This is a genomic window from Veillonella sp. CHU732 (genome assembly GCF_003992085.1).
Taxonomy (GTDB): domain Bacteria; phylum Bacillota; class Negativicutes; order Veillonellales; family Veillonellaceae; genus F0422.
On the sequence record NZ_RQVC01000004.1, the window covers coordinates 1 to 57671 of the forward strand.

Here is a 57671-nt window from a genome sequence, read left to right on the forward strand (position 1 = left end):
AAAGAATAGCGCTAGCTATTTCCATAGCTAGCGCTAAAAGCTTTTACATGAGTAGCCCCCACATTTGACAAAGAGCCATAAATAAGGACTGACTCGGAATCTTGTTTGTAAGATTTTGTAGTCAGTCCTTTTTATGAAAGGTATTAAAAGAAATATTCTAAAAGGATTGCATATACTTTTATAGCATGGTACATTAGTAATGCAAATAATCATTTAGAATAGTTAGGAGCTATTATAATAGTTTAATAAATAGTAGTTAATACTAGGTTTTATATACTAATAATAAGAAGGTGAATGTGTGAGACCTACATATGTAGAAATTGATACAGCACAAATACGAAGTAATTTACGAAAAATTAAAGATTGTTTACCAGAGTGGTGCACGAGTACTGCGGTGGTGAAAGCAAATGCTTATGGACATGGTAGTGTTATGGTAGGACGTATTGCCGTAGAGGAAGGGTATGAGTCGCTAGCCGTAGCTTTTCCAGAAGAGGCGATTCCTTTACGTGAGGCGGGTATAACGGTACCTATTTATCTATTAGGTCTGACGTTGCCCCAATCCTTTGATTTAGTGATAGAAGGGCATTCTAGACCTGCTATTTGTGAATCTACAGATTTAGAAGCGTTGAATGAATGTGCTCGTCGACATGAAACTATTGTAGAGTGCGCCATTGCTGTAGATACAGGTATGCATCGTATCGGTAGTAAGCCGGAGGATGTATTAGCATTTTTAGAAACAGTAGAATCTTATGAATATTTACGAGTAGATGGATTTTTTACACACCTAGCTAATGGTGATGCTGCGGATCAAACCCATGCCAATCAACAAGTACAACAATTTCGAGATGTGGTGGAGTTAATTCGTACCAATCGTGCTGAGGACTATCGCTTTTCTTTAGCCAATAGTGCAGGTTTATTGGCGGTGAAAGATAGTCTATTTAACGATGCTCGACCAGGTATTATTCAATACGGCATTATGCCTTCCATGGATGTGCCTAATCGATTGGGATTGAAACCAGCTTTGAGTTTATATAGTAAGGTAGTACATGTACAACATTTACCGAAAGGGTCATCTATCGGTTATGGAAGTACCTATACAACGATGGCTGAGGAAACAATCGCTACTATACCTGTGGGTTATGCTGATGGATATCCTAGGGCGTTGTCTAATAAAGGCTCTGTACTGATCCATGGTACACGCTGTCCTATTGTAGGGCGCATCTGCATGGACCAATTTATGGTGAAAGTGCCAAGTCATATTACCGTAGCTCCAGGAGATGCTGTTGTACTATTGGGACAACAAGGACAAGAGAGTATTACAGCACTTGAGTTGGCTTATTTGGTGGGGACCATTCCCTATGAAATATTCTGTAATTTTTCAGAGCGGGTACCACGACATTATATTTAGAGGATATGGATAAAGCATAAGTATGACTAGTCAATTCTTATCTGTCGAGATTTAAAATGCAAGGAAACTGAATGGAATGACTATTTTTATATAAAAATAAGCATATCATTTAATTTTCTTTACAAAATGAATAATGAGACGAATAGAAAAGGTTTGAGAAGGATGGCTTTTGCTATTCCCCAAAAAAAATATATATATTATAGAACCAATAAAGGAAAGTTGATGTATTTCAATCAACTTTCCTCTTTTATTTTGTAGGTTTGTTCGGGCAACACATTTATACTAGTAGGGCTAAAATGTATAAAAAATACCCTACTTAGGTTCTCTTTGAGAGAGACACTGTGTAGAGCATTTTTATTATAATTTGTCTGTATGCTATAAGTGTTGAAGGCTATACGGTTAATCTTATTTATATACTTTCATAAATAGGTGAACTAAATAAAGAACGTGCTGCATTTTCGATATACAAAGCTGTATTAGATTGGTTCATTGTGTATAAATGAATACCAGATACGCCTTCTGTTACAAGGTCTACGATTTGATTTAAGGCGTAAGCAAGGCCAGCATCACGAAGGGCGATTGGATCATGCTCATATTTGTCTAAAATAGCCTTAAATTTGCGTGGAATAGCAGTAGCATTGCTTGTTAATAGACGTAAGGCTTGGTTGCGGTTGATGATAGGCATTACCCCTGCTAAGATTGGCACATCAATGCCTGCTAAGGCGCATTTTTCTTGGAAGTCATAGAATACATTGTTATCTAAGAAAAATTGTGTGACTAATAGTTCACAGCCAGCATCCACTTTTTCTTTTAAGAATTTAATGTCCTGTAATTGGTTAGGTGAATCTGGATGTACTTCTGGATAGCAAGCGCCAGAAACTTGGAAATGCGGAGCATACTCTTTTACAAAATGTACGAGTTCTGAAGCATATTTAAAGTCTCCTACTGGTGGTAGATCTTCTAAAATATCACCACGAAGTGCTAGTAGCTTATGGATGCCTAGTTGATCTAATTGATCAATGACGGAGCGCACTTGCTCTTTAGATAAATAAATAGCTGGTAAATGGGCTTTTGTAGGGATATGCAATGTATTTTGTACATAGTTGGATAACTTTATGGTTGTTTCTTCAATATTGCGTTGTTTATTGCTGCAGGTAACAGAGATGAACTCTGGTTTTAAGCTTTTTAACTCGTCTAAGACGGTAATGATTTTTTCGTCGCCTACTTGTGTGTTAGGAGGGAATATTTCGTAAGATAATGTTGGTCGTTTTTGTTGTATAGTTGCGCTCATGGCTGGTTCCTTTCATATCTATAAAACATGTTCTTATGATACCAATTTTTTTCTATATAGACCAATTCTTAATATGTATAGTATGTTATAGTCAGAAACTATAAAAATATAATGAAAGTTAGAGTCTAGAGATATGCATATGAAATTAGCATAGAGAAAATAGGAGAATCGTATGCCATATGTATTGGAACTTTCAGTAGAAATCTATATAATAGAAGTATTCGGAATACTGCTATTGCTAGTTAGTTATAGTAGGACTTTCAGAAAAAGAGAAAAATGAGGGAATGTAATTCCTGTAGTCATAGAGTTGTGCATGCCTATTGTGCAAGAAAGGAGAAAGTGATGAGTCAATTACTAGAAGAAATTGAATCCTTGCGAGGATCCATGAAAACATTAAATGATTTTTTCTTCGACCATCCAGAACTAGGGAATGAAGAGTTTTTAGCCCATGGTAAATTAACAGATTTACTGGAAAGTGAAGGGTTTACTGTAGACCGTGAAGTGAGTGGTTTACAAACCGCATTTCGTGCTGTGTACCATGTGCAAGGAGGAGGACAGAAAATTGGGCTTCTCTGTGAATATGATGCCTTAGAAGGTTTGGGGCATGCTTGTGGACATAATCTGCAAGGTCCTTCCATCTGTGCAGCAGCTATTGCTTTACGTCGTACCTTGCAAGTACCAGCTACATTGGTGGTGTATGGGACGCCAGCAGAGGAAACGGCATCGGGTAAGCTGGTAATGGCAAAAGAAGGCGTTTTTGACGATTTAGACGTGGCTTTCATGATGCACGGTAGTGACTCTACAACGGTAGATGGCAAGTCCTTGGCCCTTAATTTAGTGAATATTAAGTTCCATGGCAAATCGGCTCATGCAGCGATTGCTCCAGAAAAAGGCATCAGTGCTTTAGATGCGGTATTGTTGTTCTTTAATGGTATGGAATATCTTCGAGAGCATGTGCCTACAGAAGTACGCATGCATGGGATTATCACGGATGGTGGTAAGGCGGCCAATATCGTGCCAGATTATGCGTGTACACAGTGGTATATTCGTTCCTCTAGTCGCATTCGCTTAGATGAAGTGGTGGAGCGCGTGAAACAAGTGGCGCAAGGGGCAGCCTTGCAAGTGGGAGCTACTATGGAATGGGACGAAGTAAAAGCCTATGATAATAAGGTTAATGTGCAAAGCTTAAATGATTTACTCTTAAAGAATGCGGAAATCGTAGGCGCGCCAGATATTTCAGAACCGAGAAAGGTAACTGGTTCTACTGACTTTTCCAGTGTTACGTTCCGCGTACCAGGAGCTTGTTTACGTGTTAAATTTGTAGGTAGAGGTGTGACTAGTCATTCTCAAGAATGGCTAAATAATGGAAAAACTCAATTAGCAGAGGATGCTATTATGTACGGAGCTAAAGGGATTGCTCTTACAGTAGAGGAAATTCTCACCACACCGGGCTTATTGGCTCAGATTCAAGAAGACTTTCAACAGTCGAAAGCAAATTATTAATTAGCCTATCTTCATAGGTAAAGGAGAAGTAGTTATGAATTTATTGTTGTGCGCTATTGTAATTTTAGGCGCAGGTACATTGGTGATTAAAAAGTTTAAAGCACAAACAGTATTGCTCTTAGGTGGTTTAATTATGATGCTAGGGGCGTACTTCCTTGGCTATACAACGGAGTTCGTAGATGCGAAAAAAGGAACAGGTATGATGTTCTTCGATGCCTTTGAGTGGATTAATAACACCACTGCAAAGGATGCAGCAGGGTTGGGTCTTATGATTATGACATGTACTGGCTTTGCTAAATACATGGATCATATCGGTGCTAGCTCTCGATTGGTTACAACTGCAATAAAACCCTTGCAAGCGATGAAAGCTCCTTATTTAGTATTATCTTTAACATTCTTATTAAATATGTTTATGTCCTTGGTAATCCCAAGTGCATCTGGTCTAGCGATGTTGATGATGGTGACCATCTTCCCTATCTTGGTGCGTTTAGGCGTAAGCCCGGTAGGGGCAGCGGCAGCGGTAGCCACTGGCCATTTGTTGGACATTGGACCAGCTTCTGCTACAAGCTTATTAGTGTCTAAAACGGTGGGCTTAGGAGTAGAAGAATACTTCGTAGGCTATCAATTGAAGGTATACATTATCAGTGGTATTGTGACAGCTATTGCACATTACATATGGCAACAATACATGGATAAAAAATCCGGTCATGTTCCTTCCGAAGTTGTACATACAGAACCACAAGAAGAAGTAGCAGTAGGACCTCTTGCGTATTTAATATTGCCATTTTTACCGCTTGTATTTATGCTAGGATTTAGTAAATATGGTATTGCAGGCATTAAGATGAATGTTAACTTGGCTATGTTCCTAAGCTTATTCATCGCCATGATATTTGAATTGATTCGCTTACGTGATTTCCGAAAGGTAGCTGCATCTATTCAAACTTTCTTTAAAGGTATGGGGGACCAATTTACCAATACGGTAACCTTGATTGTAGCAGGGGAAACCTTTGCATTCGGTTTGACATCCTTAGGAATTGTGAATGAGTTTGTAGCATTCATTAAAACCTTCTCTATTCAAGCAGATATGGTGGGTGTTATCGTATCTGTGATTATCTTAGTATTGAGCATTGTTATGGGCTCTGGTGTAGCCTCTATGTTTGCATTCTCGCCATTAGTGCCGAATTTTGCTAAAGAATTAGGTGGTAATGCGATTACCATGCTACTAGGCATGCAAAATGCGGCTTCTGTAGGACGTTTGTTGAGCCCAATTAGTGCGGTAATGATTGCAGTAGCTGGTGTGGCAAATATATCTAGTTTTGATTTAGTAAAACGAACTGCAGTGCCAGTATTAATTACATTCATTACCTCCACGATTTGTATTTTAATTTTCCATTAATGAGTGAAAGAGGCATAAGATAGGGATTGATTATAATTCCTAAGGATTTGATAGAAATTAAATGTTGACGATGAGTGGTCTTTTATGTATTATAGTTGTACAAGACTATTACCCCCTGAGGGTGAATAATGGAATCGTTAACAACATGAAGTACCTAACGTGTAAGTATTCGTACCTTACTCGTTAGGTTTTTCATTCCTATGAAAGTAATGAAAAAGGATGTACTTCATGATAGATATAGAAAAGGCCAAAACAGATGAGAATACAACAATTACAATATTTAGAAAAAATTGCAGAAAAAGGATCTATTAATGAAGCGGCTAAGGAATTATATTTATCCCAACCTAGCTTATCCAATGCGGTAAAAGAACTAGAACACGAAATGGGTGTTCAATTATTGTTGCGTACTAAGTCAGGGGTAACCTTAACCCATGATGGACGTGAATTTATGATTTATGCTCGACAAGTACTAGATCAAATTCAATTATTAGAAGAGCGATATAAATCGAATACCAAACGAAAAGAACACTTCTTTATTTCTGCTCAGCATTATGCCTTTGTGGTACATGCTTTCGTAGAGCTTATTAAAAGTGTAGATACTGATGAATATCAATTTGGTTTGCGGGAAACAGAAACGCAAAATATATTTGAGGATTTAGCTACTTTCAAAAGCGAATTGGGTATTTTGTATTTGAATAATTTTAATCGTCAAGTGATGGAAAAGTTATTTAAAGAGTATAAATTGACGTTCTACCCATTATTTGAAGCGGAACCACATGTATTTTTGTGCCGCGAACATCCCTTGGCAAACCAAGATAAAATTACCTTGGAAGAACTAGAGGATTTCCCTTACTTGTGCTATGATCAGGGAGAAGATAATTCCTTCTATTTTTCAGAGGAAATTTTAAGTACTTTGGACAGAAAAATGACCATAAAAGTATCGGATCGTGCCACTATTTTCAATCTAATGGTTGGTTTGAATGGATATACTATTAGTTCTGGTATTTTAAGCCGTGAATTAAATGACGATAAGATCATCGCCATTCCTCTAGATGTAGAAGATACGATGACTATGGGGTACTTAATGCCACATATGCTAGAGCCAAGTCCCATTGCGAAAAAATATTTAAAACTATTGAAAGAACATATTCGTAACTATGGTTTTGAAGTCATGGAATGGAAAAAGAAATAAGCTATTGTAATAGAATATGAGCGATAGAACAGAGGTATGCTACTGTAGGCGTACCTCTGTTTTATATTGAGAATAAATGTTGATTATGCATTAAATAACTGTTAGTAATGAATAGACGGTCTATTATGAGATAGATGCTAACCATTGCGTTAGTAAGACTGTAAAATGCATTATAGGTATCTTATGATAACTGAAAATTATATCGATGTGAAATGTTGTTATAGCCTGTAAATGCCGTTCTATTCTTTCATAAAACAGTTTATAATCAAGGTATAACTTTATATTCGCCTTACTGGTGCCGCGAGGCTTAATAGGGAAGCTTGGTGAAAAGCCAACACGGTCCCGCCGCTGTAAAGGGGAGCGAAACTTCATGTAGCGTCACTGGGAAACTGGGAAGGCGAAGCGTAGCGAAGATCCTGAGTCAGAAGAACTGCCGTAAGAAGCATGTCGTTAGATCCGCGAGAGACGGGTAGAGATGGTTTTGCGCTAAGTGCATACGCTAAATCATAACCTACCGTTTTCAATCGAAAACGGTTTTTCTTTTATGAATGATAGTTATATCTTTCAGTAAGAGACTAGGTAGGGTGATGAGTTATAGGTGTGGGTAGGGTATACCCAGTTTCTAATTGTTTATTTTATTTTTATGAGAGCTGCAACGATTACATAAGCTATTAGAATCTCTATGATGAGGCAAATCTCACTAGAAAAGTGGTTTGAGTAAGGGAACGTATGCCTATGTGGTCAGAGAAAGGAAGCTAGACTATGGGACAAGACAAGCATCATGAACCACAAGTTCACGAAGAACAGTTTGAGCTACCAGATGTATCGTTTGATGAGTTTTCTATCCCTACCTACGAGGAGTGGAAAACGACGGTAGAAGGTATCTTGAAAGGGAAAGATTTCCAAAAAAGTATGTATACAAAAACATACGAAGGAATTACTTTACAACCAATGTATTGGTTGAGCGACCAAGAGGGATTGACTCAAAACTTGACATATCCTGGTCGTGATAGCAATTTACGGGGTGCGAAAGCTAGTGGATATATCCATACACCTTGGACAATTGCACAACGTTGTGACGGAAAAACAATTGCTGACATGCATGACATGTTACAATTTGAATTAGATAAAGGTAGCACAGCTATCAGTTTCACACTGGACAGTGCTACACGGAAAGGACAAGATGCTACGAAAGCCGAAGCTAAAGATGTAGCTGATGTAGGGGTATCTTTGTCTACTGTAGAAGAAGTGGAAGCTTTATTAAAAGGCATGGACTTAACTACAAAAGAATTAGATATTCGTACAGGTGCTAGTAGCGTATGCTGGGCGGCTGCATTACATGCGCTTTGCGAATCGCAAGGGGTGGATGTAAAATCCTTGTCCGGTATGATTGGGGCGGACCCAATTGGTACTTTGGCACAAGATGGTCATTTACCACGCCCTATGGACGAATATTTTGATGATATGGCACATACCATTGCTTGGGCATCTGCACATGCACCACAATTGCGCACAGTTTTGGTAGATACAGATGTATACCATAATGGCGGTGGCAATGACGTACAAGAATTAGGCTTTGCTATGTCTACAGCTGTCACATACTTGCGTGAAATGGAACGCCGTGGTATCGATGTGAATACATTTGCAAAACAAATTCGTTTCCATGTCAGTGTAGGAGCTAATTTCTTCATGGAAATAGCTAAACTACGTGCTATAAAAATGGTATGGGCTCAAATTATTGAACATTGTGGCGGTGATGAAGAAGCGAAGAAAATTAACTTGTTCGTAAGTACATCTCACTTTACACAAACTGTATTTGATCCATATGTAAACTTATTACGTGCTGGTTCTCAATCCTTCTCCGCAGTAGTAGGTGGTATGGATGGTATGTTTGTACGACCTCTTGATGGCTGCATTCGTCCAAGTGATGAATTCTCTCGCCGTATTGCCCGTAATATTCAAATCATGGAGCAACAAGAGTTCAACTTCATTCAACCAGTTGACCCTGCCGGTGGTAGCTGGTACTTAGAACCATTGACAGAAGAATTGACTGAAAAATCTTGGGCATTGTTCCAAGAATTAGAAGGTAAAGGTGGCATCTTAGAAACATTAGTATCTGGTGAAACGCAAGAAGCTGTGGATGCTATTTTACAAAGCCGCTTTAAAAACTTGGCAACTCGTAAAGATCGTGCCGTTGGTAGTAACATGTATCCAAATATGACGGAAGAATTACTAGAAGTACCAGTGGTAGATTTTGAGGGCTTACGCCAAGCTCGTGTAGCAGCATTAGCTAATGTGGGTACAACTGATGCAGCTGAATTAGCTCTAAAAAAACTACAAGAATCCGACTTCAGTGAAATTGGTTCTTTGGTAAGTGCTGCGTATACTGCATTAGTAGCGGGCGCTAGCTTTGGACAAGTTTTTGAAGCCTTAGCAGATGGCAGTGAAGGTATCACTGTGAAAGCAATTCTATCTCATCGTTGGACAGAACAATACGAAGAATTGCGTATGCGCACTGAAAACTTCAAAGAAACACATAATGGGGACAATGTTAAAATCTTCTTGGCTAACATGGGTCCAATTCCTCAACATAAAGCGAGAGCCGATTTTGTTACTTCTTTCATGCAAGTAGCTGAATTTGATGTGCTTACAAATGATGGATTCCCAACTGTAGACGAAGCAGTTGAAGCTGCCTTAGAATCGAATGCAGATGTGACAATCGTATGTTCCACTGACGATACATACCCAGAATTGGCACCAGCAGTGACAAAAGCAATCAAAGCCGATCGCCCAGCTATGAAAGTATTCTTGGCAGGGGCTCCATCTCCAGAGTTGAAAGAACTTTGCGATGCAGCAGGCATGGATGATTATATTAGTGTACGCTCCAATTGCTATCAAACATTATTAGCAATGCAACGCGAGAAAGGAATGATGTAGATGATTCCGGATTTTAGAAATATTCCTTTTACAGCTGCTAGCCCAAAAGCATCCGATTTCGATGCATGGAAAGAGCAATTACAAGCTGAAACTGGCAAGTCCTATGATGACAACTTCATTCGTACTATGGAACAAATCGATGTGGGTCCTGTGTATGATGCCTCCATTTATGATCAATGTAACCATTTACAATATGTAGCGGGTATTCCTCCGTATCTTCGTGGACCATATGGCACAATGTATGTACAACGTCCTTGGACAGTACGTCAGTATGCAGGTTTCTCCACAGCGGAAGAATCCAATGCCTTTTACCGTCGTAACTTAGCGGCAGGTCAAAAAGGTTTGTCTATCGCCTTCGACTTGGCCACACACCGTGGTTATGACTCCGACCACCCTCGTGTAGTCGGTGACGTTGGTAAAGCCGGCGTTGCGGTAGACTCCATTCTAGATATGGAAATCTTGTTCTCTGGTATTCCATTGGATCAAATGTCTGTATCTATGACAATGAATGGTGCTGTATTACCAGTTATGGCCTTCTATATCTTAGCCGGTGAAGAACAAGGCGTAGATAAATCCGTTATGGCAGGTACGATCCAAAATGATATCTTGAAAGAGTTCATGGTGCGTAATACTTACATTTATCCACCAGCAGCATCTATGCGTATTATTGGTGATATCTTTGCCTATACATCTAAATACATGCCTAAATTCAACAGTATTTCCATTTCCGGTTACCATATGCAAGAAGCAGGTGCTACAGCGGATATCGAATTAGGTTACACATTGGCCGATGGTTTGGAATACTTGCGTACTGGTGTGGCAGCAGGTCTTACAGTTGACCAATTCGCACCGCGCTTATCCTTCTTCTGGGCGATGGGTAAAAATTACTTCATGGAAATCGCTAAAATGCGTGCAGGCCGTATGTTATGGGCTAAAATTGTTAAATCCTTTGGTCCAAAAAATGTTAAATCTATGGCATTGCGTACTCACTCCCAAACATCTGGTTGGTCTTTAACAGAACAAGATCCATTCAATAACATCACTCGTACTTGTATCGAAGCGATGGCAGCAGCCTTGGGTCATACCCAATCCTTGCATACAAACGCTCTTGACGAAGCGATTGCGTTGCCTACAGACTTCTCGGCGCGTATCGCTCGTAATACGCAATTGTATATCCAAGATGAAACTAATGTATGTAAAGTTATCGACCCATGGGGCGGTTCTTACTACGTAGAATTCTTGACAAACCAATTAATCCGTAAAGCTTGGGCTCATATCCAAGAAGTTGAAGCCTTGGGTGGTATGTCTAAAGCGATTGATACAGGTCTTCCAAAAATGCGTATCGAAGAAGCGGCAGCTCGTCGCCAAGCACACATTGACTCCGGCAGTGAAAAAATCGTTGGTGTTAACTACTTACGCCTTGATAAAGAAGATCCATTAGATATCTTGGAAGTAGACAATACAGCTGTACGTTTGGCACAGATCGAACGCTTGAAAACATTGCGTGCTAATCGTGACAATGACAAAGTACGTAGCTGTTTGGATGCGATTACAAAAGCGATGGAAACAGGAGAAGGAAACTTGCTTGAATTAGCCGTAGAAGCAGCTCGTGCTCGTGCCTCTAAAGGTGAAATCTCTGATGCAGTTGAAAAAGTATGTGGCCGACATAAAGCGATTATTCGCTCTATTTCTGGCGTATACAGCAGCGAATTCAGCGATGATGATGTCATCACAGAAGTACGCAGCATGACTGAAAAATTTGAAGAGAAACATGGTCGCCGTCCACGTATTTTCGTAGCGAAAATGGGTCAAGATGGTCACGACCGCGGAGCTAAGGTAATTTCTACAGCCTTCGCAGATATGGGCTATGACGTAGATATCGGACCTTTATTCCAAACTCCAGAAGAAGCAGCAAAAGATGCAGTAGATAATGACGTACATATCGTAGGTATGAGTTCCTTAGCAGCTGGTCACAAAACATTGATGCCTCAATTATGTGAAGAGCTTAAAAAGCTAGGCCGTGAAGATATTATGGTTGTTATCGGTGGCGTTATCCCAGCTCAAGATTATGATTATCTCTATGAGCATGGTGCAGCAGCAATCTTTGGACCTGGTACAATCATTCCAGTATGTGCTAAAAAAGTTCTCGAATTATTAGAAGAACGCTTAGAAGAGGAAGAATAATCTAATTAGATGATTCTATACTCGCATATAAGTAAGACATGACACGTAGTCAGTGCCTCGTGCTACTTTGTAGCTGGCTACTGATTGCGTGTTTGTCATATTCGAATCGGTGAAAGGAGGGTGTCTTATGAGTGATGATACCTATAAGCCTTCTTGGGTTCCTGAGGAGAAAGATGATAAATTTGCATGCCGTGTCATGCGTGGCGTAGATGGTGGTCATGATGGTATGGATGAACATACGAATGCACCGCAAAAACCGGTAGCCCCTAAGGTGGTCAAACGGAAAAAATTGACCGTCGATGACTATGTGGAAGGCGTACTGGCAGGTAATCGTATGATTTTATCCCGTGCCATCACATTAATTGAAAGTAACGCAGCAGCTCATTTTGAAATGGCACAACAAGTTATCCAACGCTTGTTACCATACACAGGCAAATCCACCCGTGTAGGAATTACAGGGGTGCCTGGGGCTGGTAAATCGACCTTAATTGAAGCGCTAGGCACAAAACTATGCCAAAACGGTCATAAAGTAGCGGTTCTTGCTGTGGATCCATCGAGTACAGTGACCGGAGGTTCTATCCTAGGGGATAAAACGCGGATGGAACAACTTTCACGAGAGCCGAATGCATTCATTCGTCCATCCCCATCAGGAGGGACACTGGGCGGTTTAACCCGTAAAAGTAGAGAAACCTTGCTATTATGTGAGGCCGCTGGGTATGATACGATTTTAGTAGAAACCGTAGGGGTTGGTCAAAGTGAAACCACAGTACGCTCCATGGTCGACTTCTTCTTACTCGTTGTATTGACTGGTGCTGGAGATGAATTGCAAGGCATGAAAAAAGGTGTTATGGAATTAGCAGATGCCATAGTAGTCAATAAGGCTGATGGCGATAATTTACAACGGGCCAAAGTGACACGCCAAGAATACGAACGTATTTTATGGTTTATTCGTGATGCCACGGAACAGTGGACAACTCATGCCTACACATGCTCTGCCTACACTGGTGATGGCATCATGGAATTGTGGCAAGGTGTTATTGAAAAATTCATGGAACAATGTAAAGGTAATGGAGTGCTACAAGCACGTCGTCGTGACCAAACTTTATCGTGGGTATATTCCATGGTGGAAGAACATTTACAAAACTTGTTCTATCGTGCACCAGAAATTGTATCTTGTCGTGGAGGCATTGAAGATGCAGTTATTGAGGGACGTTTAACTCCTACATTGGCAGTACAACAATTCATTAATACATTTACACAAACAGCCTTGGGGGATCAAGCGAAGAATACTCCATTATTTGAGCTGAAATAAAATAGAAACAGGAGGGGGAACTCTCCTGTTTTGTGCTCCTGAGGGCTAAATCCTAGTACATTTAGGGGTATATGGATTTTGAAATATAAAGCATATAAATTGTGTTGCAAAATATGATGGAATGTTAATATATATTAAAAAAATAATATAAAAATATATTTCAGGTGGAAAACGTGATTTTTATCATAACAAAAATGAATACCTTATAATTTGTACAATAGATTTTTTACACATTATATGCTTATTTTTGTTATAATATGACGGAAAGTTAATGAATACATAACTAGTATTGTTTACACTATGTGAGGTGCATAATAATGAGTTTCGAAAGTCGATTCCAACATCTTGATCGCCGTGCCCCTATTGCTGAGGATAATGTGGCGATTATTCACGATTTAGAAAAATGTAAGAACTGTACTCTTTGTCGTAAAGCATGTGCTGACACTATGAGCGTACTTGATTACTACGATTTGGAAGCAACAGGAGATAATCCTATTTGTATCCAATGTGGTCAATGTGCGGTAATTTGCCCATTTGGTGCAATGTACGAACGTACAGAATTAGATAAAGTAAAAGAAGCCATTGCCGATCCAGAGAAAATCGTGGTTATCCAAACAGCACCAGCTGTTCGTGTATCCATCGGTGAAGAATTTGGATTTGAGCCTGGTACATACCAAGAAGGTAAAATGGTAGGTGCGCTTCGCGCGTTAGGTGCTGACTATGTAGTTGATACTAACTTCGGTGCTGACTTAACTATCATGGAAGAAGCGAACGAATTATTAGAACGTAAATTACATGGCACAGGTCCATTGCCACAATTTACTAGCTGTTGTCCAGCATGGGTAAAATTCTGTGAAACATTCTTCCCAGAATACGTATCTCATATTTCTTCAGCTCGTAGTTGTATCGCTATGGAATCTGCTATGGTAAAAACATATTTTGCAAAAAATATGAATATTGATCCTAAGAAAATTGTATCCGTGTCTGTCGCTCCTTGTACTGCTAAAAAAGCGGAAATTCGTCGTCCTGAGCAAAATAATGCAGCTCGTTTCACTGGCGAAGACTTGGGTCCAGATACAGATATCTGTATCACTACACGTGAATTTGCACAATGGATTCGTGAAGCAGAATTAGATTTTGCCGCAGTAGAAGACTCTGCATACGATAAATTCATCGGTGCTGCTACTGGTGGCGGTGTTATCTTCGGTAATACTGGCGGTGTTATGGAAGCAGCGATGCGTGCATCCTACAAATTCATCACTGGTGATGAACCATCTCCTGCTCCACTTCTTAACTTAACAGATGTGCGTGGTATGGACGGTGTGAAAGAAGCAACCGTAGAAATCGGTGGACACACCATCAATGTGGCTGTTTGCCATGGTGGTAAAAATATCCGTGAATTCTTGAATGAACTAAAAGAATCTGGTAAAACATATGATTTCATCGAAATGATGGCATGCCCAGGTGGCTGTATCGGCGGTGGTGGACAACCACGTGCAAAATTACCAGTAGCTAATAAAGTAAAAGGTGAGCGTATCGATGGTCTTTATAATTGGGATTCCAACATGAAGCTTCGTTCTTCCTATGAAAACCCTGAAATTAAAGATGCATACGCTAATTTCTTGGAAAAACCATTAGGACATATTGCGCATGAATTGTTGCATACTACGTATGTAGATCGCAGCGGTGACTTAGGGGCTCGTAAAGACGTGACTCCTGAAACATGTCCAACATCTCCAAAATTTAAAAAGCCGGAATAATTTAGTTAGTAACTTCAACTCCGGTGAGTCAGCGAATGTGTAAGTTGGTTTGCTGCTGAACGAAGTTATTATATAGTCATCTAAGCATGACAACATACTGCAAGACGAAAAGACTCTTATGGGGATTATCCTATAGGAGTCTTTTCTATTCTATTCCATCTTGGGGCTGTTCTACTCTGATGTTGAGCAAGGGAAGATTGGAACATATACCTTCACAAACGGTATTTCATAATGTTTGTTCAGGCACATGTTCCAATCTTCTAAACATGTAAGCTCAAGAGAATAGGAACACCCTGAGATGATCTGCGAATGAGGGCAATTCTAGGAGATGGATATTTGTTGTGATAAAATATAATTAGATATAAATTGAGAAGTATATTGTTTGTTAGATGTTCTATAGAGAGAATTGGTGGATATAAATGAGGATAAAAGATACTTTCAATGCATATAAACCTATGACTGCAAAAGATTTTTGGAAAAGTCTATGGTGGATTTTTTTATGGGGCTGGGGAGTAGGTATACCTGGAGCTATTTTAGAAAAAATGGAGTAAGTCTTGAGGTTTTAATTGTAATAGCATTATTGTTTGTAGGTGGTATACAGTATTTGTTGTTTCTTTTTATTATTAAACGATTTAGATCTATGCAGATACCACCAATTTGGGCGATTTTAATATTCATTCCTCCTTTTAATGGATTATGTTTTATACTAGCTGGATTTAGTAGTAATAGTGGTCTTTTTAGATTTCTAAAAAGGTTAGTATTTTCACTAAAAGAGGTGGATCATGCTTGAACTAGTTAAACTTGTACTTAATACATTGCATGATTATGGTGCTGAAACAGAAGATACTTTGTTTTTCTTTTATCATTGCATAGGGTTGATTCCTTTATGTGTGTATTGTTGGAAATATAAACACGAAGGATATACTGTTTTTACAAATGTAGTGATTCATCTGATACGTACCTTGTTGTTCATCGTGGCTTTTTTTATATATGTTCGTTATGGCTTTACAAATTATTTGATAAAGTGGAACTCTTTAGTGCTGATTCTATATACGATTGTAGGATATTATTATTGGACACATAAAGAGTTATTGTATTGGTTTAATTTGACAGCGCGCAATATTTTAAAATATATTTTTTATAGTGCTGTTTGTATCGAGGGTATATATATACTTACTAAATGGTGGAATGTATAAATTTTCTGCTAGAATATAAAAAGAGAAAGGGGGAAATCCATTGGCAGGTATAGTTTCTATGGAAGCGATTTCGGAAAAGCAGTATAGGTCTTTGCATATGGAGAATAGTACGGACCATAGAATGATCATAGAGTTTGATGGAAATCATATTGATACTTGGGATGATATATACAAGGTTGTTAAGGAAAAGTTTCTCATTGATGAAAGAATTATAAATTTATATCATTTGGAAGATATCCTATTGTATGGTAATGCTAAAGGAGTGGAACCAGTTCGAGAACTCTATATCATTTTTAGAAATCTGGATATAGCGATGAAAAGAAAAAGTGGAGTTCTAGGTTATTTGAGGGACATATTTTCTTTTAATGTGCATAGAGATTTAGATGCTCTATTGGTGTGGACGTTTTTTGCTGGTAATGTTATGCCTAGATGGGCTGTTGAAACAGAAGCTATGGAATCTTGGTCATCCATACCATTAGAGCTGTGCAAGTTATACTATGTGCAAGAGACTTCTTGGACAGAAACGATAGATCCGCCTCATAATGAAATTATTTATTTGGAAGAATCAGAGTATGATTTGTTGCGAGACAAGATAGTAACTGATGAAGATACATTTGTAGTGGACTTAACAGACGCACAGGATACTGAGGTGTTTATTCATGCCATGTCTAAGTATGTGAATGGAAAGATTAACTCTATGGATGAACTAGAACAATATATGCTTAGAGGATTGCGAGATACGACAAAACCGAAGCAAATTGTGTTTTTCTTAAAAGATTTTCTCTCTTATTGTAGAAATGAAGATAAGTATTATGATGATGTACCACTTAGAGTGGGCTTGAGTTTTATAAAATATTGTATATGTTATTGGTTTTATGAAAGTACGCCTATACCAGAATCATGGAAAAAGGAGTTTACCTTGTATGTGACTGAAGAGTGGTAGAAGGAGTAGTATACATAGGGGTGAAAGCGATTTGATAGACCAAAAGTATATAGAACATAGGAAATATCTTAGATTGGCGATGATACGAGTTGAGGGATACATAGATTCCTATTATGAACGGATAGAGGGGATTAAGCTAATAGGGGAATCTTTTGTAGTGTTGGATAATTTACTTATTAAGATTGTGGAAGATAGGCCTAATCAGAAAAAATGTGTGTATAGTTTTTATGCTAATCATATGGACATAGCAAAAGCTGATGTGATGATTCTTCATGAAATGTGTTGGGATAAAGCAATCGATATATGTACCTTGAAGAATGATAGTGCATTGAGAAATCATGTACGAAAGGTAGGTCATGGAGAAGGTGTACCTACTGTGACTGACTCTTTTTATAAAGTGGATGCGGAGAACATACAAAAAGTTCATGATATTGCTACTAGGTTGCTTCGTCAAATATCAGCAGATGAAGAGAACGAGAAGACCGAAGGAAAGTGGTTTTATGTAGAAGTATATCTATCTACTAGTAGTGGATATCTATCAGGTGGAGCTTGGATTGCACACAGTATTTTAGAAAAGATATATAAGAATACAGGTTGGGAAGAAGTAAAAGGCAAGGAGTTAACACTTGATGAGCTTGTATGTATTCAATCAATGTAAGTTTTCATAAATCATGACTTAGAAACTTACTTGAAAAGAACTGCCTGGCAAGGTGATTTGCGAATTAATCCTAGGATTGTTTGCTATAGTGAAACTAATGTGATAAATAATTGGGGAACTTTTTTAGAAAAATAGAATAAAAAAGTTCCCCAATGTTAAAGTAAAACAAACAATTAGAATCTACTTTACCTTTTAAGTCCGTACTCTTGTACATTTTCCGCGTTGGGTGTATAATAGTTTTTATCTAAAATACAAATCAGTAAATATTCATATGATGTGAAGGGGCTAGAAGGATAGATATACGTATACTTTCACGGCTTTCACAGGTATGGAATAGTAGGAGGACAGTATGGCAAAGATTGATATGAACAATTTAGATTTTAGTTATAAAGAAACGCCATTCCGTTATGTGTCTAATTTCAAGGATGGTCAATGGGATGAAGGCGGTTTAACGGGTGAGGCGAATATTGTCCTTAATGAATGTGCTGGTGTATTCCAATATGCGCAAACAATTTTTGAAGGTTTGAAAGCATATTACACAAAAGATGGTCATATTGTGTGTTTCCGTCCAGATTTGAATGCACAGCGTTTGCATGATTCTGCGAAATATCTTGTGATGCAACCATTTCCAACGGATCGTTTTATCGAGGCTGTGAAAGAAGTGGTAAAAGCGAACCAAGAGTTTGTGCCTCCATATAGCACGGGTGGTAGTTTGTATCTTCGTCCATTCTTGATGGGTACGAACAGTGTTATCGGTGTTAAACCAGCAGATGAGTTCCAATTCCGTATTTTTGGTACTCCTGTAGGGGATTATTTCAAAGGCGGTGTGAAACCGCTGAAAATCCAAATCTCCGATTTTGACCGGGCAGCACCACATGGTACAGGCCATATTAAAGCGGGATTGAACTATGCTATGAGCTTGCATGCTCTAGAAGCAGCCCATGAAGCAGGGTATGCAGAGAATCTATACTTGGATCCCCGAACTCGTACAAAAGTAGAAGAAACTGGTGGAGCTAACTTTATTTTCATCACGAAAGATGGCAAATTAGTAACGCCTAAATCCGATAGTATTCTTCCATCCATCACACGTCGTTCCTTGATGTATGTAGCTGAACATTATTTGGGCATGACGGTAGAACATCGTGAAGTGTACAAAGAAGAGTTGAAAGACTTCGCTGAATGTGGTCTTTGCGGTACAGCAGCTGTTATTTCTCCTGTTGGCATGGTGCATACAAAAGAAGAAGATATCTTCTTCCCAAGCGGCATGGATGAAATGGGCCCAACATTAACAAAATTGCGCGAAACATTGCTTGGCATTCAACATGGTGAAATCGAAGCACCAGAAGGCTGGATTGTTCGCATCGTATAATAGAATACTTTTACAATGACGTAAACGCATGGTTACCTTAGGGTAGCTATGCGTTTTCTTACATAGTGGGCATATATAAGGATGTGGATGAAAGTAATGTTGAAAGAGCTCATGATAGTAAATGTATAGATTTTGAAGAGTTAATAGATGATACACAATAATATATGAGTTTGAAGTCATGGGATAAGAAGTAAAAAGAGATGGATTATTTAAGAATACATGTATACATAAGTAATATGTATTGAAAAATAATATAATTTTTGCTAGTATAGTATACAGTTCTATATTCTATAGAATTAGAACTATATTTTATGAGTATTATGAAATGTAGTTACTGATTATCATAAGAGGTTAATTCTTTACAGAGTGAGCATATAGTAGATGAATGCTGGTATAACATTTAGCTAGACTATAGCGAGGTACAGTTAATTGATAGATAGAATTAGAACTTTCAGTATATGTATGCCTAGTGTTAAGTACGCTAGCGTAGTAATAGAGAGCCTACAGGAGGAGAGGGTTATGATGGAAATGAGTACCATTGCAAAACAACATGAGGAGCAGCGACATTTGGAAGCGAATGGTTTGTATAGTTCCCAATTTGAAAAAGATGCGTGCGGCATGGGATTTGTAGTCAATATTAAAGGTAAAAAGTCCCACGATATTATCGACGATGGCTTGCGTATTCTTGAGCGATTGGAGCACCGTGGTGGTGCTGGCGCCGATAAGGATACTGGCGATGGAGCGGGCATCTTAGTGCAAATTCCACATGACTTTTTCCGCCGTGAGTGCGAAGTGTTAGGCATCCATTTACCACCAGCTGGCGATTACGGGGTGGGTATGGTCTTTGCTCATAAGTACGAAACATTACGGAATGAGCAAAAACGAATCTTAGAAGAAGTTGTTCGTGAAGAAGGTCAAATTGTATTGGGCTGGCGGGAAGTGCCGGTAGATTCTACAGCAGTTGGCCATGAGGCGGCATTAATTCGTCCTTGGATGATTCAAATTCTTATCGGTAAAGGTCCAGAGGTGACAAATCAAGCGGAGTTTGAACGCAAATTATATATGATTCGTAAAGTTGCAGAAAAACGCATCGTCCCATTGAGCAAAGAAATGAGTAGTGATTTCTACATTGCCTCCTTGTCTTCTAAAACGATCGTTTACAAAGGTATGTTGACACCAGTGCAATTACGTAACTTTTACCTAGATTTGAACGATTTAGATTTCACCTCTGCCTTGGCGATGGTTCATTCTCGTTTTAGTACGAATACATTCCCAAGCTGGGCACGGGCTCATCCTAACCGCTATTTAGTACATAATGGGGAAATCAACACCATTCGTGGTAATGTAAACTGGATCAATGCTCGTGAAGGAAAAGCGGAATCTCCTTTATTCCCAGATATTAAAAAAGTGTTCCCTGTTGTTGATGATACAGGCTCTGACTCTGCCATGTTCGACAATACTCTTGAGTTCTTGCATATGACAGGCCGTAGCTTGCCACATGCGATCATGATGATGATTCCAGAACCTTGGGAACGTAATACTTTGATGAGCCAAGAAAAGCATGACTTCTACGAGTTCAATAGTTTCATGATGGAACCATGGGATGGTCCAGCGGCGATGGGCTTTACTGATGGGACTGTAATCGGTGGTGTGCTAGACAGAAATGGCTTGCGCCCAGCTCGTTACTATGTGACAGCTGATGACCGTGTAATCATGGCATCTGAAGTAGGTGTAGTAAACGAAGCAGACGATATGATTCGTGCTAAAGGCCGATTAGAACCAGGTAAAATGCTCTTAATCGACACAGAAGAAGGTCGCATCATTTCTGATGAAGAAATTAAACAACGAGTAGCCACAGAATTGCCGTACCATGAGTGGGTGAAAGAACATGTAATCCACTTGTCGGAGATTCAACAAGCTACGGAAGATAGCATCCCAGAGGTAGGGGACTTGTTCATGCAACAACAAGTATTCGGCTATACACAAGAAGATTTGGTGCGTATGATTATCCCTATGGCGAAAGATGGAAAAGATCCTGTAGGCTCCATGGGTGCCGATGCACCGTTGGCGATTCTATCCGACAAACCGCAAATGTTGTATTCCTATTTCAAACAGTTATTTGCACAGGTGACAAATCCGCCAATCGATGCCATCCGCGAAGAAATGGTCACATCCACACGAGTGATGCTCGGGAATAGCGGTAACTTGACGGACCCTAATAAAGTGGGCACCTACGCCGTATCTATGCGAACTCCAATTATGACGAACCAAGAATTGGCAAGTATTAAACAATTGGACTGCCGTCGCATGAAATCCGTGACCTTGTCCATCTTGTTTGATCCTGCCAAAGGTGCGGAAGGCATGAAAGAAGCCTTAGACCGTTTGTGCAAAGATGCAGAGGAAGCAGCTCGTACTGACCAAAATGTGTTGATTTTATCTGACCGTGGTGTGGACGAACACCATGTGCCAATCCCTGCTTTATTGGCAGTGGCAGCGGTGCACAATCACTTGATTAACACTGTGTTGCGCACAGAAATGGGGCTAATCTTGGAATCTGGGGAACCTCGTGAAGTGCATCATTTCTGTACACTCTTAGGCTATGGTGTAACAGCGATTAACCCGTATGTGGCATTAGCAACAGTACGTGAGTTACAAGCAACGAATCGCTTGGGCGACCTTACACCAGAGGAAGCAGAAGCGAATTACATCAAGGCCTCTGTGTCGGGCATTATGAAAGTCATGTCTAAAATGGGTATTTCCACTGTACGCAGTTACCATGGGGCACAAATCTTTGAGGCATTGGGCTTGAATACAAATTTTATTAGTACCTACTTCCCAAATACACCGACCCGCATTGGAGGTATCGGCTTAGGTGGTGTAGCTCATGAAACATTAGAACGATTCCAACGGGCTTTCAAAGAAGATGTGAAAGTCCTTGAACCAGGCGGTTGGTACGGTCCTATGAAAGATGGGGAAGAGCATTTATTCAATCCTGATACGATTAAGTTATTGCAAACATCCTTAATTGAAGGGGATTACAATACATACAAAGAATACTCCAAAATGATTCGCAATGACTATCATGTGACCTTGCGTAGCTTGATGGAATTGAACTTCCCAGTGGGCGGCGGTATTCCTGTGGAAGAAGTGGAACCAGTGGAAGATATTGTGAAACGCTTCAAAGCTGGCGCTATGAGTTACGGTGCTATCAGTAAAGAGGCCCACGAAACTATTGCCATCGCTATGAACCGTTTAGGATCTACATCGAACTCTGGGGAAGGCGGCGAAGATACAAGTCGCTTTGTTCTCGATGCCAATGGAGATAATCGCAATAGTGAAGTAAAACAAATTGCATCAGGTCGCTTTGGGGTAACAACGAATTACTTGGTACATGCGAAAGAATTACAAATCAAATGTGCCCAAGGAGCGAAACCAGGTGAGGGCGGTCAATTACCGGGTAAAAAGGTATATCCAGAGATTGCCAAAGCTCGTCACTCCACACCAGGTGTAGAACTGGTATCTCCGCCACCACATCACGATATTTACTCCATCGAAGACTTGGCAGAGTTGATTTACGACTTGAAATGCGTCAATCCAAGTGCAGCGATTTCCGTAAAATTGACCTCAGAAGCTGGGGTAGGTACCATTGCCGCAGGGGTAGCCAAAGCGAAAGCAGACAGCATCCTCATCTCCGGCTACGATGGTGGTACTGGCGCGGCAGGTCGTACATCTGTAAAACATGCAGGTGTGCCATGGGAATTGGGCCTTTCAGAAACGCATCAAACCTTGATGTTAAATCGTTTGCGTGACCGTGTGCAGCTGGAAGTGGACAGTAAACTGATGACTGGTTATGATGTGGCGATCGCAGCCTTGTTGGGAGCAGAATTATTCGGATTTGGTACCTTGCCATTAGTGGCAGTGGGCTGTCGTATGGCACGGGTTTGCCATATGAATACATGTCCGTACGGTGTGGCCACACAAGACGAAAAATTGCGTGCTAAGTTTACAGGTAAACCAGAATATGTGGAAAACTTGATGAAGTTCATCGCTCAAGAGTTGCGTGAAATCATGGCTCGTTTAGGTATCCGTAGCGTGCGTGAGTTGGTAGGTCGTATTGATTTGGTACGCCAACGCTCACAGGACGATAATTTCAAATTGTCTCGTGTGGACTTGAAACGAATCTTGTTCAAACCGTATACAGATGCGTCTGTGGGACATTTACACAGCATCGACCAAGACCATGAATTGGAACGCACCTTGGATATGAAAAAATTACTTCGCATGTGTCGTCCTGCTTTGGATGATCAAAAACCAATTCGTGCTAAATTGGCAATCAGTAATGTGAATCGTGTGGTAGGTACCTTAGTCGGTGGCGAAGTAGTTCGTCGTTATGGCGAAGCGGGCTTGCCAGAGAATACCATCAAATTGAATTTCGTTGGTTCTGCTGGTCAAAGTTTTGGTGCTTTCATCCCGAACGGTATGACATTAGAACTCGAAGGGGATGCCAACGATTACCTTGGTAAAGGCTTGTCCGGTGGTACTATCATTGCGTACCCACCAAAAGCTGCTACCTACGAGGCGCATGAAAACATCTTAATCGGTAACGTGGCATTCTATGGGGCTACTTCTGGTGCTGCCTATATCAACGGCGTGGCTGGGGAACGATTCTGCGTTCGTAATAGCGGTATCACAGCCGTTGTAGAAGGTGTAGGTGACCACGGTTGCGAATACATGACTGGTGGTGAGGTCCTTGTCCTTGGCCGTGTGGGTCGTAACTTTGGGGCTGGCATGTCCGGTGGTTATGCGTACGTACTTGATTTAGATGGACGTTATTGCAACACAGGACTTGTGGAGCTTCGTAAAACTAGTGAAAGTGATCTAGCACGGATCCATGAGTTAGTACAACAACATGTATTGCACACGAACTCCAAACAAGGTCGGCATATGTTAGAAAACTGGGTATTGTACAAAGATCGCTTTACAAAAATCGTGCCAACTGCTTACGAAGAAATGCAGCAAAGTATCGCTCACTTCCAAGAGGAAGGCATGGTATTAGAAGAAGCGCAATTGGCGGCATTTAAAGCGAAATATATGAGTGGCAAATAGAGGTTGGACCATAAGCAGATTGAATGATCTGCCTATGGGATGTCTATGGTATGCATAAAAATATATCTTGGAGGATGGCTTTTGCTGTCCCTACAAAATATATGATAGAGCCAAAACATATGATAGAACCAAAATGGTATAGAACTTAAAAACGAGGAATGGAACTGAGAATACAGGGCCATTCCTCTTTTGTTGTAGATGCTATACTAATATGATTTTATGTATATATAGATAACTAGAAAAGGGTCCTATAAGGACCCTTTCTATTTCAATTATGATATGTGAAAGATACATTAGCCTTCATGGCTTTTTAATTGCATACCTTCTAACAATGTTTTTTCAGATTCTTCCATATGGATACGAGCAATCTGGCGAGCTCGTTCCACATCGCGATCGGAGATTGCCTCTACAAGTTGACGATGTTCATCCCAAGTTTTGGCGAGACGACCTGTTTGACTCATAGACAATGTACGGAAGCGCAACGTTTGCTCTCGTAGATTGTTTATCATTTCCACAAGACGATCATTACGAGACGCTTTATAAAGAATTTCGTGGAATAGAATATCGGCTTGTACGACTTTATCTAAGTTATTTTCGTTCATGTAGTTGCCGATTTCTACCAGATGCTGCTCCAAGGCCTCGATTTCTTCATTCGTAATACGCTCTGCAGCTAGTTCTGCGGCGAGCTCTTCCAAGATAGAGCGAAGTTCAAATACTTCTGTTACATCTTTCAAACTCATATCCGCCACATAGGTGCCACGGCGTGGAATCATCACCACAAGGCCTTCTTGCTCTAAAATGCGGATTGCCTCACGAATAGGAGTACGGCTCACACCGAGCTCTTCCGCCAAAGGAATCTCCATGAGGCGTTCGCCTGGTGGTAATAGACCGTCACGAATAGCTTGGCGTAAAGCATCGCTAACAATTTCACGAAGCGGTTTGTACGCGTCTAAACGGATGGGTTGTAAACGTGGTGTATTCATCGTAGGGCCTCCTCATCATGTGTTTTCGTAATTAGTGAAAGCCAGTTATGACCAGCTTGTTTGATATCTTCTTGTAATCGAATGGCATCCAGTGCTTTTTCCAATAACACCACCATAGTAGGACCGCTACCAGTCATGATGGTAGGGAATCCACGGTCTAAGAAAAATTGCTTACATGATGCAAGTTCTGGATGGACAGGGAATATTAATTCTTCAAAGGTGTTGTCACTACTAATAAAAGCTTGACGAAAGTCTTTGGCGTTTATATGTGTGGTAACGGTATCCATCGTGTCTGAAGTGACACGAGAAGTCTCCGCAAATCTTCCGTAGGCTTCTGCTGTGGAAATGCTCACTTCTGGTTTTACGATTAGTAGCCATTGAGCGCTACTAGTTGGCAAGACTTCTAATTGCTCTCCTCGACCAGTGCCACGGGCAGTACCGCCTTTCAGTAAGAAAGGTACATCAGAACCAAGTTTAGTTGCCATGGTCAATAGTTCCTCATCGGTTAAGCGAAGATCCCAAAACTTGTTAAGGCCTAGTAACATAGCGGCACCGTCACCACTGCCACCGCCCATACCAGCACAAGGGGGAACTCGTTTTAACAAATGAATGGCAGCCCCTTGGGTACAGCCCGTATAGTCTTGGACCATACGAAGGGCTTTCATAGCAATATTGCTTTCTGTATAGGGAATTAATTGTGCCATATAATATGGTAGTTCAGGTGCATCGCCAGAGAACACCACAGAATGGTGGCGTGCGAAATAGAGGGAATCCCCTAAGAAAATAGATTGAAAAATGGTATCTATATCGTGGTACCCATCATCACGTTTGCCCGTGATAGCAAGACCTACATTGATTTTACTAAAAGCTCGTTGTTCCATAAGATTGTCACCTCAGTGAAGTCATCGAAAATGTTTACATGTACTCTTTATTATATCATAATTAGCTTAAGAAGTGACGATTCTCTGAAAGTATGGTATTCTATTGTCTAGCGGCAATTGGAAAGGAAGTGACTGTATGACTGATGAAGAGTATATGCGTGAAGCCTTGGTAGAGGCACGTAAGGCCTATGATATGGGTGAAATTCCTATTGGTGCAGTATTAGTGCATGAAGGCAAGATTATCAGTCGTCATCACAACAGACGCGAGATTGACCATGATGCGACGGCTCATGCAGAGGTCCTTGTCATCCGTGAGGCGAATGCTATGCTTGAAAGGTGGCGGTTGACCGGTTGTACGCTTTATGTTACCATAGAGCCGTGCCCTATGTGTGCTGGTGCTATTATTAATAGTCGTATAGAACGTGTTGTCTATGGCAGTAGTGATTATAAGGGCGGTGCGGTAGAATCTTTGTTTAATGTACTTTCACATCCGAATTTAAACCATGAACCACAGGTGTTGGCGGGTGTATTGCAAGAAGAATGCAGTCAAATTATGAAAGATTTTTTCAAAGAACGCCGTCGTATACGGAGAGGTACTCAAGTGGCTGAAGAGTCCGCACTCGAAATGCGGTAGGTCAGGAAACTGGCGCGGGGGTTCAAATCCCCCTCTCTCCGCCAAAGTAAGGGCTGTGTCAGTAGATGCAGCCCTTTTTTACAAAATGACGTAGTTATAGGAGGTATGATATGGAAGTATATTACTCCCCTTTACAAGAGGTTAATCAAGCATTAATCCATAAACGATTAGATTTTTTGTTGCGTAAAATCGGTTTTGATGAAATTGGTTGCGCTGGCAAAAAAGTGGCTCTACTTCGCAATGATCTACATAGTGAGTATGTAGCTTATGAAACAGTAGTGGCATATATGAAAGAACGTATTGAATCTGAAGGCGGTACTGTGGTCTATGTAGATGAGCCTAGTAATAATTCTCGTGAGGTCATCATTCCTGATGGTGAATCAGTGAAAGTAGCTTATATTGATGAACGCATTGCTACCAGTGATGTGGTGATTTCCGTAAATCATATTAAAGCGAATGAGTACAGTGGATTCTCTGGAGCGGTGAACAATACTGGTTGGTATTCTGCGAGCCTAGAAGGTCGTCGTGAATTGGTAGCCTTAACAGGTACAGAGCATCATAAAGCGGTGGCAGAATATGCAGCAGCTGCCACTAGAAATCGTCAACGATTCCATGTAGGGGTAGCGATGGACGTTGTGGCGGATTATGTGAACCAAGATAAGCTGAAAGAGGCTGGTGCTACTAACGAAATCGTAGGTAACTTAGGTATTGTTGTATCTTATGACATGGTGGCTATGGATGAAGCGTTGGGAGATATTATTACCCAAGCTACACCAGTGGATCATGGCGTATTAAGCACAGTAGAAAAACGCACGTGGGATTATTTCAAAGACATTTCCCCTAATAGCGAATGGCAAGCCATCTTACTACGTGCGGACCGCATGGGACTTGGTACACGTTCCTACGCCCTTGTGAAAGACGAAGAGTTAATCTTCTATGGCGAAAAAATTTAATAGATAATAAAAATCTCTAGTGTAAGCGAGTGCGTAAGGCATCGCTTTGACTAGAGATTTTTGCATATTTGTATATATGATATAATGGATGTATCCTAAAAAAGCATATGTAAGGGGATACATTGTGTCGTAACAATTCTAATGCATTAGGAGTGACGGTATAGATAGAGAAGTAATAGTTGCCTCGTTATATACAGTTTCGCATTCATTAGGTGTATTACCGAGGATAATACATAATAATGAGTACCCCGATGATGGAGACGATACCACCGATGATATCGTACCGATCAGGAGTGATGCCGTCTACATAATAGCCCCATAAAATAGAGAGGGCGATGAAGATGCCACCATAGGCAGCATAGACTTTTCCGAAGGGAGCCTCCTGAAGGGTAGGAATGATACCATAAATGATGAGGGTAATAGCACCAGCGAGCATATACCATGGGCTTTTATCATCTTTCAGATACAGCCATACTAAATAGCCACCACCGATTTCAGCAATACCGGCTAGAATAAAATAAAATATTGATAAGAGAATTTGCGACATAGTAAATACCTTTGTGTTAACTGCCTTTCATAGGATAAAATACATGCGGTACGTTGTGTAAGAATACTATAATTTCGATATACCGTGCACCAAGACCGTATGTAATATATAGTAAATGATATGTACTTTCATTATATAAACTACCCACAATAATTTCAACTAGTAAGGCATAAAAAAAGCAACCAATCCGAAAACTGGTTGCTGTAGTATCCTATTATTTGGAGTACAATTTTAACACTATCATAAAACTGCTTATTTACTACATTTATAGCACTTTTAATTTTAATAAGTTGAGCAACAGTTGAGTAACAATTGAAATTTTAGAGAAATTTTAAGCGTTTATATAATATATACTATTATATAATTTTACTTACTATCTTCTACAATTTCATAAGAAAGTAATAAATCATCAATTAAATTTCTTTTTCTTTACCATATAGCCTTTCCATTCCTTGACGAGTTACAAGCCACATTTTCCCCGACTTTCTAGCCTCATCATCGGTAAATTGTTTATTGGTATATCTCTTTAGAATCAGCTGGTACATGCCATCTTTCCCCAGCCTCTTGTGTAGTCATTACGGCATCTAGTTTCATTACAGTACTCCTAATATTACTAATAGATTATAAACAGATAATACAAAGGCAATAATGCTAATTATTAAAGTTAATCTTGAAATCATATGCTCGCCATAGTTATAATAGTTAGGAAGATTGGTCTTATAGGCTAGATAGTTTTTTACAGTTTAATGAATATGATATCTTATCTAATGTAGGGAAAATATCAAAGAAAGTGGCTGATAACTTAGCTAAAGAAGAATTTAAAAAATATCGAGTTATTCAGGACCGAGAGTTTAAATCTGATTTTGACAAACTTGCTGATTTTACAATAAAAAAGAAATAATACACAAGGGAGAGTGTTATATTGGTTGTAAATTTGATTTACTGCGACTTGCCAAATGCTAAAGCAATTTCCGAAGAATCAGAGGATGTAGATACTCATAATATTTACATAAATAAAAATCTCCCTCATGACCGCATGAGGGAGGAAATAAAGCACGAGCTAATTCATATCATTCGTGATGACTTTTATATTGATCATCACGTTGATTTAGTCGAGCGTATGGTTAGGATGTCTAAAATTGAATATAGTGACCTTAACGGAATCGACTTTTATCATCATATTATTTAACACAGGGAGATTTTAAAATGAAAAAGGGATTAGTATTGGCAACAATATTTGCATTATGTTCAACAATGATGGTCAGTGCTTAGGAATTTAATGACGCCCGTTGGCAATGGTTCTATTCAAATTCTGACTACACAGGGAAAGTGGATTTAAACACACTCTCCTATGACCCAGATACTGATACTGCGACGGCATGGGCTGTATGGATACGAACCACAGGAATTCAAGAATTAATTTCGTATAAGATTCATTTTTCAAATAATTCATTAGATTTATTCGATATGAATACATATATAAATGGATCCGATGAAATAAAGAGAAGTCAAAATTTCAATGGTTAAAATCATGTTGCTGCACCAGGCATGGGTGATGAAGCACTTATTGCTTCTGTAAAAGGATTAGTTGGTCGTGATGCTAAATTAGCAGACTACAAGAAACAAAAAGCCGATGAAGCACAGGTTCAGGAACAAAAACGCATTGAAGAGCAAAAAGCAGCTGAAAAGAAAGCTAAGCATGAACGTAATCGAGATATTTTAAGAGGGATATTTGGGATATAAAAGGTTTTAATACGGGGAGGTTAGTATTATGGGATTTTTCAGCAGTGAACCAAAAGTTATCGAAAGCCCTACAAAGGACTTTATGGGGCAACATTTATACCACTTAGATGGTATTGGTGCTAATTTATTTGTGTATGATACATGTGTTGTTATCGATCGCACTCAAGGCGGTCTATTCAACTTGGGGAATCGTACCTATAAGATTATTCCAATAAAGAACATTTTGGCCATTCAAGTAAAATCAACTGGTGTTACTTCCGGATTTTTAGAACTTGCCACATATGGCCACGAAAACACATCGATGAAAGGTTTTGACAGAACCAACGATGAAAACAATATCAACTTTAACAGTGAAAACTCAGTTAATACTGCTAGGGAAATTGTTAAATACCTGGTTTCCAAGATTTGTTAGTAACTAAATAAGCCTCCTACCCTACTGCTGAGTAAGAGGCTTGTAATATATGTTGTGATAAAAAAAGGAGAGGATGTTATGTTTGATACCTATAAAATTATTGCTATTGAAAACGAAAGCACAGTATTGATTAATTATGGTCTAAACGACGGTGCCAAGGAGGGTGACGTTTTACGTATAATTGAGCCAGGTGAAGACTTAATTATAGATGGTGTAAACTACGGTGCTTACGACGGCATAAAGGCGGTTATTGAAGTTACAGCCCCTTATGCTAGATTCGCTGTATGCCAACGTATTGTTAGACGTACTAGCACTCTATTTAGTCCAGTATCTGTACTTCAAAAAACTATTGCTCGGACTGTGCCATTAAATGTTAGTAAAGATGATATTTCTACAAATCTTTCCGCGCCAGTAATAACGCCTATAAAAATAGGTGATACTGTTTTACTCACAAGAGAATAAGTGTTGAAAACTTATTTTATATGATGTATACTGATGATAGTGAACTGTCCCTTTCCACATTGCGTGACTGTTGGACACTGGAGCCCTTGCTATCATTGGTAGCGAGGGCTCCTTTTATTATATAGGAGGCTAAATTTTGACAATTTATGACAAGCCTTTTAAAACTTACGAGGAACAGATTGAATTATTACGTACTAGGAATCTAAATATAAGTGATTCAGAGTTTGCAATGCATGCTTTAGATACAATATCTTATTACGATCTAATCAATCGTTACCAAAGATATTTTATGCCAGACGGAGAATATTTTATTGAAGGTACTACTATAGAACAGTTATATAGTCTTTCTATGTTTGACAGATCTATACAAGCATTCATACTAAAATATAGTATGTTTACTGAAAATATATTTAAAACAAAACTAGCTTACACTTTATCTAAAGATTTTGGTGTAGATATGTCAGTATATTTAGCAAAGTCAAAATATAAAGAGTCTTATCAAAGTCCTAATAATGTATTGACGTTTGATGCTGTTCAACTCGAATGTTTAAAAACAAGGAATGATAATAAAATCGCAAGCAACCCTACTTTATATTATCGTGAACACCATAACCACATCCCGCCTTGGATACTATTAAAGAACCTATCATTTAGTAACTCCATTAATCTTTTTAAACTGTTAAAGAACACCCAACGTGACGACGTTGTAAACGCATTATTGCCTGACGAAACCGGCAAGACAATTCCACTTAACGATAAAACTAATTTTATTATTTGCGCATTAGAAGCAATTAGAGTATTTCGAAATGCAGCAGCACATAATCTTGATTTTACTGCTCTTAGAACTAATGAGACACGAAAAATTCCTTCTAGCACATTGTCAAAATGTTTACCTGGAAATCTTTTAATAAAGAAACAAAATAAAAAGATTGGAAAAAACGAAAAAGTATATCTTAAAGGTATATATGGTGTAATGTTATCGATGATGGTTTTACTAAAAACTGATTATCTAAAAAAACAATTTATTGTCGACTTCTTATCTGTATTTAACGGTATTGATGACGATGATCGAGTAATAAAGCCCTTCTTGTTTCAGTGTTATGCAAACATTGCGGACATGCCAATGGATACGCAGGATAGATTTTTAATCTATCTAGATCAAACATAAGATTAGGCGCAAAAAAATAAGCCCTCACCGCAGTGAGGGCCATTAAAAACTTCATACCTAAGAGGTACTTTATTTTTACTCCACAATTATTATAGCATACCTCTAAGGCTAATCACTATACCAAGGAGGTTATAATGTTATGGCCATGAAATGAGCCAACGGAACAGGTTCCGTATACAAGATGAAGCATAAGCCATTACGCAAGCCATACCGTGCAATCGTAACTACTGGCTACGACGAGAACGGCAAGTATAAACGTAAGACGATTGGGTATTATGCAAAATCAAAAGATGCCTGGGATGTCTTATCAGAATATGACATTTATCCGGAGAAATTTGAAACCAAGAAAGTATTATTTAGTGAATGCTGGAGTTGGATGATTGCCGATAAGGAACGTAAAGGAATCGATACGAAAAAAGGCGGATATTCGACCGCACAAGCGAAGATAAAGAAACCTATACAAGAGATTAAACTCGTCCATCTGCAAGCGATAATCGACGAAATAGCCATCTAAGTCGTTCATCTATTGGATTAATTGTCAAAGGCCTGGACGGAGCCTTTGAAGCAGCTATCAAGAATGATGTGATTATCAAGAACTATGCTGTGCTCCTTGAATTGAAACCGGCGGAAAAATCAAACATCCATAAGCCTTTCGCAGAAGATGAGATTCAAACAATATGGAATCACACCGATGAGAGTATTGCGAAACTCTTATTGATGTACATATATTCTGGTATGCGCCCTATTGAACTACTATCGATTAAGATGGAGAACGTCCACCTGGATGAGCGATATATCATCGGTGGGGTTAAAACGAAAGCCGGTAAGAACAGAATCATACCTATCGCAGATTGTGTTATGCCTTTTTACCGCGAAATTTACGCCCTAGCAGCCGCTTCTAAATCGGATACAATCCCTCTTGGGTATACCTCAAAGCTTCTCATAAAGCCGATAAAATGATTTTGTTAGGAAGTCGGAATATCTGACCACCTACCGCATGACACACGCCATACGTTCATCACCTTGGCCAGTAACTACGGAATAGATCGTTATATTTTAAAATCAATCGTTGGCCACACGCAAAGTAAAGACATAACGGCGGATGTGTACACGCATAAGACGATTGAACAATATATCGAAGAGGTAAATAAGATCCCTGCATCATTTCGTTAAAAGGTTATGCAACGGTTGAGCAACGCACACGAATTTTAGCAATTTTTAAAAGAAAAAGCACAGTACCTATGCGCATAAGTACTGTGCTTCTGGTATTCGTAGAATCGAAACTATTATTTGGAGTACAATTCGACGATTAGTGTCTCGTTTACTTCGATAGGAAGTTCTTCACGTTCAGGAAGGCGAGTTAATGTGCCTTGGAAAGCGTCAAGATTTTTTTCGATGTAAGGAAGTTCGAAAGAACGAAGTTCTTGGAAGTTCACTTTGAACATTTCGTTGTCACGGCTAGCTTCACGAAGTTCAATTACATCACCTGGTTTACATTGGTAAGAAGGGATGTCAACGCGTTTGCCGTTAACAAGGATGTGGCCATGGTTTACCATTTGACGTGCTTGACGGATGGAGTTACCGAAGCCAATGCGATATACAAGGTTGTCCAAACGGCATTCCAACAATTTCAACATGTTTTGGCCTGTAACACCGTGCATTTTTTTCGCTTTATCGTAATAGCGTACGAACTGGCGTTCTAGCAAGTTATAGTATGCTTTGACTTTTTGTTTTTCTAATAATTGAAGACCATATTCAGACATTTTCTTTTGACGTTGGTCTTTTTTTACACGTTTTAAAGCCTTCGCGTGACCGAAAACGTTCACACCGAAGCGACGGCATAACTTAAATCGTGCTTCTCTTCTCGTTGCCATGTGATTATCACCTCATAGATTAATAAAACTTTGCACAAATTGTGCTTAATTATTATACCCTATGAAAATGAAAAAGTCAAAGGTCGATGACCATTGTCAATAGTGGGGTTTGTGCTATAATAAAAGGTACAGTATTAGTGTTTCCAGTGGAAACTGATGTAAGAGGAGATTCACCATGAATGTGTCCTATAATGTAAAAGAAGAATTATGTATTGAACATACACCAGGGGCAGGTGCTATTGTTATCTTTGGGGCCTCCGGAGACCTGACGAAACGTAAATTGTTGCCAGCTATTTATTCCTTGTTTCAACGTGGTTTACTTTCACCGAAGGTAGCTGTAGTGGGCGTAGCACGGACAGCGATGAGCCACGATGAATTTCGTGAACAAGTGAAAGCATCCATCTTAGGTGACCGTGAACCAAATGCAGAAGAACAAGCATTTATTGAGCGCTTTTCCTATGTAGCGGGTCAATATACAGAGCCGTCTACGTATGTAGCGTTGCGCGAAGAATTAGAACGTGTGGCAGATGCTCATTGTACTGGCGGGAATGCACTATTTTATCTAGCCATGCCACCAGAGTTATTTGAACCTATTGTACGTGAATTACATGGGGCAAAACTGTTAGAAGAAGTAGGTTCTTGGTCCCGTGTCATCATTGAAAAACCATTTGGACATGATTTAGAAAGTGCTATCGCATTAGATGAATCCTTGAAACAATATATTACGGAAGAGCAAACCTATCGTATCGATCATTATTTAGGGAAAGAAACGGTACAGAATATTTTAATGCTTCGTTTCGCCAATGCTATATTTGAACCCCTTTGGAATCGCAAATATATTGAGCGTGTAGAAATTACCGTAGCCGAAGAGTTAGGTGTAGAAAAACGTGCAGGCTATTATGATGGGGCAGGTGCCTTGCGTGATATGGTGCAAAACCATATGATTCAAGTATTATCTTTGATTGCCATGGAACCACCTGCTAGTTTTAATGCCGATGATTACCGTGATGAAATTGGTAAGTTAATTTCATCTATCCGCAGTTTACATCGCCAAAAATTAGGCGATATTGCAGTGCGTGGTCAATATGCAGATTCTGGTAATACAGAACGTCCAGCTCCAGAGTATCGGAAGGAAGAAAATGTGCCACCTACATCAACGACAGAAACCTATGTGGCATTAAAATTATTCATCGATAACTGGAGATGGCGTGATGTGCCGTTCTATCTTCGCACAGGAAAACGATTGCCGAAGAAATCTAGCGAAATTGCCATAACTTTCAAACCAATTCCACACTCCATCTTTAAACCGTTCCATGCGAAAGACTTTAACCAAAACGTATTGGTTCTTCGCATGCAACCAAATGAAGGAATGGGATTGTCCTTAGAGGTGAAATCTCCAGGGTCTAAGTTGAGTGTTAACACCCTAGAAATGGATTTTTCCTATAGCAATTCTAAGGAATTAGCAGACATTCCAGATGCTTATGAAAGATTGATTTTAGATGGTTTATTAGGAGACCAAACATTATTCGTTCGCAACGATGCGGTAGAAAAATCATGGCGTTTATTTAAGCCATTGATTGAAGCATGGGAACGAAATGATGAAGAAACACCGTTATGCTTCTACCCAGCTTTCAGTGCGGGACCAAAAGAAGCGGAAGAGTTATTAGAAGGAGGATCTTGGTCGTGGCGAGAGATATAATTCATGCATTTCCTACAGGAGATGACGTGGCGAAAGCAGTGGCCGATCGATTTTTAACCTATACAAATGAATGCATTGCAGAAACAGGCGCTTGTGTGGTGGCTGTATCTGGAGGTACCACTCCGAATGCATTATTTTCTTTGCTCGATTCTGATGAGTATACAAATCGTATCGATTGGGAGCATATTTTCTTCCTTTGGGTAGATGAACGATTTGTACCACAGTCGAATCCAGATAATAATTTTGGCCGTGCAAAAGATCGCTTATTTGGAAATATTATGGGAGCTGCTCACTATTATCCAGTACCAACAAATAATGGTACTGTGGAGGAAGCAGCAGATAAATATGAACAAGAAGTAAAAATGGTCTTGAAGCGTACAGAAAAGGAATCCATAGATTTAGTCTTACTAGGCTTAGGTGATGATGGACATACAGCGTCCCTATTCCCTAAATCTGAAGCTTTGTATGAACGTGATCGTATGGTAGTGGCCGTAAAAGATGGCAAAGTATGGGAACGTGTGACATTAACATTCCCAATGCTGGTGAATGCGAAATCTGTGTGGTTCACGGTGGTAGGTGCTTCTAAAGAGGCGGCCTTAGCACGCGTGCTTCGCCAACGTAAGGAATATGAAGAATATTCTTGGGAGGATCGAGTAGACCATTGTTTACCAGGTGCGGTATTAACTCATGAACCAGTAGAATGGTATGTAGATGATTCTGCCCATAAAAATTAATTGATTTGAAATAGGAGGTATTAGGCATGTTTAATTTTGGCACACAAGAATTATTTCTTATTTTAATTATTGCTCTTGTTATCTTTGGTCCTAAAAAATTACCTGAAATTGGTAAGGCCATCGGTAAAGGTATTAATGAATTTAAAGATGCTGTTAGTGGCGATAAAAAAGTAGCTAAAGAAGAGCCTGCAAAAGCGGAAACTATTGATGTAGAAGCTGGTGCTACTAATAGTCATAAACAAAATAATTAGGAGGAACTATGTGTAAAGATTGCGGTTGTGGTAGCACAGGTAATGTGACTACAAAATTATTTCACGTGCCAGGTATGATGTGCGTGAACTGTGAAAATACTGTGAATGGTGCTGTTCGTGGGTTACCAGGCGTACTAGAATCCACTGTAGATTTAAAAACAAAAGAAGTGCGTATTCGCTTTGACCATACTAAAACGGATGAAGCAACCATTCGTGCAGCTATCGACGAAACAGGTTTTGAAGTGGAATCTGTGAAAGACTATGTTCATGAACATGGCGGCATTTTGGGCGCTATTAAGAAAATATTCAAATAAGGCGTACTATCTGGTGATATGCCAGGTATATATTAGAATACAAGGAGGGGCTATCTGGATTGATTCCAAGATGGCCCTTTTATAGGAGTTAGTATGATACGCAAGTTTAATCAAAAAGAATACACCTGGGATGGAGTCGACACGTTGGTGTACAAGCAAGATAATAGCCCTTTTAAAGATGTGACCCGTCAAGTTTTGTTTGATGGAGCTTGGGATATTCCATGCCAATTCCGTTATTTTGAGGTACAACCAGGTGGGTATAGCACTATGGAGCGCCATGAACATACGCATATGGTCATGATCTTCCGTGGGAAAGGCCAATGTTTACTAGGCGACACCGTGGAAAACGTACAAGAAGGGGATATGATTGAAATTCCTAAATTGATGGCACACCAATTCCGTGCGAACCAAGACGATCATTTAGGATTCCTCTGCTTGGTTAATGTGGACCGAGATAAAGTACAAGTTATTACAGAGGCAGAGCAAGCTGAGATGATGAAAAATCCTGTAATCGAGGAGTTTTTAAATAGCTAGTTAATCAGTTTACATACAACTGTCTCACAAGGAAGAAATATAAGTGATGAGGAATCTAGGCATCTAATGTTGATGTTAGGAGTTATCGTTACTTATGTTTCTTTTTTATTTTAAAGTGAAATTGCATTATACAATTAAGTAGATAACATTTTCTGATATAAAATAACGGATCCTAGTTATGATCAGGGGAGTAGGACGAAAACTATACGATGGACATCACAGCTAATAGTTGTAACACATAAATGGACAAATATATTATAAATTTAAGATAAATCCCTTTTATTAGAGAGAAATATTTGTTATAATTGAAAAGTTCTCATTTTTTATAGAAAGTAGGTTACATATGAATTTTATTCGTAGTATTAATCGCTTGTTCAATGATTACCTAGCATGGATTGTGTTAGCTATGGCAGTTATCGCATTTTTAGTGCCAGAACTATTCATGGGCGCAGCGAAACAAACAGTTCCTTTGTTACAATTAGTTATGTTCAGCATGGGCTTAACATTAACAGGAAAAGTATTTTTAGACGTATTTAAACAACCGTGGCAAGTGATCTTGGTATCCTTGATTCAATTCTTGTGGATGCCACTAGCAGGTTGGTTAGTAGGTACCTTGTTTGGATTCCCACCAGAAATCGCCTTAGGATTTATCTTGTTAGGGGCAGCACCAGGCGGTACCGCATCTAATGTAATGACATTCTTGGCAAATGGTAATGTGCCATTGTCCGTATCTGCAACGACAGTATCCACTTTGTTGGCACCAGTGTTAACACCAATCTTCATCGTCTTATACGCAGGACAAACCGTCGATATTGCATTCTGGCCTATGTTCATGTCCATCGTGAAAATCATTGCCGTGCCAATTGCATTGGGCATTATTGTAAACTATTTCATCGGTTCTCGCATTGAACCTGTGAAAGAAGTATTACCAACAGTAGGTGCCGTAGCTGTATTAATTATCCTAGCTGGCGTCACTGCCGTTAGCCGTGATAATATCTTAGCGCATGGTGTGATGATTTTCTTGGCTTGCTTGGTGCAAAACGTGAGCGGTTATGTGGTGACATATTTCATTTGCCGTTTGTTCGGTTCTAACGTACCAGATCGTCGTGCTATGCAAATCGAAGTGGCGATGCAAAACTCTGCCTTGGCAGCTAGCTTGGCATTGAAACACTTTACACCACAAGCAGCCGTAGCAGGCGCCGTGTTCTCTATTATCCACAACTTTACAGGATCTATCTTTGCGGGCATTTGCCGTCGCAATGATTCTAAAAGTACACACTAATCTGAAAGTTAGGGTACTTTGGGTACTAGTGCATTAGACAATTACATATCTATTAGAAACGTCATGTACTTTCATAGCCTGTTATAGGGTGAAAGTATGTGGCGTTTTTTGCTTTATTTTACAATGATTTAATTAAAAGTAGTAAATACGCATTTATTTTAAAAGTGCTAATTGGAGTTGTGGGTTAAGAATGCTATAATATAGTAAATAGATTTAATAAAAATGCGTATTTACAATATATTATTAAATGGGGTGTGAGAGTGGAAGTACAAAGACCAAGATATTTAAATCAACTTATAGACAAAAAAGATAATGGAAGAGTAAAGATTATTACAGGTATTAGAAGATGTGGAAAATCTTATCTTTTATTTGAACTGTATAGAAAGTATTTACTTTCTAATGAAGTGTGTGAAGATCAAATTATAATGATTGCACTTGATAGTCTGAAGAATATCAAATATAGAAATCCAATTGAGCTAGATGATTATTTAAGAGATAAAATACAAGATAATGGACGTAAATATTATATTTTTATCGATGAAATTCAATTTGTAGAAGAAATTTCCAATCCATATCTGGAAGGCACTGACTCAAAGGTAAACTTTGTTGATTTGGTGCTTGGGCTTATGAAAATTCCGAATGTAGATGTATATATTACTGGCAGTAATTCAAAGATGCTTTCATCAGATGTGCTAACGCAGTTTAGAGATCGTGGTGATGAAATAAGAGTATATCCATTTTCATTTGCAGAATTTTATTCATGTTATGAAGGAGACAAGGGTAAGGCTTTTGATGAATATTGTTTGTACGGTGGCATGCCAATGTCTGTACAGCTAAGTAATCATGAAAAAAAGAGCGAGTATTTGAAGAATGTGTTTACAAGCACCTATATTAAAGATGTCATGGAGCGCAATAAAATTCTTAAAGATGCATCTATCATGGATGATTTGTTGGATATTATATCTTCATCTATTGGTTCTTTATCTAATCCAACTAAGCTGGCGAATACTTTTATGTCAGAAAAAAACATAAAGATATCTCAGCTTACAGTAAGTAATTACTTGGATTATTTTATTGATGCTTTTTTAATTGAAAAGGCTAGAAGATATGATGTGAAAGGAAGGAAATATATATCATCTCCGTATAAATACTATTTTTCAGATATTGGGCTTAGAAATGCAAGGCTAAATTTCAGACAGAATGAGCAGTCACATATTATGGAGAATGTAATATATAATGAACTTCGTATGAGGGGGTTAAATGTAGACGTTGGTGTTGTGGAATATAACTATAAAGATGAGAATAAAAAAACGGTTAGAAAAAATTTAGAAGTAGACTTTATTATCAATAGAGGAAGTAATAGATATTACATTCAATCGGCACTTAATGTTGATACAAAAGAAAAGCAAGTACAAGAAACGGAATCCTTGAGAAGAACGGGAGATTCATTTAAGAAAATTGTTATAGTTAGAAACAACATAGTGCCTAGATTTGATGATGATGGAATTTTATATATTGGAGTAGAGGACTTTCTCTTGGATGAAACAGCACTGGATTTATAGAAGATTATAAAGAGTATACACATGATGAAAACTATAATGACTAAACATATTAAGATGAAATTATGAGGAACAGTATGAAGTTTATACACGATAGAAATAGCAACATCATGTTCAGCCTTCATGATAGTAGGGTTAAAGAAATCACATATCACAACGAAACTTTGACGTTACAAGTTAATAAAATATATGAATTTGTGGAAGGTGAAGAAAGATCGTATCCAGGTGAAATATGTTTTGAAAAATGTGATATCGACCTATGCGATGTATTGATATTTAACAAAACCTTAGGTGAAGGACGGTTTAATGGAAAGTCTATTGGGTTACAACAATTTATAGATGAATATACAGACTCAGAATTTGAAATCATTATTGAAGGCTATTATGGCAACACAACCACATATACAGGATGGCTTCGGGAAGACGGAAAAAGACCAGTGTCGGCCATTATGTATGTTTGGAATAGCGGAGATATGGTGTATAACGTAAAAAATAAATGATTTAAAACAATAATTTTATAAAGGAGAAAAGCTCATGAACAAATTTGAGAAGAGGAAATTGTTACAAGAATATCAAGTCAAACAAATGGAAGAATTTGAAGAGAACTTACCGATGGAAAAGAAATTATTTTATGAATTATTTGATTATCTAAATGATAAATCAGAAACAGTAGATTGTAATCACGATTTTTCTTTAACAAATGAGTTTTTGAAAGATAAAAATGTGGATATTGAAAAGGTTATAGAATTTTTGCGAGAAAATGGTGTTGGTTGCGATTGTGAAGTGATTTTTAATGTTGAGGAAAAGTTTGAAGAATAAAATGTTTGTATTAGAAATAGATAGGTAAATTTAAAGTTGTAAGGAGAAATAGTGATAGATGCAATCAATACATAATATTTTATGTGAAAAACTAAATCCGAGAACTGGAGTTATCAAAATAAGTAGTTCTAAAGATGACGATAGAATTTATTTCGATATAAGTTGGGAGGGAGATTTCCATTTTATAGTTACTGGTTGGGTGCATTACGGGTGGTATTATGTACAAAGAGATAAACAATGTATATCGCCATCTTATGTTTATAAAAAACTAGATGATAGAGCGTTATCTGTTATGCAACACATTATAGACGAAATTGAAATTGGAAAATATAACAACAAAAAAACTGAAAAAGAAAAAATTAAGCAGGTTCTTGAAGAAAGAAATCTAACCTCTTTTATGAACAATACAAAATGGAAAGAACTGATAGATTCCATCATGGAGAACATGAGAGACATCCCGATACAATATAAGACGTTTTTTGATGAAGAAGAGCCTAGCGTATATTGGACGATTGATGCTGATGAACATTTTTTTCATATAAATATGAGAATTGTTGAATGGTTTAAAATTAGAAGTAAATTTGAGAAAGTTATTGGTCAAGGGCGTTTAATTGAGCCAAAGACATGTGTTACTGATAAAAAATCAGAAATAGAGCGTATGCTTAATACATTTAGTATTCCTTATGAATATGATGATATTGAAAAATGTTTTATTATTTTTGGATATAGATAATTCATTGAGGAATACTAGAAGATTATAAAGAGTATACACATGATGAGAGGTATTGAATTTAAAGATGATGAAATATACAAGTATAAAAGATATCGTTGAATATGGATTAGATGCTATTTCTGATAAGGAAAAAATAACGATGAACCTGAAAGACTTTCTATATATTAGACGAGTTTTAGAGGAATATATGCGTTATCTACATAATCCTGATCATTATCCCGATATAGAAGCAATTCAAAATTTTTTAGGTGATGCTTCTTCGGGAGGCGGATTTGAATGTTTAAGCACAGCTATTTATAACAAAGTATATAAAGTTGATTTGCCGGCGGAGATTGAAAAAATGATTGATGATGGTTTATTTGAACACCCTCTTTATCCCAGCTACTATTAGAAAGATGAATAAGTGATAATTGGATAGTATTGAAATAGTAGAAAATGCCGATTGTAAAATTAAGAGAGAAATCAAAGTGAGAGTACCAACTTATATTGAAAAAGAAAATTACAATATAATACATATAGATGATACATTTACAAGTATTAGTATTTGCAACAACTAAGAAAGTGGAGATACCAATGAACTGTATGAAATTTATTTTTTTGGTTCACTTTTTGAAGAACATATGATTTGTGGTATGTATGATGAAAAAATGAGATTAGCAATCCTTGTATGATAGTAGCAAAATGTATACATACAGGAAAAGAAATTTTACTCTATGATGGAGCTAAATATGGATACAACCCTATGTTCTGTGATGAGATACATTTAGAAGATATCAAAAAACGTTCACTCTCTAAATTAGAAATTCCAAATTCTAACATTGAAATAGATTTTGCCTATAGCATTGACTTTGATGAAGAGAAAGAAGATTTTGAATTTGATGAAGATGACTTTACAGAAACTATTAACGGAGAAAAAATTTCTTTTGAAGAAGTGAAGAGAAATGGATTTGATTATATAAAAATTACTGCTATAGACGAACTAGATGCCAAAAGAGTTATCTGTGACTTAGAACTTGCATAAGTTTATTAATTACGAGAGGTAAAGTATGGCACCGACGAAAGAAGAATTCTGAAAATTAAGCAATGAAGACAAGTTGAAATGTATTCAAATATAGAGGAGACAACTGAAATGGGTGAAACAGAAAAGAAATTAACATACGCAAAGATTACCATAGAGGATATTAAAAGTTTAGATGAAAACTCTTATTATGATGTTGTTGATCCAATGTGGGAAACAATTAACATTTATGATGGATATGATGAGTATATTCAATCAGCGCAGACTTTCACTTTAGAGCAAAGATATTTATTAGCCATTACTTGGTATTTTGTAGAAGTAAATAATGGAGGTCATCATCAGTTTTTATATAATCCTACAGGGATAGTTTGGGAAGATGCAATAAAAGGTTTCAAACATTTTGGAATGAACGAATATGCAGGTAATTTTCAAAAAGTTGTAGACTATTGTGGTGGGACAATATCTTTTGGTAGAGAAGAAAGATACCATATGCTAGAAATATTGGAAGAAAAATACGGAGAGGAATTTTTAAAGATTTTAGATGAAGCCGATGATTTCATTTATGATTATGAAGGTGAAGAAAACGAACTAAACTACATCAAATCTCACCCTGAAAAGTTTGTATTTGAAGGAGAATACTAGAGCTTTTACAATCGGCGTTAAATAAAGAAAAGTAATGCTATTTTTGAGCGAGTGATTGGCGAGTTATTAGGCTTGAAAATATGGTATATTCCTGATGAAATTAAAATTTGGGACAGACGATTTGGCAGTTTATTTGAAACAAAATAATGGAATGAATGAAGTAGTATTTGAAAGAAAGATGAAAGAGTTATTTGAAATCAAGAAAACGTTTATGGAAATATAGAAACTTAATACAAAATTTGAAGTTTATGCGATCTACATGCATAGTGAAAAGGTAAAGTAGCAAACTGAGAAACAGGAGAAACTAAGTATGAGTTATGATTTAATGGTTTTTGAAAAAACAAAAGCACCTAATACAAAAAAACAATTTATGGTTTGGTATGATAAGCAAACAGAATGGGAAGAAGAACATGATTATGAAACGATAGGGGTATCTTCTTCTGATTTGCAAAATTGGTTTATGGAAATGAAAGAAAATTTTCCACCTATGAATGGAGAATATGCACCTAATTTTGATAATCTTGATGATGATGAAGCTGAAAAATTGGAAATGCGTATGGCTGATTACTGTATAGGATATGATGTAATTTATGTAGCTTTTCCTTGGTCTGTAGCAGACGAAGCGTATGAAGTTATGCGAGATTTAGCTAAAAAACATAATGTGGGATTTTTTGATGTGAGTGGAGAAAAAGGAGATATTATATTACCGGATGGCACTAGGATAGAGTAGTTATGTTAATAAGCATTTCTTATTTAATTTCCTGAATGATAAATCGGAAACCACAGAGTACAAGCATGATTTTTCTTAATTGGCTTGAACTGATGCGTTAGTAAATAGAGAGTATAGGATCAAAGTTGAGCTTGAGTGGGGGTATTAAAATTGAAAAAATGCAAACAAATGACATGGCAATATGAAATTACAGGCCTGGAAGGGAATGCAATTCTGTTTGATACAAATATTTTTGAATATGACTGGCATGAAACAGGGGAATACGTATCAGTAACGGATCCACTATATCATCAGAGTTTTAGGTTTCCTATTTATGTTGTGTATATTAATGATGAACTTCATAAATTTGTTGCTGGTGAATTTAGTAATAATGTATGGGGATTTTATTTACCTAAGTACTAAAGTGATAATTCCAGTTGATTGGTAGATGGAAACAAATTTGAATTTGTGAGGGGATATGATGATGGAAACTATAAATGAGAAGCTACTTTCCTTGGTAGAGGGTAGGGAAACCCCTGAAAGCTATCAAAATTGGTGGCTAAAACACGAACATGAATTAGAGAGGGTTTTAAATAGGGGAGAATTTTTAAGACTTAAGCCAAAAGACCATGATTTCCTCTGGGTGCCGATTTTAACAAGCCAAAAAGGAGCCATAGCCATACTGGAGAGGAAAGGGCTACCTTTTTCTAAAAGCAATCTGTATCAAGAGAAATATTTAGAGGAGCTGGATGTCTATTGTAAGGATAAGAAAAAAAGAGAGCAAGAAAAGAAAAAGAAGGTTAAAGAAGAGCATCCAAATTTGTTTGAGCATTATCCAAAGTTTACAAATGCTTTAGTGAAATCTCTTGATGAAAATGACGTTATAAAACAAGGTGCTACACAAGAGGAAATTCGGAAAGCAGAAGAAAAATTAAGTTTTGCCTTTCCTGAACAAGTACAAAGGTTTTTCTTAATCACAAGCGGCATTGATCTTTCAACTGGCATAAAAGTTGTGCTAAACGAAATATTTTCAATGGAAATAAATGAGAAGCAATATTTGGTTCTTGGAGAGTTTTGGAAAGAGGCAGACGGAGATCAGCTATTGCTTTGTCATGATGAAGAAACAATTTGGTACTATGCCCATGAACAGAATAAAGTAAAGAAGCTTTGCAATGATATGAATGAATTTCTTGAGAAGAAATTATCTAGGTATCTGAGCAGGTAAAGACAAATATGGAGAAATTTATGGAAATCGTAAGAGCAGAGTCTAAAGCTAAACCAGTTAAAATTATTGATGTAGACTTTGATACACTCATTGATATTAACAAGGACCATAGGTTTTATGATCAAGAGGAAAAGGCTATTTTGCATTATTGGTCTGATGGAAAAACAGTGTACTGGAGGCATAGACTTGTCTCTAAAGATGTAGAACATTTTCAAGTGTTTAATGGCACATTTGCAAAAGATAGTAAATCTTGTTATCTATATGATACCAAACTACGCGGTGCTAACAATGAGACATTTAAAGCCTTGAACTATAGCTATGCTTTTGATGGAAAGAGTGTATGGACTATATCTGGCCGTTTTGAACCAGCAGATCCTAAAACTTTTGATGTGTGCGACGATGGTTTTTGGCTATCTGAAATTAAAATTACATTGACTGATGGCAAGGAATATACTGAAATTCTTCATATTCCTTATGGCTTTGCGAAAGACAGCAAGCAGGTTTATTACGAAAACTATGAAGGTAAGATTAAAATTTTAAAGAAAGCTGATCCTGAAAGTTTTGTGTCTAATAAGGATGGATATTTTGGTTGGGACAAAAGCAATGTCTATTATGGGAAAAATCTTTTGCCGGGGGCTTCGCCAGAGAACTGGCGGGTCATTGATGATAAGAGAAAGATTTCAACTGATGGAAAGCATTTTTATAGATTGAATAAAAAGATTTCTGAGGAAGAGGCCTATGAGTGGATAAATAATCCACATTTGTGAAATCATGATTTGCAAAGGATATATTTTGTATGGAAAATTTAGATATTTTTGAGGTGGCATGTAAATATTTTTTTCAAAAGATTAGTGAATTTAAGGAAATTTTGTCAAACAAAGTTAGAGCATTAGAAAATATAGACTGGATATATGATAAGGGAACTACAAAAGTCTGCCGAGCCAGTCAACGACAATCTGAAAAATCTAACCCACAGTGGGGGCGGAAGTACAGAACAGTACAGTAAAATATGGAGGGAAAATAAATGGGATTGATTGCAAATTATCAGTCAACTACTGATCTTGAATTAGAAAAATTTATGTGCCTTGATGATGTGGAAGAAGCACAGGATAATGAGAACTTAGAAATATGTGATATAGATAAAATGTGGGACGCACTTCATTTTTTGTTGACAGGAAAATCTGCCGGCGAACCGATTAAAGATAATTTAATCAGCGAAGCAATTGTAGGCCAGTTCAATATTTCTGGGGAAGAAATTGAAGAATTTATATCTGGAACGAAAACTGATAGAGTGAAAGAAATTGCAAAGGCATTGCAAGAGCTTGATTTTGAAACATATATTGATAAATTTGATATGAATGCGTTTCACCAAAACGATATTTACCCTAATATTTGGGAATACGAAGATGAAGCAGATGAAATTAAAGATGATTTAAGAACCTCATTTGAAAGTTTGAAAAAATTTTATGAGAAAATGGCGGCACAAGAGAGCGCCGTTTTAGTGTCAATCTATTAACTGTTCAACTTTAGAAAAATTTGTATAGGGAGGGAGTTGCAATGTTTGAAAACAGCAAAGACAGGTAATGTAAATATAAGAATCCATGAGCATATCAAACAACAAGCGGAACAAATTTTAGAGACTATAGGCATTTCTCGTGCGGCCGCTATTGATATGTTTTATAGACAAATTATTTTAAATAATGGTATTCCGTTTCCCTTAACAATACCTAAAGAGTTACCGATACATGAGAATATGGATGAAAGTACATTTAATGCTTTAATGGAAACAGGGTACTCCCAGGCACTACGAGGGGAAACGTATTCTGTTGCAGAAGTATTTGAAGAGCTAGAACGAGGACTATAATGGAAACGTATAGAAGTGGTTATCATCGCTGTAGTTTATGTAAGAATGGATCAGCTGAAATAGTTAGAAAAATAGAGCTTGATAATTAGTTGTGGTAGATATATGATTTAGTCATGAGGTTAGTTTAGGAAACATATTAGGCCTTGGGTATTTGAAATATTCCGTAGAAATGATGATGTATTTAATAACGCTATGATAATTAAGCGAGCAAACAAAGTGAGAGTACCAACTTATATTAAAGAAGAAAATTACAATATAATAAATATAGATGATACATTTACAAGTATTAGTATTTACAACAACTTAGAAAGTGGAGATGCCAACGAACTGTATGAAATTTATTTTTTTGGTTCACTTTTTGAAGAACATATGATTTGTGGTATGTATGATGAAAAAAATGAGATTACCGATCCTTGTATGATAGTAGCAAAATGTATACATACAGGAAAAGAAATTTTACTCTATGATGGAGCTAAACATGGATACAACTCTATGTTCTGTGATGAGATACATTTAGAAGATATCAAAAAACGTTCACTCTCTAAATTAGAAATTCCAAACTCTAACATTGAAATAGATTTTGCCTATAGCATTGACTTTGATGAAGAGAAAGAAGATTTTGAATTTGATGAAGATGATTTCACAGAAACTATTAACGGAGAAAAAATTTCTTTTGAAGAAGTGAAGAGAAATGGATTTGATTATATAAAAATTACTGCTATAGACGAACTAGATACCAAAAGAGTTATCTGTGACTTAGAACTTGCATAAGTTTATTAATTACGAGAGGTAAAGTATGGCACCGACGAAAGAAGAATTCTGAAAATTAAGCAATGAAGACAAGTTGAAATGTATTCAAATATAGAGGAGACAACTGAAATGGGTGAAACAGAAAAGAAATTAACATACGCAAAGATTACCATAGAGGATATTAAAAGTTTAGATGAAAACTCTTATTATGATGTTGTTGATCCAATGTGGGAAACAATTAACATTTATGATGGATATGATGAGTATATTCAATCAGCGCAGACTTTCACTTTAGAGCAAAGATATTTATTAGCCATTACTTGGTATTTTGTAGAAGTAAATAATGGAGGTCATCATCAGTTTTTATATAATCCTACAGGGATAGTTTGGGAAGATGCAATAAAAGGTTTCAAACATTTTGGAATGAACGAATATGCAGGTAATTTTCAAAAAGTTGTAGACTATTGTGGTGGGACAATATCTTTTGGTAGAGAAGAAAGATACCATATGCTAGAAATGTTGGAAGAAAAATACGGAGAAGAATTTTTTAAGATATTAGATGAAGCCGATGATTTCATTTATGATTATGAAGGTGAAGAAAACGAACTAAACTACATCAAATCTCACCCTGAAAAGTTTGTATTTGAAGGAGAATACTAGAGCTTTTACAATCGGCGTTAAATAAAGAAAAAGTAATCTTCTAAAAAGTTGAGAGAATGGTGCTTGAGTGAAGAATCTTTAGCGTGTGAAAAAGAGAAATAATGAGAGAAATGCTTGATGGAGGAAGTGGATAAACGATATGGATGGAGTATTTGAATGGTTAAAGGTACATTACCAGTATGTCTTGATAGCAGGTGGATTACTATTTTTAATCGGTGCTATACGAGATTGGAAATGGGTGTATCAAGCTACAGTCGGAGATAAGGCAAGGCACGCATTTATGTTTGAAGTGTGGGGTGAGAAAGGATATAGAGTTTTTATAGGACTGAGTGGATTGTTGCTTACGATTTGTGGTGTTGTGTTTTTAATGTTGAATAAACGATAAAAAGTGGAGGTAATGTAACATGAAATGGAATTCAGAAAATCGCAAAGAATTTTTTGCGTATATAGAAAAGCTTACAGATGAAGATACATATACGGAATGTATGACAGCATTGGAAAGCATCCCTATGGAAGAACGGGATTACCAAGTATGGTATCAGCTTGCTCGTGCGTATCAAAACTTTGCGATTATCGGCAATGATGATCAAGGAACACCGAGTTTTATTGGCGATAAATTTTTATTAAAATCGATAGATATTTTGAATTCGGTTAGAGAAGAGGGAAAAGATAAAGCTGAATGGAATATGCGTATGGCATATGCCTATCAATATTTAACTCATGAGGAGGAAAAAGCAATTCCTTATGCTTTGCGTTGGGCGGAGTTAGATCCTACGGATAAGGATGCATTGGGAGTCGTAAAAGAGTGTAAAGAAGAAATAGAAAAAAGAGCAAATGTGGCTACGGATAAAGTAATCGATCAAGAAGCTGGAGAAATTGATGAAGACTGGGGCGTTTATCTATGCAACGCATTTGCTTACGACTTGCCGGCTGTGATTAGAGTCAATTTAGCTCTTAGGGATTTTGAATATACTGCAAACTACCCTAAAAGATTACATTTACAAATATTATATAAGAATGCTGATGACAACGGTTTTCCTACAAGAGAAGAAGGGGAATATGTATATTCTATAGAAGACGCTGTAGAAGAGATTGTTGAACAACATGGAGACATGTTAGCAGGCGTTGTGAAATGCGATGAGCGGGTACGTATTTTTGCCTATACTAAGAATGAGTTGGGGTACTACGATGAAATTTCTGCGGTGATGTCAAAAAACTTCCCTAACTATGCCTATACATTGGCAATAGTAGATGATCCTGACTGGGAACTGTATTTTCAGGGGCTGTATCCTGACAGATATGAATACCAAAGTATTATGAATATGAGGCTCATTGAGGATATTAAAAGTGATGGTGATAGTATGGTGCCGAGAGTGCTCGAACATTGCCTACTCTTTAAAACAGAAGAACATGGGGAAGCCTTTTTAGCCAAAGTAATGGAAGACGGTTTTATAAAACTTTCATCAGAAGATCGGAGCAACAATGAGGATATAGATAAGGAATATCCATATTTACTTGTCATTGGTAGGGAAGATGCTTTTGAAAATATCGATGAAATTGTCTGGTATCTTATGGATTTGGCGGAAGAGTTTGAGGGGGAATATAGTGGCTGGGGATGCCATATTGTAAAGTAATCTATTGTTACAAATGTTTAACTACTATAGAGATATTGCCGTGAAAATATAGCTATTTCCTTGTAAAATCCTAAAATAAAGTATATAATAGACTGTCGTAGTACGATTTGTACTAATCTTAGGAAGACCCTACTTAAGTAGATAAAGGAGTATAGAATGATTCGTGAAAATCTTCGCAATGTGGCGATTATCGCCCACGTTGACCATGGTAAAACAACATTGGTGGACGCATTGCTTAAACAAAGCCATATTTTCCGTGAGAATGAAAAAGTTGCTGAACGTGTAATGGACTCTAACGACTTAGAGCGTGAAAGAGGGATTACAATTCTGTCCAAAAATACAGCAGTTATGCATAACGATGTAAAAATCAACATCGTGGACACACCGGGCCATGCTGACTTCGGTGGTGAAGTAGAACGTGTATTGAACATGGTTGACGGCGTATTGCTGTTGGTGGATTCTTTTGAAGGTCCAATGCCACAAACTAAATACGTATTGCGCAAAGCCTTGGAACAAGGTTTGAAACCAATCGTGGTTATCAACAAAATTGACCGCCCTGACCAACGTGTTCATGAAGTAGAAGATGAAGTATTAGAATTGTTCATGGAACTAGAAGCGGACGACGATCAATTGGACTTCCCAGTGGTATACGCATCTGCTCGTGATGGCATTGCGAAAGCATCCATGGAAGATGATTCCACAGATATGACTGCTTTATTCGATGTATTGATCAAAGAAATTCCAGCTCCAGAAGGCGATATCGATGGTCCATTGCAGTTCATGGTAACCACACTTGACTATGATGATTTCGTAGGTAAAATTGCCGTAGGCCGTATCGTTCGTGGTCGTATGAAACCAAACCAACAAGTGGTGTTGATGAATGGTGAAAGCACTCGTAAAGGTAAAATCGGTCGTGTGTACACATACAATGGTTTGAATCGTGCAGAAACTGATGAAGCAGGTATGGGTGATATTATTGCTTTCGTAGGTATTGATGACATCAATATCGGTGAAACAGTAGCGGATGCTGAAAATCCAGAAGCACTACCAACCATCTCCATCGACGAGCCAACATTATCTATGATGTTCTCCGTTAACAACTCTCCATTCGCAGGCCGTGAGGGCGACTATGTAACAAGCCGTCATTTACGTGATCGTTTGTTCAAAGAAGTAGAAACTAACGTATCTATGCGTGTAGAAGAAACAGAGTCTCCAGATTCTTTCAAAGTGTCTGGTCGTGGCGAATTGCATTTGGCAGTATTGATCGAAACAATGCGTCGTGAAGGTTACGAATTACAAGTGGGTAAACCTCGTGTAATTTTCAAAGACATCAATGGTCAAAAATGTGAACCATTGGAGCATTTAACAATCGACGTACCACAAGAATTTATGGGTGCCGTAATGGAAAACTTGGGTGTTCGTAAAGCGGAGTTGATTAACATGGTGGAATTAGCTGGTTACTTACGTATGGAATTCGTAGTCCCTGCTCGTGGTTTGATTGGTTTCCGCGCGCAGTTCTTAACAGCTACAAAAGGTAATGGTATCATGAACCATGTATTCCATGGCTATGCACCATACAAAGGGGATATTCCAGGTCGTACTCGCGGTGCCTTGGTAGCTTTCGAAGACGGAGAAACTACACCATACGGCTTGAACTCTGTACAAGACCGTGGTACTTTATTCTTGGGTGCTAACGTGCCAGTTTACACAGGACAAGTTATCGGCGAAAATGCTCGTGAAAACGACATGGACGTAAACCCTAACAAAAAGAAACATGTTACTAACATGCGTTCTAGCTCCTCTGATGAGGCAGTTCGTTTAACACCTCCACGTATCTTCAGCTTGGAACAAGCCTTAGAGTGGATCAACGATGACGAATTGGTAGAAGTAACACCAGAAAACATCCGTATGCGTAAAGCCATCTTGGATCGTTCCGCTCGTGCGAAAGCAGCAAAAGCAGCAAAATAATTACATATACTATATGGAGTAATTCCATTAAAAGACTTAGCTTCTATCTCTCATGAAACAGGGCTGGAGTTTATAAGGTAATTATGATATAATAGCGGTAGCTAAAACAACAAGGATTATCTAGCATTGATAGCACAAAAAAAGCACAGGGTTGCCGCCCTGTGCTTTTTCTTTGTCGTCTAAAAGTAACGACTTTGGCTAGTCACTATTTATTGTTACTATCTAGCCATTTGCAAATGTAGTAGCTAATTACATTTGCCATGATAGTAACTTATAGTAGCTTTTTCTTTCATAAAATATATAAAAAGCACAGAAGGGTAATCCTGTGCTTTTTGTTATGCAAAGATATTTTGTTTAAGTCCAATTGTTGTAGCAAGAGTTTTTTATCTACTGATGTCTTTAGATGTATCTTTTTAATTGTCCTGGAGATTGCCTTTTTTGTAAATGTTTTCTCGTTCTATCTAGCAATCGTGAAGCTTGTTAGCTCTTGATAAGTTAACGCATCTCTCTTTTATCGCTTTGCTCATTTTATTTGAAAAGTAGTTTTGGTAAAACTCTTTGGCTTTTTTCCGGATAGTCTCACGGTCTTTGTTTACTAACCTTAACTGGTTTTGTAATAGGTTGTAGTTATGGGGATGTGTTTTTTCTCTTTCAGAAAAGTCTATTTTTTCTAATTGTGAATCTGGCACAGGAATCATTTTGCAAAAGTCTATAATTCCACGATGCCCCCCATCTAATTTATGTATCTCTTTATTATTTTTCATAGTAAGATGTTTAGGTTTAGGTGATGTTAAAGGAACAAAATAGTTTCTATTTTCTAATGTAAATAATACCCCAGCAAATGGGCGAGTTTTTTTATCATCTGTTGATCGCATAACTTCAGAATCACCTTTAGATAACACCTCATTATATTCTTCAGATACTGTGTAAACTATAAATCTTGGGTCTCGTTCCATTGAGCTTCTCCTATGAAAAAAGCCGAGACAAAGCTCGGCATTGTAGATATAAATAAGTATATCGCTGGTGGGAATCACCGCTCTCACAGGTTCTCGCTTCTTGGTATACCATATATACACCATCGGTGGGAATCACCGCTCTCACAGGTTCTCGCTTTTCGATGTACCATATATACATCGCTGGTGGGAATCACCACACTCACAGGTTCTCGCTTTTCGATATACTTTTATACTCAAATACTAACATATTAAAAATAACATGTCAAACAGAGTTTAAAGTATCGTATTGTTGATTCATTGTTTATAAAAATGTGCAGCATTGTATATGGTATTTTCTAATTTATTGATAGCCAAAATTCCTTTTTCAATAGCATACCATAATCATGATCAACTCTATTTATAGAATTAGAGCCGTTTATGAGTGATGTGGGCGTTGTATTTTATAGGGGTGAAAGCCTATAATAGGTATATGACTAACATAGTATTAATGATATAGGAACTACAGGAGATAGAATGAAAGAACTTCGCACACTGCCAGATGGTAGCATCACCTACGAACTATATAGAAAACGTGTGAAGAACATGAATCTTCGTGTCACCGCTAGTGGTGTGGTTCGAGTGTCTGCCTCCCCTCGTGTCCCCCTAGGGATGATTGAAGAGTTTATCTGCCGTCATCGAGCTTTCATTGAAAAAGCACTGCGAAACCGAAAAAGCAGAGGCGGTCATCCCATGGTACCTGCTGTAGATACAGAGATTATGGTAATGGGTAAGATGTATCGAGTAATGCTAGAAAAGCCTCATACAGTATCTGCCTATTTGGAAGCATCATCTCAAGATAGTCCACGGGATAGTCTACTAAACGGCAATCTGTTAGAAGATAAACCATTACAAGTGTGCTCGTCAAAAGGGGGAATATCACGAGGTAGACCGTCGCAAGGTAAAACATCTACCTATGCAGTAACAGTAGTAGAGGATATATTGCTAGCACGCTATCCAAGTGACCCTAACGTCCTAGATGCTAGCAAAGTAGAACGAATGTGGCTTAACTTTTGGAAAGCCATAGGTCAGGGTTTTATGGAGAAGCTAGCACAACAAGTGCATGATGAGTTTCAACAAGCGGGCTATACCGTGCCGATACCGACCTTACGATTGCGGTACATGACAAGCCGCTGGGGCTCTTGTATGCCTGTAAAAGAAGTTATCACCATGAATACACGATTGCTCTTAGGCCCTACAGAGTTTGCTCACTATGTGATGGTTCATGAATTTGCCCATTTTATCGAGGCGAACCATTCGTCACGCTTTTACAAGGTTATGAGCGATGTGTTGCCAACGTGGCAGCAAGTGAAAGCGGAGATGAAGGTATATTATACATAAGCAGAGTTAGGTAATGTACAATTATAGAGATAAAGAGGTTCCTATGAAATATTTTAGATATGCCATTGATAGAGGTTTATTGCAGGTTAAAAGTCACATATATCGTATTTCTACCTATCATTATAATTGGCATAATCATATTGAGTTATTATGGGTATTAAAGGGAGCTTTAGAAGTGTGTGTAGAGGGACAGACCTATACATTACAACGAGATGACATGATTTTGTATTCATCACAATGTGGGCATGCTACATTGGCTTTAGAAGAGGATACGATTGCTCTCGTCTTTCATGTAGAACCACAATGGTTTTTGCAGTATGATCAGGATTTTATGAAGTATCGATTTATGTCAGTCTCCACACAAGATGTACACATTGCTGAAAGGTATAAAGAGCTTCGCCAATCGTTAGCATATATTATGAATCATCATACTGCAGAAATAGCGACTGGTGCGCTAGAAACCATGAAGGTAGATGGTGTTATATATACAGTGTTGTCAAATGTGTATGAGATTATACTGGCTAGTCGATACGAGAATCAATTATCCACTAAGATATTGCATCAAGAAGAAAATTTTGAACGGATGGTTCATTTTATCGATGAACATTTTCGCGACCGTCTTGAGTTAGCAACAATTGCTGATGTAGGGGGATATACTGAAAGCTACACCTCTCAACTATTTAAACGGCAGCTGGGGATTACTTTTTTAGAATATGTGTCACGTATGCGATTGCGTGAGGCAGCGATACGATTGGTAAATACGGATGATATGGTTATTCATATTGCAAGTTATTGTGGGTTCCCTGACGTAAAAGCTTTTAATAGTGCGTTTAAAAAGCATTTTAAACTAACTCCTTCTGCCTATCGTGAAGGGCAAAGAGAATTGAGCGTCATACAGTGTTAGAAGATTGGAAAGAATATATTAGCTCTGATGATACAGAAATTAAGGGGATATTAACAATGTATGGAAGTTACCTGACTAGAGAAAATGTGAAGTATGAGGAAAATGAATATACAAAACAAAGCCTTGTTAGTAAGGTTCAGCGGGTTAAAGAAGAATTACAGCAGCTATTGCAGACCCTAGAATAAGCTAGGTATACTTTACTTGCATATATACAATATTAAGTATATGGATATATTTTTATATAATAAAATAAGGCTGAATTTAATTAATACTGGTAAATGCTATGTTATTACATGTAATAACATAGCATTTTTTTATATATATTGGACTTAAAATTGCAAAAATATAGATAAATATGCCTATTTTATAGAAAAGTATCATGATGAATATTGGATAGAAGGGGGCTGTATAAATAGCTATAATGAGGGCATATATTAATACGGTACTAGAGATTCAGGAGGAATGGAATGGATGCAGTTAGTATTACGTTATGTTATTTAGTGTTTGCCATAGTCATGTTTGTATGGGAGAAGATACCTTTATCGATTACGGCGATGTTAGTATCAGTTGGTCTAGTCTTATCTGGAGTTTTATCTCCTAAAGAGGCCTTTGCAGGATTTGTGGATGGTAATGTTCTTTTATTTATGGCTATGTTTATCGTGGGTGCAGCATTCTTTGAAACTGGTGTAGCACAAGTGGTAGGTAGTGTAGTTACAAAAATGGCTAGCACTGAAAAAATGCTCATTGTTGCAGTCATGCTAATTACAGGATTATTATCTGGATTCTTGTCTAATACGGGAACTGCAGCAGTATTGATTCCTGTTGCAATTGGGATAGCACAAAAATCAGGATTTAACCAATCAAAATTTTTAATCCCCTTAGTATTGGCATCGGCTATGGGTGGTAATCTTAGTTTAATTGGGGCACCAGGAAATATGATTGCACAAGCAGGATTAGAAAAAATTGGCTTATCCTTTGGATTCTTTGATTATGCTTTAATTGGTGGACCAATTTTGTTGGTAGGTATTATTTATTTCTTGTTATTGGGATATAAATTATTGCCAGACACACCAAGTCGTGCTGTAGACTCTACCTATGATACAGTGGAAGATTATAGCCATGTACCAAAATGGAAACAATGGATGGCGACATTGGTATTGGTAGGTACTATCTTAGCTATGATTTTTGAATCTCAAATTGGTGTTAAACTTTATGTATCTGCATGGATTGGGGCACTTATTTTAGTGGCTACGAATGTGGTGACTGAAACAGAGGCGGTAAAATCCATTGATATGAAAACAATATTTTTGTTCGTTGGTTCCTTATCTATTGCTACAGCTCTTGTGAAAACAGGTGCGGGTTCTGTAGTAGCAAATACGATTATGGGATTATTAGGTAGCAATCCAAGTCCATATATTGTGATGGCAGTGATTTTTATCTTATCCGCTGTATTAACAAACTTTATGTCTAATACGGCAGCCACAGCACTGTTGGTGCCTATCGGTTTGCAATTAGCACAGTCTATGGGAGCAGATCCCAAAGCGGTGTTGATGGCTACTGTTATCGGTGCGTCTTGTGCGTATGCAACACCAATTGGTATGCCTGCTAATACTATGGTGTACAACATTGGAGGATATAGTTTTATGGACTACGTGAAAGTAGGGGTTCCTCTTATTGTGATAGTGACAATCGTGTCATTAATTATTTTGCCAATATTCTTTCCCTTTTACCCATAATATAGGAGGTTTGTATGAATAAAGAAGAACAAGTGTTACGAATGACAAAGATCGTTAGTGATTTTGTAGGCCATGTTGCTAAAGTATTACCTGACGATGTGCAAGAAAAAATTACAGAATTAGCAAATGATGAACGAAATCCGCTAGCGAAAACAATTTATGCGACTATGAAAGAAAACATGAAGTTAGCAAAAGAGTTAAGTCGCCCATCCTGCCAAGATACAGGAGTATTGCAATATTGGGTGAGAGTAGGTGCTAATTATCCATTGCTTGGTGAATTGGAAAGTATCTTGAGAAATGCAACGTATCAAGCAACACAGGAAACTCCGCTTCGACATAATTGTGTAGAAACATTTGATGAATATAATACTGGAAAAAACATTGGTACTTT

General features: G+C 37.9%; 59 protein-coding genes, 1 tRNA gene, 1 pseudogene and 1 riboswitch (1 of these 62 running past the window's edge). Of the genes and pseudogenes, 54 read left to right on the forward strand and 7 right to left on the reverse strand.

Going from position 1 to position 57671, the window contains the following annotated elements:
* Positions 1 to 298 precede the first annotated feature (298 nt).
* On the forward strand, positions 299 to 1408 hold the full coding sequence (gene alr / locus EO121_RS02425) for an alanine racemase (RefSeq protein ID WP_127165758.1): 1110 nt from the start codon (positions 299 to 301) through the stop codon (positions 1406 to 1408).
* A 409-nt stretch (positions 1409 to 1817) separates the two neighbouring features.
* Here alr and metF read toward each other — a convergent pair whose 3' ends face one another.
* Complete coding sequence (gene metF / locus EO121_RS02430) at positions 1818 to 2699, reverse strand: methylenetetrahydrofolate reductase [NAD(P)H] (RefSeq protein ID WP_127165760.1); 882 nt, start codon at positions 2697 to 2699, stop codon at positions 1818 to 1820.
* Positions 2700 to 3041: 342 nt separating this feature from the next.
* On the opposite strand from metF, the gene EO121_RS02435 reads away from it, so the two are divergent.
* The 11 genes from EO121_RS02435 to gltB all read left to right on the forward strand — a co-directional run bounded on the left by EO121_RS02435 (position 3042) and on the right by gltB (position 24255).
* Positions 3042 to 4202, forward strand: coding sequence for a M20 family metallopeptidase (locus EO121_RS02435; RefSeq protein ID WP_127165762.1), 1161 nt, complete (start codon positions 3042 to 3044; stop codon positions 4200 to 4202).
* A gap of 34 nt (positions 4203 to 4236) precedes the next feature.
* Positions 4237 to 5598 (forward strand): C4-dicarboxylate transporter DcuC, encoded by a 1362-nt coding sequence (dcuC, locus tag EO121_RS02440; protein ID WP_127165764.1) that lies wholly within the window; start codon positions 4237 to 4239, stop codon positions 5596 to 5598.
* Between the two features lie 256 nt (positions 5599 to 5854).
* A complete protein-coding gene (locus EO121_RS02445) occupies positions 5855 to 6790 on the forward strand; it encodes a LysR family transcriptional regulator (protein ID WP_127010245.1) in 936 nt (311 codons plus the stop codon).
* Positions 6791 to 7066: 276 nt separating this feature from the next.
* Positions 7067 to 7243: riboswitch (cobalamin riboswitch) on the forward strand.
* Positions 7244 to 7552: 309 nt separating this feature from the next.
* Entirely contained in the window at positions 7553 to 9727 is a 2175-nt protein-coding gene (locus EO121_RS02450; RefSeq protein WP_127165766.1) for a methylmalonyl-CoA mutase family protein, read from the forward strand.
* Positions 9728 to 11911 carry a methylmalonyl-CoA mutase gene (gene scpA, locus EO121_RS02455; protein ID WP_062401047.1) on the forward strand — a complete coding sequence of 728 codons (2184 nt, stop codon included), beginning with the start codon at positions 9728 to 9730 and terminating at the stop codon, positions 11909 to 11911.
* 127 nt (positions 11912 to 12038) lie between these two features.
* Positions 12039 to 13223 carry a methylmalonyl Co-A mutase-associated GTPase MeaB gene (gene meaB, locus EO121_RS02460; protein ID WP_127165768.1) on the forward strand — a complete coding sequence of 395 codons (1185 nt, stop codon included), beginning with the start codon at positions 12039 to 12041 and terminating at the stop codon, positions 13221 to 13223.
* 317 nt (positions 13224 to 13540) lie between these two features.
* Positions 13541 to 14983, forward strand: a complete 1443-nt coding sequence (locus tag EO121_RS02465; RefSeq protein WP_127165770.1) for a [FeFe] hydrogenase, group A — start codon at positions 13541 to 13543, stop codon at positions 14981 to 14983.
* 1236 nt (positions 14984 to 16219) lie between these two features.
* Complete coding sequence (locus tag EO121_RS02470; protein ID WP_127165771.1) at positions 16220 to 17122, forward strand: hypothetical protein; 903 nt, start codon at positions 16220 to 16222, stop codon at positions 17120 to 17122.
* Between the two features lie 79 nt (positions 17123 to 17201).
* Positions 17202 to 17780: a hypothetical protein gene (locus tag EO121_RS02475; RefSeq protein WP_164725831.1), complete on the forward strand. Its 579-nt coding sequence runs from the start codon at positions 17202 to 17204 to the stop codon at positions 17778 to 17780.
* 349 nt (positions 17781 to 18129) lie between these two features.
* Complete coding sequence (locus EO121_RS02480) at positions 18130 to 19149, forward strand: branched-chain amino acid aminotransferase (RefSeq protein ID WP_127165775.1); 1020 nt, start codon at positions 18130 to 18132, stop codon at positions 19147 to 19149.
* 519 nt (positions 19150 to 19668) lie between these two features.
* Positions 19669 to 24255, forward strand: coding sequence for a glutamate synthase large subunit (gene gltB / locus EO121_RS02485; protein WP_370447198.1), 4587 nt, complete (start codon positions 19669 to 19671; stop codon positions 24253 to 24255).
* Between the two features lie 293 nt (positions 24256 to 24548).
* On the opposite strand, the gene EO121_RS02490 is transcribed toward gltB, so the two are convergent.
* Positions 24549 to 25238, reverse strand: a complete 690-nt coding sequence (locus EO121_RS02490) for a GntR family transcriptional regulator (RefSeq protein ID WP_127165776.1) — start codon at positions 25236 to 25238, stop codon at positions 24549 to 24551.
* On the reverse strand, positions 25235 to 26119 hold the full coding sequence (gene ispE, locus EO121_RS02495) for a 4-(cytidine 5'-diphospho)-2-C-methyl-D-erythritol kinase (protein ID WP_127165778.1): 885 nt from the start codon (positions 26117 to 26119) through the stop codon (positions 25235 to 25237). Before ispE ends, EO121_RS02490 begins: the two co-directional genes overlap by 4 nt.
* Before the next feature lie 136 nt (positions 26120 to 26255).
* On the opposite strand from ispE, the gene tadA reads away from it, so the two are divergent.
* From tadA to EO121_RS02510, 3 genes are all read left to right on the forward strand, one after another.
* Positions 26256 to 26753 (forward strand): tRNA adenosine(34) deaminase TadA, encoded by a 498-nt coding sequence (tadA, locus tag EO121_RS02500; RefSeq protein ID WP_127165941.1) that lies wholly within the window; start codon positions 26256 to 26258, stop codon positions 26751 to 26753.
* A tRNA-Ser gene (locus EO121_RS02505) sits at positions 26707 to 26797 on the forward strand. The genes tadA and EO121_RS02505 overlap by 47 nt, the downstream gene beginning before the upstream one ends.
* Before the next feature lie 66 nt (positions 26798 to 26863).
* Positions 26864 to 27706, forward strand: a complete 843-nt coding sequence (locus tag EO121_RS02510; RefSeq protein WP_127165780.1) for a DUF362 domain-containing protein — start codon at positions 26864 to 26866, stop codon at positions 27704 to 27706.
* Between the two features lie 217 nt (positions 27707 to 27923).
* Here the strand turns inward: EO121_RS02510 and EO121_RS02515 are convergent, their stop codons facing one another.
* Entirely contained in the window at positions 27924 to 28244 is a 321-nt protein-coding gene (locus EO121_RS02515) for a YnfA family protein (protein ID WP_197413469.1), read from the reverse strand.
* A gap of 422 nt (positions 28245 to 28666) precedes the next feature.
* Positions 28667 to 28798 (reverse strand): helix-turn-helix domain-containing protein, encoded by a 132-nt coding sequence (locus EO121_RS02520; RefSeq protein WP_240629376.1) that lies wholly within the window; start codon positions 28796 to 28798, stop codon positions 28667 to 28669.
* Between the two features lie 173 nt (positions 28799 to 28971).
* Between EO121_RS02520 and EO121_RS02525 the strand changes: the two are divergent.
* The 8 genes and pseudogenes from EO121_RS02525 to EO121_RS02560 all read left to right on the forward strand — a co-directional run.
* Positions 28972 to 29154 (forward strand): annotated as a pseudogene (locus EO121_RS02525) (cell filamentation protein Fic); the annotation flags it as partial.
* Between the two features lie 48 nt (positions 29155 to 29202).
* Entirely contained in the window at positions 29203 to 29442 is a 240-nt protein-coding gene (locus EO121_RS08850) for an ImmA/IrrE family metallo-endopeptidase (RefSeq protein ID WP_370447200.1), read from the forward strand.
* Positions 29443 to 29801: 359 nt separating this feature from the next.
* Positions 29802 to 29996 carry a hypothetical protein gene (locus EO121_RS02535; RefSeq protein ID WP_127165782.1) on the forward strand — a complete coding sequence of 65 codons (195 nt, stop codon included), beginning with the start codon at positions 29802 to 29804 and terminating at the stop codon, positions 29994 to 29996.
* A gap of 28 nt (positions 29997 to 30024) precedes the next feature.
* Positions 30025 to 30408, forward strand: a complete 384-nt coding sequence (locus EO121_RS02540; protein ID WP_127165784.1) for a hypothetical protein — start codon at positions 30025 to 30027, stop codon at positions 30406 to 30408.
* A gap of 78 nt (positions 30409 to 30486) precedes the next feature.
* Positions 30487 to 30870, forward strand: coding sequence for a hypothetical protein (locus EO121_RS02545; protein WP_240629377.1), 384 nt, complete (start codon positions 30487 to 30489; stop codon positions 30868 to 30870).
* A 136-nt stretch (positions 30871 to 31006) separates the two neighbouring features.
* Complete coding sequence (locus EO121_RS02550) at positions 31007 to 32038, forward strand: Abi family protein (protein ID WP_127165786.1); 1032 nt, start codon at positions 31007 to 31009, stop codon at positions 32036 to 32038.
* Between the two features lie 181 nt (positions 32039 to 32219).
* A complete protein-coding gene (locus EO121_RS02555; protein WP_127165788.1) occupies positions 32220 to 32552 on the forward strand; it encodes an Arm DNA-binding domain-containing protein in 333 nt (110 codons plus the stop codon).
* Positions 32553 to 32620: 68 nt separating this feature from the next.
* Complete coding sequence (locus tag EO121_RS02560) at positions 32621 to 32998, forward strand: site-specific integrase (protein ID WP_164725832.1); 378 nt, start codon at positions 32621 to 32623, stop codon at positions 32996 to 32998.
* Between the two features lie 326 nt (positions 32999 to 33324).
* On the opposite strand, the gene rpsD is transcribed toward EO121_RS02560, so the two are convergent.
* Complete coding sequence (rpsD, locus tag EO121_RS02570; protein ID WP_126939854.1) at positions 33325 to 33912, reverse strand: 30S ribosomal protein S4; 588 nt, start codon at positions 33910 to 33912, stop codon at positions 33325 to 33327.
* A 175-nt stretch (positions 33913 to 34087) separates the two neighbouring features.
* Between rpsD and zwf the strand changes: the two genes are divergently transcribed.
* The 26 genes from zwf (at position 34088) to typA (ending at position 52307) form a co-directional block, all read left to right on the forward strand.
* Positions 34088 to 35611, forward strand: a complete 1524-nt coding sequence (zwf, locus tag EO121_RS02575) for a glucose-6-phosphate dehydrogenase (RefSeq protein WP_127160420.1) — start codon at positions 34088 to 34090, stop codon at positions 35609 to 35611.
* On the forward strand, positions 35596 to 36345 hold the full coding sequence (gene pgl / locus EO121_RS02580) for a 6-phosphogluconolactonase (RefSeq protein WP_009352975.1): 750 nt from the start codon (positions 35596 to 35598) through the stop codon (positions 36343 to 36345). Before zwf ends, pgl begins: the two co-directional genes overlap by 16 nt.
* Positions 36346 to 36371: 26 nt before the next feature.
* Complete coding sequence (locus EO121_RS02585; protein ID WP_127068892.1) at positions 36372 to 36596, forward strand: twin-arginine translocase TatA/TatE family subunit; 225 nt, start codon at positions 36372 to 36374, stop codon at positions 36594 to 36596.
* An 8-nt stretch (positions 36597 to 36604) separates the two neighbouring features.
* The gene (locus tag EO121_RS02590; protein WP_127160419.1) at positions 36605 to 36910 is read left to right on the forward strand and encodes a heavy-metal-associated domain-containing protein; all 306 of its coding nucleotides are present in this window, start codon (positions 36605 to 36607) and stop codon (positions 36908 to 36910) included.
* A 93-nt stretch (positions 36911 to 37003) separates the two neighbouring features.
* Positions 37004 to 37444 (forward strand): cupin domain-containing protein, encoded by a 441-nt coding sequence (locus tag EO121_RS02595; RefSeq protein WP_127160418.1) that lies wholly within the window; start codon positions 37004 to 37006, stop codon positions 37442 to 37444.
* Between the two features lie 343 nt (positions 37445 to 37787).
* Entirely contained in the window at positions 37788 to 38726 is a 939-nt protein-coding gene (locus tag EO121_RS02600; RefSeq protein WP_127165790.1) for a bile acid:sodium symporter family protein, read from the forward strand.
* Positions 38727 to 38986: 260 nt separating this feature from the next.
* Positions 38987 to 40288 (forward strand): ATP-binding protein, encoded by a 1302-nt coding sequence (locus EO121_RS02605; RefSeq protein ID WP_127165792.1) that lies wholly within the window; start codon positions 38987 to 38989, stop codon positions 40286 to 40288.
* Positions 40289 to 40362: 74 nt separating this feature from the next.
* Positions 40363 to 40785, forward strand: coding sequence for a hypothetical protein (locus EO121_RS02610; protein ID WP_127165794.1), 423 nt, complete (start codon positions 40363 to 40365; stop codon positions 40783 to 40785).
* A 34-nt stretch (positions 40786 to 40819) separates the two neighbouring features.
* Positions 40820 to 41104 carry a DUF2695 domain-containing protein gene (locus EO121_RS02615; RefSeq protein WP_127165796.1) on the forward strand — a complete coding sequence of 95 codons (285 nt, stop codon included), beginning with the start codon at positions 40820 to 40822 and terminating at the stop codon, positions 41102 to 41104.
* Positions 41105 to 41162: 58 nt separating this feature from the next.
* Positions 41163 to 41837 carry a DUF6678 family protein gene (locus EO121_RS02620; RefSeq protein WP_127165798.1) on the forward strand — a complete coding sequence of 225 codons (675 nt, stop codon included), beginning with the start codon at positions 41163 to 41165 and terminating at the stop codon, positions 41835 to 41837.
* 64 nt (positions 41838 to 41901) lie between these two features.
* Positions 41902 to 42228 (forward strand): hypothetical protein, encoded by a 327-nt coding sequence (locus EO121_RS02625; protein WP_127165800.1) that lies wholly within the window; start codon positions 41902 to 41904, stop codon positions 42226 to 42228.
* A gap of 276 nt (positions 42229 to 42504) precedes the next feature.
* Entirely contained in the window at positions 42505 to 42858 is a 354-nt protein-coding gene (locus EO121_RS08710) for a hypothetical protein (RefSeq protein WP_206168538.1), read from the forward strand.
* A gap of 108 nt (positions 42859 to 42966) precedes the next feature.
* On the forward strand, positions 42967 to 43497 hold the full coding sequence (locus EO121_RS02635) for a DMP19 family protein (RefSeq protein ID WP_127165802.1): 531 nt from the start codon (positions 42967 to 42969) through the stop codon (positions 43495 to 43497).
* A 94-nt stretch (positions 43498 to 43591) separates the two neighbouring features.
* Positions 43592 to 43720: a hypothetical protein gene (locus tag EO121_RS08800; RefSeq protein ID WP_255416480.1), complete on the forward strand. Its 129-nt coding sequence runs from the start codon at positions 43592 to 43594 to the stop codon at positions 43718 to 43720.
* An 87-nt stretch (positions 43721 to 43807) separates the two neighbouring features.
* Positions 43808 to 44227, forward strand: a complete 420-nt coding sequence (locus tag EO121_RS02640; RefSeq protein WP_127165804.1) for a hypothetical protein — start codon at positions 43808 to 43810, stop codon at positions 44225 to 44227.
* Between the two features lie 135 nt (positions 44228 to 44362).
* Positions 44363 to 44629: a hypothetical protein gene (locus EO121_RS02645; protein ID WP_240629378.1), complete on the forward strand. Its 267-nt coding sequence runs from the start codon at positions 44363 to 44365 to the stop codon at positions 44627 to 44629.
* 55 nt (positions 44630 to 44684) lie between these two features.
* Positions 44685 to 45431: an SMI1/KNR4 family protein gene (locus EO121_RS08745; protein WP_240629379.1), complete on the forward strand. Its 747-nt coding sequence runs from the start codon at positions 44685 to 44687 to the stop codon at positions 45429 to 45431.
* Between the two features lie 20 nt (positions 45432 to 45451).
* Positions 45452 to 46198, forward strand: coding sequence for a DKNYY domain-containing protein (locus tag EO121_RS02655; protein ID WP_164725833.1), 747 nt, complete (start codon positions 45452 to 45454; stop codon positions 46196 to 46198).
* 29 nt (positions 46199 to 46227) lie between these two features.
* Positions 46228 to 46437: a hypothetical protein gene (locus tag EO121_RS02660; protein WP_126938283.1), complete on the forward strand. Its 210-nt coding sequence runs from the start codon at positions 46228 to 46230 to the stop codon at positions 46435 to 46437.
* 18 nt (positions 46438 to 46455) lie between these two features.
* A complete protein-coding gene (locus tag EO121_RS02665) occupies positions 46456 to 46947 on the forward strand; it encodes a YfbM family protein (protein ID WP_126938282.1) in 492 nt (163 codons plus the stop codon).
* A gap of 45 nt (positions 46948 to 46992) precedes the next feature.
* Positions 46993 to 47295, forward strand: a complete 303-nt coding sequence (locus tag EO121_RS02670; protein WP_127165808.1) for a type II toxin-antitoxin system RelB/DinJ family antitoxin — start codon at positions 46993 to 46995, stop codon at positions 47293 to 47295.
* Positions 47296 to 47487: 192 nt separating this feature from the next.
* Complete coding sequence (locus EO121_RS02675) at positions 47488 to 48066, forward strand: hypothetical protein (RefSeq protein ID WP_206168539.1); 579 nt, start codon at positions 47488 to 47490, stop codon at positions 48064 to 48066.
* A 108-nt stretch (positions 48067 to 48174) separates the two neighbouring features.
* The gene (locus EO121_RS02680) at positions 48175 to 48705 is read left to right on the forward strand and encodes a DMP19 family protein (protein WP_127165810.1); all 531 of its coding nucleotides are present in this window, start codon (positions 48175 to 48177) and stop codon (positions 48703 to 48705) included.
* 139 nt (positions 48706 to 48844) lie between these two features.
* Entirely contained in the window at positions 48845 to 49090 is a 246-nt protein-coding gene (locus EO121_RS02685) for an immunity 17 family protein (protein WP_127165812.1), read from the forward strand.
* Between the two features lie 19 nt (positions 49091 to 49109).
* Positions 49110 to 50339: a DUF695 domain-containing protein gene (locus EO121_RS02690; RefSeq protein ID WP_127165814.1), complete on the forward strand. Its 1230-nt coding sequence runs from the start codon at positions 49110 to 49112 to the stop codon at positions 50337 to 50339.
* A gap of 156 nt (positions 50340 to 50495) precedes the next feature.
* Positions 50496 to 52307 carry a translational GTPase TypA gene (gene typA, locus EO121_RS02695; protein WP_127165816.1) on the forward strand — a complete coding sequence of 604 codons (1812 nt, stop codon included), beginning with the start codon at positions 50496 to 50498 and terminating at the stop codon, positions 52305 to 52307.
* A 461-nt stretch (positions 52308 to 52768) separates the two neighbouring features.
* On the opposite strand, the gene EO121_RS02700 is transcribed toward typA, so the two are convergent.
* Positions 52769 to 53263: a type III toxin-antitoxin system ToxN/AbiQ family toxin gene (locus EO121_RS02700; protein ID WP_164725834.1), complete on the reverse strand. Its 495-nt coding sequence runs from the start codon at positions 53261 to 53263 to the stop codon at positions 52769 to 52771.
* A 513-nt stretch (positions 53264 to 53776) separates the two neighbouring features.
* On the opposite strand from EO121_RS02700, the gene EO121_RS02705 reads away from it, so the two are divergent.
* From EO121_RS02705 to ttdA, 5 genes are all read left to right on the forward strand, one after another.
* Positions 53777 to 54640 (forward strand): M48 family metallopeptidase, encoded by an 864-nt coding sequence (locus EO121_RS02705; RefSeq protein ID WP_127165820.1) that lies wholly within the window; start codon positions 53777 to 53779, stop codon positions 54638 to 54640.
* Positions 54641 to 54683: 43 nt separating this feature from the next.
* Positions 54684 to 55544: an AraC family transcriptional regulator gene (locus EO121_RS02710; protein ID WP_164725835.1), complete on the forward strand. Its 861-nt coding sequence runs from the start codon at positions 54684 to 54686 to the stop codon at positions 55542 to 55544.
* On the forward strand, positions 55538 to 55729 hold the full coding sequence (locus EO121_RS02715) for a hypothetical protein (RefSeq protein ID WP_127165823.1): 192 nt from the start codon (positions 55538 to 55540) through the stop codon (positions 55727 to 55729). The genes EO121_RS02710 and EO121_RS02715 overlap by 7 nt, the downstream gene beginning before the upstream one ends.
* 282 nt (positions 55730 to 56011) lie before the next feature.
* Positions 56012 to 57280 (forward strand): SLC13 family permease, encoded by a 1269-nt coding sequence (locus EO121_RS02720; protein WP_126940585.1) that lies wholly within the window; start codon positions 56012 to 56014, stop codon positions 57278 to 57280.
* Positions 57281 to 57294: 14 nt separating this feature from the next.
* A protein-coding gene (gene ttdA / locus EO121_RS02725; protein WP_127165825.1) for a L(+)-tartrate dehydratase subunit alpha crosses the window boundary here: on the forward strand, positions 57295 to 57671 show its 5' end (the start). Its footprint extends 523 nt past the window's final position; only the first 377 of its 900 coding nucleotides appear in the window; the start codon lies at positions 57295 to 57297; its stop codon lies beyond the right edge, outside the window.

Excerpts from the sequence above, each read along its gene's own strand:
- metF (WP_127165760.1), bottom strand. The coding sequence starts at position 2,699 with ATGAGCGCAACTATACAACAAAAACGACCAACATTATCTTACGAAATA.
- EO121_RS02435 (WP_127165762.1), top strand. The coding sequence starts at position 3,042 with ATGAGTCAATTACTAGAAGAAATTGAATCCTTGCGAGGATCCATGAAA.
- dcuC (WP_127165764.1), top strand. The coding sequence starts at position 4,237 with ATGAATTTATTGTTGTGCGCTATTGTAATTTTAGGCGCAGGTACATTG.
- EO121_RS02445 (WP_127010245.1), top strand. The coding sequence starts at position 5,855 with ATGAGAATACAACAATTACAATATTTAGAAAAAATTGCAGAAAAAGGA.
- EO121_RS02450 (WP_127165766.1), top strand. The coding sequence starts at position 7,553 with ATGGGACAAGACAAGCATCATGAACCACAAGTTCACGAAGAACAGTTT.
- scpA (WP_062401047.1), top strand. The coding sequence starts at position 9,728 with ATGATTCCGGATTTTAGAAATATTCCTTTTACAGCTGCTAGCCCAAAA.
- meaB (WP_127165768.1), top strand. The coding sequence starts at position 12,039 with ATGAGTGATGATACCTATAAGCCTTCTTGGGTTCCTGAGGAGAAAGAT.
- EO121_RS02465 (WP_127165770.1), top strand. The coding sequence starts at position 13,541 with ATGAGTTTCGAAAGTCGATTCCAACATCTTGATCGCCGTGCCCCTATT.
- EO121_RS02475 (WP_164725831.1), top strand. The coding sequence starts at position 17,202 with ATGATACGAGTTGAGGGATACATAGATTCCTATTATGAACGGATAGAG.
- EO121_RS02480 (WP_127165775.1), top strand. The coding sequence starts at position 18,130 with ATGGCAAAGATTGATATGAACAATTTAGATTTTAGTTATAAAGAAACG.
- gltB (WP_370447198.1), top strand. The coding sequence starts at position 19,669 with ATGATGGAAATGAGTACCATTGCAAAACAACATGAGGAGCAGCGACAT.
- EO121_RS02490 (WP_127165776.1), bottom strand. The coding sequence starts at position 25,238 with ATGAATACACCACGTTTACAACCCATCCGTTTAGACGCGTACAAACCG.
- ispE (WP_127165778.1), bottom strand. The coding sequence starts at position 26,119 with ATGGAACAACGAGCTTTTAGTAAAATCAATGTAGGTCTTGCTATCACG.
- tadA (WP_127165941.1), top strand. The coding sequence starts at position 26,256 with ATGACTGATGAAGAGTATATGCGTGAAGCCTTGGTAGAGGCACGTAAG.
- EO121_RS02510 (WP_127165780.1), top strand. The coding sequence starts at position 26,864 with ATGGAAGTATATTACTCCCCTTTACAAGAGGTTAATCAAGCATTAATC.
- EO121_RS02520 (WP_240629376.1), bottom strand. The coding sequence starts at position 28,798 with ATGTACCAGCTGATTCTAAAGAGATATACCAATAAACAATTTACCGAT.
- EO121_RS02535 (WP_127165782.1), top strand. The coding sequence starts at position 29,802 with ATGGGTGATGAAGCACTTATTGCTTCTGTAAAAGGATTAGTTGGTCGT.
- EO121_RS02540 (WP_127165784.1), top strand. The coding sequence starts at position 30,025 with ATGGGATTTTTCAGCAGTGAACCAAAAGTTATCGAAAGCCCTACAAAG.
- EO121_RS02545 (WP_240629377.1), top strand. The coding sequence starts at position 30,487 with ATGTTTGATACCTATAAAATTATTGCTATTGAAAACGAAAGCACAGTA.
- EO121_RS02555 (WP_127165788.1), top strand. The coding sequence starts at position 32,220 with ATGAAGCATAAGCCATTACGCAAGCCATACCGTGCAATCGTAACTACT.
- rpsD (WP_126939854.1), bottom strand. The coding sequence starts at position 33,912 with ATGGCAACGAGAAGAGAAGCACGATTTAAGTTATGCCGTCGCTTCGGT.
- zwf (WP_127160420.1), top strand. The coding sequence starts at position 34,088 with ATGAATGTGTCCTATAATGTAAAAGAAGAATTATGTATTGAACATACA.
- EO121_RS02585 (WP_127068892.1), top strand. The coding sequence starts at position 36,372 with ATGTTTAATTTTGGCACACAAGAATTATTTCTTATTTTAATTATTGCT.
- EO121_RS02590 (WP_127160419.1), top strand. The coding sequence starts at position 36,605 with ATGTGTAAAGATTGCGGTTGTGGTAGCACAGGTAATGTGACTACAAAA.
- EO121_RS02595 (WP_127160418.1), top strand. The coding sequence starts at position 37,004 with ATGATACGCAAGTTTAATCAAAAAGAATACACCTGGGATGGAGTCGAC.
- EO121_RS02600 (WP_127165790.1), top strand. The coding sequence starts at position 37,788 with ATGAATTTTATTCGTAGTATTAATCGCTTGTTCAATGATTACCTAGCA.
- EO121_RS02610 (WP_127165794.1), top strand. The coding sequence starts at position 40,363 with ATGAAGTTTATACACGATAGAAATAGCAACATCATGTTCAGCCTTCAT.
- EO121_RS02615 (WP_127165796.1), top strand. The coding sequence starts at position 40,820 with ATGAACAAATTTGAGAAGAGGAAATTGTTACAAGAATATCAAGTCAAA.
- EO121_RS02620 (WP_127165798.1), top strand. The coding sequence starts at position 41,163 with ATGCAATCAATACATAATATTTTATGTGAAAAACTAAATCCGAGAACT.
- EO121_RS02625 (WP_127165800.1), top strand. The coding sequence starts at position 41,902 with ATGATGAAATATACAAGTATAAAAGATATCGTTGAATATGGATTAGAT.
- EO121_RS08710 (WP_206168538.1), top strand. The coding sequence starts at position 42,505 with ATGATAGTAGCAAAATGTATACATACAGGAAAAGAAATTTTACTCTAT.
- EO121_RS02635 (WP_127165802.1), top strand. The coding sequence starts at position 42,967 with ATGGGTGAAACAGAAAAGAAATTAACATACGCAAAGATTACCATAGAG.
- EO121_RS08800 (WP_255416480.1), top strand. The coding sequence starts at position 43,592 with ATGAAATTAAAATTTGGGACAGACGATTTGGCAGTTTATTTGAAACAA.
- EO121_RS02640 (WP_127165804.1), top strand. The coding sequence starts at position 43,808 with ATGAGTTATGATTTAATGGTTTTTGAAAAAACAAAAGCACCTAATACA.
- EO121_RS08745 (WP_240629379.1), top strand. The coding sequence starts at position 44,685 with ATGATGATGGAAACTATAAATGAGAAGCTACTTTCCTTGGTAGAGGGT.
- EO121_RS02655 (WP_164725833.1), top strand. The coding sequence starts at position 45,452 with ATGGAAATCGTAAGAGCAGAGTCTAAAGCTAAACCAGTTAAAATTATT.
- EO121_RS02660 (WP_126938283.1), top strand. The coding sequence starts at position 46,228 with ATGGAAAATTTAGATATTTTTGAGGTGGCATGTAAATATTTTTTTCAA.
- EO121_RS02665 (WP_126938282.1), top strand. The coding sequence starts at position 46,456 with ATGGGATTGATTGCAAATTATCAGTCAACTACTGATCTTGAATTAGAA.
- EO121_RS02675 (WP_206168539.1), top strand. The coding sequence starts at position 47,488 with ATGATAATTAAGCGAGCAAACAAAGTGAGAGTACCAACTTATATTAAA.
- EO121_RS02680 (WP_127165810.1), top strand. The coding sequence starts at position 48,175 with ATGGGTGAAACAGAAAAGAAATTAACATACGCAAAGATTACCATAGAG.
- EO121_RS02685 (WP_127165812.1), top strand. The coding sequence starts at position 48,845 with ATGGATGGAGTATTTGAATGGTTAAAGGTACATTACCAGTATGTCTTG.
- EO121_RS02690 (WP_127165814.1), top strand. The coding sequence starts at position 49,110 with ATGAAATGGAATTCAGAAAATCGCAAAGAATTTTTTGCGTATATAGAA.
- typA (WP_127165816.1), top strand. The coding sequence starts at position 50,496 with ATGATTCGTGAAAATCTTCGCAATGTGGCGATTATCGCCCACGTTGAC.
- EO121_RS02700 (WP_164725834.1), bottom strand. The coding sequence starts at position 53,263 with ATGGAACGAGACCCAAGATTTATAGTTTACACAGTATCTGAAGAATAT.
- EO121_RS02705 (WP_127165820.1), top strand. The coding sequence starts at position 53,777 with ATGAAAGAACTTCGCACACTGCCAGATGGTAGCATCACCTACGAACTA.
- EO121_RS02710 (WP_164725835.1), top strand. The coding sequence starts at position 54,684 with ATGAAATATTTTAGATATGCCATTGATAGAGGTTTATTGCAGGTTAAA.
- EO121_RS02720 (WP_126940585.1), top strand. The coding sequence starts at position 56,012 with ATGGATGCAGTTAGTATTACGTTATGTTATTTAGTGTTTGCCATAGTC.